The organism is Nakamurella lactea DSM 19367 (assembly GCF_000426645.1).
In the GTDB taxonomy this organism is placed as follows: Bacteria; Actinomycetota; Actinomycetes; order Mycobacteriales; family Nakamurellaceae; genus Nakamurella; species Nakamurella lactea.
Genome location: NZ_AUFT01000023.1, coordinates 1 through 57,671 on the forward strand (window position 1 = coordinate 1; position 57,671 = coordinate 57,671).

The 57,671-nt window shown below is 69.4% G+C and carries 49 protein-coding genes (1 of these 49 running past the window's edge); 24 read left to right on the top strand and 25 right to left on the bottom strand.

Annotation, left to right across the window (positions count from 1 at the left end; all coding sequences use genetic code 11):
* Both K340_RS0119835 and K340_RS34570 read right to left on the bottom strand, forming a co-directional pair.
* A partial coding sequence (locus tag K340_RS0119835) for a DUF222 domain-containing protein (protein ID WP_029137986.1) occupies positions 1-821 on the bottom strand: 821 nt, incomplete at its 3' end.
* A gap of 155 nt (positions 822-976) precedes the next feature.
* A complete protein-coding gene (locus K340_RS34570) occupies positions 977-1,702 on the bottom strand; it encodes a methyltransferase domain-containing protein (protein ID WP_161632148.1) in 726 nt (241 codons plus the stop codon).
* A 106-nt stretch (positions 1,703-1,808) separates the two neighbouring features.
* Here K340_RS34570 and K340_RS0119845 point away from each other — a divergent pair, with 106 nt between their 5' ends.
* The gene (locus K340_RS0119845) at positions 1,809-2,216 is read left to right on the top strand and encodes a VOC family protein (protein WP_029137987.1); all 408 of its coding nucleotides are present in this window, start codon (positions 1,809-1,811) and stop codon (positions 2,214-2,216) included.
* A 243-nt stretch (positions 2,217-2,459) separates the two neighbouring features.
* A complete protein-coding gene (gene guaA, locus K340_RS0119850) occupies positions 2,460-4,037 on the top strand; it encodes a glutamine-hydrolyzing GMP synthase (RefSeq protein ID WP_037365870.1) in 1,578 nt (525 codons plus the stop codon).
* A gap of 45 nt (positions 4,038-4,082) precedes the next feature.
* Here guaA and fdhD read toward each other — a convergent pair whose 3' ends face one another.
* Positions 4,083-4,934, bottom strand: coding sequence for a formate dehydrogenase accessory sulfurtransferase FdhD (gene fdhD / locus K340_RS0119855; RefSeq protein ID WP_037365872.1), 852 nt, complete (start codon positions 4,932-4,934; stop codon positions 4,083-4,085).
* 99 nt (positions 4,935-5,033) lie between these two features.
* On the opposite strand from fdhD, the gene mobA reads away from it, so the two are divergent.
* Positions 5,034-5,633, top strand: a complete 600-nt coding sequence (mobA, locus tag K340_RS31750; protein ID WP_037365875.1) for a molybdenum cofactor guanylyltransferase — start codon at positions 5,034-5,036, stop codon at positions 5,631-5,633.
* Here mobA and K340_RS0119865 read toward each other — a convergent pair.
* On the bottom strand, positions 5,602-5,829 hold the full coding sequence (locus tag K340_RS0119865; RefSeq protein ID WP_029137990.1) for a hypothetical protein: 228 nt from the start codon (positions 5,827-5,829) through the stop codon (positions 5,602-5,604). The two genes, mobA and K340_RS0119865, sit on opposite strands and share 32 nt — an antisense overlap.
* Positions 5,822-7,501 carry a PspC domain-containing protein gene (locus tag K340_RS0119870; protein ID WP_029137991.1) on the bottom strand — a complete coding sequence of 560 codons (1,680 nt, stop codon included), beginning with the start codon at positions 7,499-7,501 and terminating at the stop codon, positions 5,822-5,824. Before K340_RS0119870 ends, K340_RS0119865 begins: the two co-directional genes overlap by 8 nt.
* Before the next feature lie 111 nt (positions 7,502-7,612).
* Here K340_RS0119870 and K340_RS31755 point away from each other — a divergent pair, with 111 nt between their 5' ends.
* The gene (locus tag K340_RS31755) at positions 7,613-9,166 is read left to right on the top strand and encodes an ATP-binding protein (RefSeq protein ID WP_245599652.1); all 1,554 of its coding nucleotides are present in this window, start codon (positions 7,613-7,615) and stop codon (positions 9,164-9,166) included.
* A complete protein-coding gene (locus K340_RS0119880; RefSeq protein WP_037365878.1) occupies positions 9,163-9,870 on the top strand; it encodes a response regulator in 708 nt (235 codons plus the stop codon). Before K340_RS31755 ends, K340_RS0119880 begins: the two co-directional genes overlap by 4 nt.
* Before the next feature lie 24 nt (positions 9,871-9,894).
* Here K340_RS0119880 and K340_RS0119885 read toward each other — a convergent pair whose 3' ends face one another.
* The gene (locus K340_RS0119885; RefSeq protein WP_029137993.1) at positions 9,895-10,218 is read right to left on the bottom strand and encodes a chorismate mutase; all 324 of its coding nucleotides are present in this window, start codon (positions 10,216-10,218) and stop codon (positions 9,895-9,897) included.
* Between the two features lie 269 nt (positions 10,219-10,487).
* Positions 10,488-11,486: an endonuclease/exonuclease/phosphatase family protein gene (locus tag K340_RS31760; RefSeq protein WP_161632149.1), complete on the bottom strand. Its 999-nt coding sequence runs from the start codon at positions 11,484-11,486 to the stop codon at positions 10,488-10,490.
* 452 nt (positions 11,487-11,938) lie between these two features.
* Between K340_RS31760 and K340_RS0119895 the strand changes: the two genes are divergently transcribed.
* The 3 genes from K340_RS0119895 (at position 11,939) to K340_RS0119905 (ending at position 16,355) form a co-directional block, all read left to right on the top strand.
* Positions 11,939-12,931: a sodium:calcium antiporter gene (locus tag K340_RS0119895; protein WP_029137994.1), complete on the top strand. Its 993-nt coding sequence runs from the start codon at positions 11,939-11,941 to the stop codon at positions 12,929-12,931.
* A gap of 33 nt (positions 12,932-12,964) precedes the next feature.
* Positions 12,965-13,747 (top strand): MBL fold metallo-hydrolase, encoded by a 783-nt coding sequence (locus K340_RS0119900; protein WP_037365898.1) that lies wholly within the window; start codon positions 12,965-12,967, stop codon positions 13,745-13,747.
* A 64-nt stretch (positions 13,748-13,811) separates the two neighbouring features.
* Positions 13,812-16,355, top strand: coding sequence for a UvrD-helicase domain-containing protein (locus K340_RS0119905; protein ID WP_029137996.1), 2,544 nt, complete (start codon positions 13,812-13,814; stop codon positions 16,353-16,355).
* Between the two features lie 80 nt (positions 16,356-16,435).
* Here the strand turns inward: K340_RS0119905 and K340_RS0119910 are convergent, their stop codons facing one another.
* From K340_RS0119910 to K340_RS0119920, 3 genes are all read right to left on the bottom strand, one after another.
* The gene (locus K340_RS0119910; protein ID WP_211229556.1) at positions 16,436-17,794 is read right to left on the bottom strand and encodes a C39 family peptidase; all 1,359 of its coding nucleotides are present in this window, start codon (positions 17,792-17,794) and stop codon (positions 16,436-16,438) included.
* A 143-nt stretch (positions 17,795-17,937) separates the two neighbouring features.
* Positions 17,938-18,459, bottom strand: a complete 522-nt coding sequence (locus K340_RS0119915; RefSeq protein WP_245599653.1) for a hypothetical protein — start codon at positions 18,457-18,459, stop codon at positions 17,938-17,940.
* Positions 18,460-18,505: 46 nt separating this feature from the next.
* Positions 18,506-18,865, bottom strand: coding sequence for a hypothetical protein (locus K340_RS0119920; RefSeq protein WP_051266968.1), 360 nt, complete (start codon positions 18,863-18,865; stop codon positions 18,506-18,508).
* 114 nt (positions 18,866-18,979) lie between these two features.
* Here K340_RS0119920 and K340_RS0119925 point away from each other — a divergent pair, with 114 nt between their 5' ends.
* The 9 genes from K340_RS0119925 (at position 18,980) to K340_RS0119965 (ending at position 29,563) form a co-directional block, all read left to right on the top strand.
* Positions 18,980-21,136, top strand: a complete 2,157-nt coding sequence (locus tag K340_RS0119925) for a hypothetical protein (RefSeq protein ID WP_029138000.1) — start codon at positions 18,980-18,982, stop codon at positions 21,134-21,136.
* Positions 21,137-21,292: 156 nt separating this feature from the next.
* A complete protein-coding gene (locus tag K340_RS0119930) occupies positions 21,293-21,598 on the top strand; it encodes a WXG100 family type VII secretion target (RefSeq protein ID WP_029138001.1) in 306 nt (101 codons plus the stop codon).
* A 200-nt stretch (positions 21,599-21,798) separates the two neighbouring features.
* Positions 21,799-22,983, top strand: coding sequence for an ADP-forming succinate--CoA ligase subunit beta (sucC, locus tag K340_RS0119935; protein WP_029138002.1), 1,185 nt, complete (start codon positions 21,799-21,801; stop codon positions 22,981-22,983).
* A gap of 10 nt (positions 22,984-22,993) precedes the next feature.
* The gene (gene sucD, locus K340_RS0119940; RefSeq protein ID WP_029138003.1) at positions 22,994-23,890 is read left to right on the top strand and encodes a succinate--CoA ligase subunit alpha; all 897 of its coding nucleotides are present in this window, start codon (positions 22,994-22,996) and stop codon (positions 23,888-23,890) included.
* 162 nt (positions 23,891-24,052) lie between these two features.
* A complete protein-coding gene (locus K340_RS36755; protein ID WP_154674375.1) occupies positions 24,053-25,129 on the top strand; it encodes a DUF5336 domain-containing protein in 1,077 nt (358 codons plus the stop codon).
* A gap of 120 nt (positions 25,130-25,249) precedes the next feature.
* Positions 25,250-26,614 carry a cell division protein PerM gene (locus K340_RS0119950; protein WP_029138004.1) on the top strand — a complete coding sequence of 455 codons (1,365 nt, stop codon included), beginning with the start codon at positions 25,250-25,252 and terminating at the stop codon, positions 26,612-26,614.
* Positions 26,615-26,656: 42 nt separating this feature from the next.
* On the top strand, positions 26,657-27,319 hold the full coding sequence (purN, locus tag K340_RS0119955; RefSeq protein ID WP_084614686.1) for a phosphoribosylglycinamide formyltransferase: 663 nt from the start codon (positions 26,657-26,659) through the stop codon (positions 27,317-27,319).
* Positions 27,316-28,914, top strand: a complete 1,599-nt coding sequence (gene purH / locus K340_RS0119960) for a bifunctional phosphoribosylaminoimidazolecarboxamide formyltransferase/IMP cyclohydrolase (protein WP_051266971.1) — start codon at positions 27,316-27,318, stop codon at positions 28,912-28,914. The genes purN and purH overlap by 4 nt, the downstream gene beginning before the upstream one ends.
* Positions 28,915-28,933: 19 nt before the next feature.
* A complete protein-coding gene (locus tag K340_RS0119965; protein ID WP_037365880.1) occupies positions 28,934-29,563 on the top strand; it encodes a pentapeptide repeat-containing protein in 630 nt (209 codons plus the stop codon).
* Between the two features lie 15 nt (positions 29,564-29,578).
* Here the strand turns inward: K340_RS0119965 and K340_RS31770 are convergent, their stop codons facing one another.
* Positions 29,579-33,151: an alpha-N-acetylglucosaminidase TIM-barrel domain-containing protein gene (locus K340_RS31770; RefSeq protein WP_051266974.1), complete on the bottom strand. Its 3,573-nt coding sequence runs from the start codon at positions 33,149-33,151 to the stop codon at positions 29,579-29,581.
* A gap of 443 nt (positions 33,152-33,594) precedes the next feature.
* Positions 33,595-34,014: a VOC family protein gene (locus tag K340_RS0119975; RefSeq protein WP_029138008.1), complete on the bottom strand. Its 420-nt coding sequence runs from the start codon at positions 34,012-34,014 to the stop codon at positions 33,595-33,597.
* Between the two features lie 150 nt (positions 34,015-34,164).
* Between K340_RS0119975 and K340_RS34580 the strand changes: the two genes are divergently transcribed.
* Positions 34,165-38,787, top strand: coding sequence for a GH92 family glycosyl hydrolase (locus tag K340_RS34580; RefSeq protein ID WP_029138009.1), 4,623 nt, complete (start codon positions 34,165-34,167; stop codon positions 38,785-38,787).
* Positions 38,788-39,095: 308 nt separating this feature from the next.
* Here the strand turns inward: K340_RS34580 and K340_RS0119985 are convergent, their stop codons facing one another.
* The 4 genes from K340_RS0119985 to K340_RS0120005 form a co-directional block, all read right to left on the bottom strand.
* Complete coding sequence (locus K340_RS0119985) at positions 39,096-41,405, bottom strand: zinc-dependent metalloprotease (protein WP_029138010.1); 2,310 nt, start codon at positions 41,403-41,405, stop codon at positions 39,096-39,098.
* Positions 41,406-41,498: 93 nt separating this feature from the next.
* Entirely contained in the window at positions 41,499-42,011 is a 513-nt protein-coding gene (locus K340_RS0119990) for a hypothetical protein (protein WP_154674376.1), read from the bottom strand.
* Between the two features lie 431 nt (positions 42,012-42,442).
* Complete coding sequence (locus tag K340_RS36065; RefSeq protein WP_154674377.1) at positions 42,443-43,528, bottom strand: hypothetical protein; 1,086 nt, start codon at positions 43,526-43,528, stop codon at positions 42,443-42,445.
* Positions 43,528-44,442: a hypothetical protein gene (locus K340_RS0120005; RefSeq protein WP_154674378.1), complete on the bottom strand. Its 915-nt coding sequence runs from the start codon at positions 44,440-44,442 to the stop codon at positions 43,528-43,530. The genes K340_RS36065 and K340_RS0120005 overlap by 1 nt, the downstream gene beginning before the upstream one ends.
* A gap of 57 nt (positions 44,443-44,499) precedes the next feature.
* Between K340_RS0120005 and K340_RS0120010 the strand changes: the two genes are divergently transcribed.
* A complete protein-coding gene (locus tag K340_RS0120010; RefSeq protein WP_029138015.1) occupies positions 44,500-45,396 on the top strand; it encodes a bifunctional methylenetetrahydrofolate dehydrogenase/methenyltetrahydrofolate cyclohydrolase in 897 nt (298 codons plus the stop codon).
* 10 nt (positions 45,397-45,406) lie between these two features.
* The gene (locus K340_RS31780) at positions 45,407-45,670 is read left to right on the top strand and encodes a DUF3017 domain-containing protein (RefSeq protein WP_037365883.1); all 264 of its coding nucleotides are present in this window, start codon (positions 45,407-45,409) and stop codon (positions 45,668-45,670) included.
* A gap of 122 nt (positions 45,671-45,792) precedes the next feature.
* Here the strand turns inward: K340_RS31780 and K340_RS31785 are convergent, their stop codons facing one another.
* The 3 genes from K340_RS31785 to K340_RS0120030 all read right to left on the bottom strand — a co-directional run bounded on the left by K340_RS31785 (position 45,793) and on the right by K340_RS0120030 (position 48,985).
* Positions 45,793-46,797: an NAD(P)-dependent oxidoreductase gene (locus K340_RS31785; protein ID WP_051266976.1), complete on the bottom strand. Its 1,005-nt coding sequence runs from the start codon at positions 46,795-46,797 to the stop codon at positions 45,793-45,795.
* Positions 46,794-48,053 carry a mandelate racemase/muconate lactonizing enzyme family protein gene (locus K340_RS0120025; RefSeq protein WP_029138016.1) on the bottom strand — a complete coding sequence of 420 codons (1,260 nt, stop codon included), beginning with the start codon at positions 48,051-48,053 and terminating at the stop codon, positions 46,794-46,796. Before K340_RS0120025 ends, K340_RS31785 begins: the two co-directional genes overlap by 4 nt.
* A gap of 206 nt (positions 48,054-48,259) precedes the next feature.
* Entirely contained in the window at positions 48,260-48,985 is a 726-nt protein-coding gene (locus K340_RS0120030; RefSeq protein ID WP_029138017.1) for a maleylpyruvate isomerase N-terminal domain-containing protein, read from the bottom strand.
* A gap of 97 nt (positions 48,986-49,082) precedes the next feature.
* Between K340_RS0120030 and K340_RS0120035 the strand changes: the two genes are divergently transcribed.
* The 3 genes from K340_RS0120035 to K340_RS34585 all read left to right on the top strand — a co-directional run bounded on the left by K340_RS0120035 (position 49,083) and on the right by K340_RS34585 (position 52,189).
* Positions 49,083-50,303 carry an NADP-dependent isocitrate dehydrogenase gene (locus K340_RS0120035; RefSeq protein ID WP_029138018.1) on the top strand — a complete coding sequence of 407 codons (1,221 nt, stop codon included), beginning with the start codon at positions 49,083-49,085 and terminating at the stop codon, positions 50,301-50,303.
* Positions 50,304-50,440: 137 nt separating this feature from the next.
* Positions 50,441-51,277 (top strand): exodeoxyribonuclease III, encoded by an 837-nt coding sequence (locus tag K340_RS0120040; protein WP_029138019.1) that lies wholly within the window; start codon positions 50,441-50,443, stop codon positions 51,275-51,277.
* Between the two features lie 15 nt (positions 51,278-51,292).
* Positions 51,293-52,189 (top strand): DsbA family protein, encoded by an 897-nt coding sequence (locus K340_RS34585; protein WP_051266978.1) that lies wholly within the window; start codon positions 51,293-51,295, stop codon positions 52,187-52,189.
* Between the two features lie 43 nt (positions 52,190-52,232).
* Here K340_RS34585 and K340_RS0120050 read toward each other — a convergent pair whose 3' ends face one another.
* Both K340_RS0120050 and K340_RS0120055 read right to left on the bottom strand, forming a co-directional pair.
* On the bottom strand, positions 52,233-52,805 hold the full coding sequence (locus tag K340_RS0120050; protein WP_029138020.1) for a hypothetical protein: 573 nt from the start codon (positions 52,803-52,805) through the stop codon (positions 52,233-52,235).
* Positions 52,806-52,951: 146 nt separating this feature from the next.
* On the bottom strand, positions 52,952-53,365 hold the full coding sequence (locus K340_RS0120055) for a hypothetical protein (RefSeq protein WP_029138021.1): 414 nt from the start codon (positions 53,363-53,365) through the stop codon (positions 52,952-52,954).
* 79 nt (positions 53,366-53,444) lie between these two features.
* Between K340_RS0120055 and K340_RS0120060 the strand changes: the two genes are divergently transcribed.
* Positions 53,445-54,062 (top strand): MerR family transcriptional regulator, encoded by a 618-nt coding sequence (locus K340_RS0120060; RefSeq protein ID WP_029138022.1) that lies wholly within the window; start codon positions 53,445-53,447, stop codon positions 54,060-54,062.
* Between the two features lie 31 nt (positions 54,063-54,093).
* On the opposite strand, the gene K340_RS0120065 is transcribed toward K340_RS0120060, so the two are convergent.
* The 4 genes from K340_RS0120065 to glsA all read right to left on the bottom strand — a co-directional run.
* The gene (locus tag K340_RS0120065; RefSeq protein ID WP_029138023.1) at positions 54,094-55,272 is read right to left on the bottom strand and encodes an acyl-CoA dehydrogenase family protein; all 1,179 of its coding nucleotides are present in this window, start codon (positions 55,270-55,272) and stop codon (positions 54,094-54,096) included.
* Between the two features lie 83 nt (positions 55,273-55,355).
* Entirely contained in the window at positions 55,356-56,405 is a 1,050-nt protein-coding gene (locus K340_RS0120070) for a lipoate--protein ligase family protein (protein WP_029138024.1), read from the bottom strand.
* Positions 56,406-56,442: 37 nt separating this feature from the next.
* Positions 56,443-56,961, bottom strand: coding sequence for a DinB family protein (locus tag K340_RS0120075; protein WP_029138025.1), 519 nt, complete (start codon positions 56,959-56,961; stop codon positions 56,443-56,445).
* Positions 56,958-57,671 carry the 3' portion of a glutaminase A gene (gene glsA, locus K340_RS31795; protein WP_051267009.1) on the bottom strand. The gene runs 333 nt beyond the window's last position, so only the last 714 of its 1,047 coding nucleotides appear in the window; its start codon lies off the right edge, out of view — the gene reads right to left on this strand; it ends in the stop codon at positions 56,958-56,960. Before glsA ends, K340_RS0120075 begins: the two co-directional genes overlap by 4 nt.

Below are 57,671 nucleotides of genomic sequence, written 5' to 3' on the forward strand. Positions count from 1 at the left end.
GTGCGGGTCTCGCCGCCGACACCGCGGATCGCTTTCGCCCTCTTCAGCAGGGTCGCGTACACCCGCACACCCTGCGCCAGCGGCAGCGACGCACCGAGGTTCGCCATCCCGTCCTTACCCGGCCGCACCCAGACCCGGCGGTCCTTCTCCGCGGCAGTGCGCCGAGCGATCAGGCCGTCCGGGTCAATCGCGTACGCGGCGGCGTCGGCGGCCTGCTCGGTCTGCGCCTTGTTCCAACCCGACATCCGCGGGGAGATCCCGGCATCGACCAGGGTCGCGTCGGTGTCGCTCAGGTGTGAGGTGCGGTTCGCCAGGATCGCGCACTGGTCCTCGGACACCGCGCCCGCCCACAGCTGTTTCAGCGCTTCGGGGAGCCGGTCCCGCAGGGTGACCGCCAGGCCGACGTGCCGGGACGCGGCGACCGGGGAGATCCGCCGGGCGAACCCGTGGGGGCACCTCCCGCTTGCGGGGGACTGCTCGGCGATGCCGCGGCCCAACTTCGACGCCGGAACACCGGATGCGGACTGTTCGGCGCGTTGCTGTTCGGCGAACGCCACCTCCTCCGCCAACTGCGCCGCCGCCAACACGGCCCGGGCCTGCTCCAACGCGGCGATCCGCTCGATCCGGGCGGCCGCGTCGCGGGCAGGCGCGGCGGTCCGCAGAATCTCGGTGAACGCCGTCACCGACTGGACGACACCGTCGCCGACGGAACTGAGCAGCGCGTCCAGTTCCAGCTCCAACGGCCCGTACCTCTCTACCGGCCGTTGCACATCCACCTGGAGTCGCCCTCTGGTGGCCGCCTGCCACGTGCCTGTCGTCACCCCGTCACCCCCGTATCGATCATACGTTCGATTCTACGACGAACCGCCGACACCGCAAGGGATCCGGCCGACAAATCCGGGCCTGTTCGCCGGCGGCGAAACCTGGGATCGATCGAACGTTCTGCGCCACAACCGGAATGCGTGTTCGCGCGGCTTCAATTGCGGTCCGCCGAGAACACGATCCGGTCGAGTAGGACGGCGTCAGGTGCATCCTGCTGCTGTGTATCCGTCCACCAACTGTCGAGGCGCCTCTTGTCGACAGCGCCGGTAGATGCGATGCGGGCCAGGGCTTTCGGGATGTTGACGGCGGTCAGGTCGGCCAGCGTCGACCGCATGGTGTCGACGCGCATTCGCACGCTCGTGAACCCGGCCGCCTCCAGCGCCGGCGGCAAGTTGGAACGCAGATCGGGTTGGCGGAAACCTGCCGGCACACTTTCGGCGACCAGACCCGCGAACGCCGGATCTCCTACCGTCAGCCTGAAGGAATTCCAGTGGGTCTCCAGAGACGCGAATCGACCACCACCGATCGTCAACCGGGCGAGTTCGGCGACCGCCGCCGGTAGATCGGACAGATGTTGCAGGACTCGCTCCGTGTGGCAGCCGTCAAAGGCAGCGTCCTTGAACGGCAGGCCCGAGGCGGTGCCTCGAACCACCGGTGTTCGCGGACCGCAGCGCTGTCGCGCCTGCGTCGTCATCACGCTGCTGACATCCACCCCCACCGGCTGAGCCCCCAGAACAGTGAGCGTCTCGAGGAAGTGCCCGGCGCCGCAGCCGAGATCGAGAATCCTCTGCCCGGGCCGGACTCCGAGCGCGTTCAGGGCCATCTGCTGCAGTTCGGCCAGACCCCGCGTGGCTCGGTCCAAATAGTCGACCAAGGCCAACGGGTCGGCGCTGGCGTCGACATCGACGAATTCGGACATGACCAGACGTTAGCGTGAGGTGCCGAACTCAGGTGCGGCCGCGCGCGCATCCTGCAAGGCTCGACCGATGAGCTCACATATTGCGAACATCTGCTTCGACGCCCACGATCCCTACGCCCAGTCGAGCTGGTGGAACAACGTGCTCGACGACTTCACCCTCGGGCCCGACGATGCGCCCGGCGACGAGGAATGCGGGCTCGAGGGCCCGAACGGGCAGGCGCTGCTGTTCCTCAAGGTGCCGGAGGGCAAGACGGTGAAGAACCGGGCGCACCTGTGTCTGGTGTCGGCCCAGCAGGACCGCGACGCCGAGGTGCAGCGGCTTCTCGACCTGGGAGCCGCGATGTACGACGATCGCCGCCTTCCGGACGGCAAGGGCTGGGCAGTGCTGCAGGATCCGGAAGGCAACGAGTTCTGCGTCCTGCGCAGCGACGCGGAGCGGGCGGCCGATCAGCCGTCGCCGGCCGGCCAGGGTTAGACTTCTGCCGAGCTGACCGACGACGGTGGCTAGGGTTCCGTCACCCCGAAGTGGGTGAGCAGGTCCGAGCGCCACAGCTGTCGCCGCATCCCTGCGGCGGGCAGTCACCTCCGGGAGAAAAGCCCAGGGAGGGACCGGTCGGTGCCGAACGTGCCGGCGGACTGGATCCGCGAACGGCGAGCGGCGCCGAGCGGGTGACCCTCGGTCCGATCGTCAGCCGGCACCGACCCGAAAGGGACCGACGTGCCCGAGAACGCCCTCACCGAACCAGACCACAAGCCCGTGCTGGTAGTCGATTTCGGCGCTCAGTACGCCCAGCTGATCGCGCGCCGGGTCCGCGAGGCCGGGGTGTATTCCGAGATCGTCCCGTCGTCGATGCCGCTGAGTGAGCTGCTGGCCAGGGAGCCGGCTGCGGTGATCCTTTCCGGCGGCCCGTCGTCGGTCTACGCCGAGGGGGCGCCGCAGGTCGACCCGGCGCTGTTCGACCAGCAGCTCCCGGTGTTCGGGATCTGCTACGGCTTCCAGGCGATGACCGCCGCGCTCGGCGGCACCGTCGACCGCACCGGCCGACGCGAGTACGGGCCGACCCGGCTGCAGGTAGCCGATGACCACGGCACCCTGCTGCGCGACTTGCCGGGCAGCGCCGAGGTCTGGATGAGTCACGGCGACGCGGTTGCCATCGCGCCAGACGGCTTCACCGTGACTGCCGGCACCGCCGACACCCCGATCGCCGCTTTCGAGAATGTCGACCGTCGACTGGCCGGCGTCCAGTACCACCCGGAGGTCGCACACACCCAGTTCGGCCAGGATGTGTTGCGGCGCTTCCTGTTCGACATCGCTGGGCTGACGGCAGACTGGACACCGGGGGAGATCCTGGTCGAGCAGGTCGCGGCCATCAGGCAGGTGGTCGGCGGCGACAAGGTGCTGTGCGCGCTGTCCGGCGGGGTCGACTCGGCGGTCGCGGCCGCCCTGGTGCACCGCGCCGTCGGCGACCAGCTGACCTGTGTGTTCGTCGATCACGGCCTGTTGCGGGCCGGCGAACGCGAACAGGTGGAGCGCGACTACGTGGCCGCCACCGGGATCCATCTGATCACCGTCGACGCGTCCGAGCGCTTCCTCGGCGCGCTGACCGGCATCACCGACCCGGAGACCAAGCGCAAGATCATCGGCCGGGAGTTCATCCGGGTCTTCGAACAGGCAGCGGCCGACGTCGCCCAGGTCGAGGGCGGCATCAAGTACCTGGTGCAGGGCACCCTGTATCCGGATGTCGTCGAGTCCGGCGGCGGCACCGGCACCGCCACCATCAAGTCGCACCACAACGTCGGTGGGCTGCCCGACGACCTCACCTTCCAGCTGGTCGAACCGCTCCGCACGCTGTTCAAGGACGAGGTCAGGGCGCTGGGCCGCGAGCTCGGGCTGCCGGAGGAGATCGTCGCGCGTCATCCCTTCCCCGGCCCGGGCCTGGGCATCCGGATCATCGGCGAGGTGACCAGCGACCGGCTGCAGACCCTGCGGGCGGCGGACGCCATCGTCCGCGAGGAGATGACGAAAGCCGGTGTGGACAGCGAGATCTGGCAGTGCCCGGTGGTGCTGCTGGCCGAGGTCAGGTCGGTCGGGGTGCAGGGTGACGGACGCACCTACGGGCATCCGATCGTGCTCCGGCCGGTGTCCAGCGAGGACGCCATGACGGCGGACTGGACCCGCCTTCCGTACGACCTGCTGTCGACGATCTCCGGCCGGATCACCGGCGAGGTGGACGAGGTGAACCGGGTGGTGCTTGACGTCACCCCGAAGCCGCCCGGCACCATCGAATGGGAGTGAGGGCGAACGGCTGTCGGCCCTGCCTACGGGCGGCTGAGCTGCCGGTCAGCGTCGGATCCGGTCGGACCCGCTGTAGATGTTCACCGAGTCGCCGCGAGAGAACCCGGCGAGCGTCAGTCCCACCTCCTCGGCCAGTTCGACGGCCAGCGCGGACGGCGAGCTGACCGCCGACAACACCGGGATGCCCGCCATCGACGCCTTCTGCACCAATTCGAACGACGCCCGGCCGGAGACCTGCAACACGGTGTGCCGCAACGGGATCGCCGCGTCCCGCAGGGCGGCGCCGGTCACCTTGTCGACGGCGTTGTGCCGGCCGACGTCCTCCCGGAGGTAGAGCAGCTCGGCGTCGCCCTGGTCGTCGATGGCGAACAGTCCGGCGGCATGGGTGCCGCCGGTTCGGCGGAACAGCTGCTGGCCCTGCCGCAGCCGTTCCGGCAGTGCCAACAGGGTCGTCAGCGGAACCGTCGCTGAGTCCAGGGCGACGGCGTAGCCGGACTGCTTCGTCACCGCCTTGATGGATGACGTCCCGCAGACCCCGCAGGACGAGGAGGTGTACAGCTGTCGGGCCAGCGCCGGGTCCGGCGGCGGTACACCCGCGGCGAGCCGGACGTCGACAATGTTGTAGCTGGCCGATCCGTCGGCATCGACACCGGGGCCATATGAAATCTCGGCGATCTCGCCCGCCGAGGTGATCATCCCCTCGCTGAGCAGGAACCCGATGGCCAGGTCGAAGTCGTTGCCGGGAGTGCGCATGGTGACCGCGAACGACACCCCGCCGACCCGGATCTCCAGCGGCTCCTCGCCGGCCAGCAGGTCGGCCCTGGTGTCCTCGGTGACGCCGGCGGCGGTGTCGTTCGTGCGCAACCGGAGCACCGGGCGGCGTTTGCTCGCTCTCATCGGTTCCCCGGTGAGCGCGCGCTGGAAGCAATTTCGGTGTGCGTCATCCCTGCCGACGATAGCCGCCGCGGATCCCGGGCGGCCGTCGATACTGGACCGGTGATCTTCGACGCGATCGTGCCGGCCGGTGGCCGGGCCACCCGGCTCGGCGGGCTGGACAAGGCGCAGCTGACGGCGGGTGGCGAGTCGTTGCTGGACATTGCGCTCCGGGCCGCTGGTGCGGCCAGGACGACGGTGGTGGTCGGCGGCCCCGATCTGCCGGTGCCCGGCCCGGTGCTGCTGGTCCGGGAGGACCCACCGTTCGGCGGTCCGGTGGCCGCGGTCGCCGCCGGGATGACGCGGCTGCCGCTGGATCCGGCGGACTGGGTACTGCTGCTGGCCGTCGACCAGCCGGGTTCCCGCGCACTGGTGACGGCGCTGCTCGCCGCCGCGGAACTGCCGACGGCCGCGGGTGTGCAGGCCCTGATCGGGGTGGATGACGCCGGTCGCCGCCAGTGGCTGGCCGGGCTCTACCGGCCCGGCCCGCTCGCCGCTGCACTGCGCCGGGGCGATCCGGCCGGCCGCTCGATGCGGGCGCTGGCAGCGGACCTGGCTGTTCGCGAGGTGCTGCTGCCGGCCACCGCCGTCGGGGATGTCGACACCCCGGCCGAGCTGACGGCCTGGCAGCTCAGTCGCCGGAGCGACCCGGCAGGGCAGTGAGCACCATGGCCAGCCCGACCAGGGCGACCACCCCGGCGATGATCCATTTGGTGGCGCTGTCGGCGAGCCATTGGAAGTTCCCGGTGAAGCCGACCACCGCGACCACGCCGAACACCAGTGCCCAGAGCACGCCGACAATGCTCGGGCCACGGCCGGTGCGCTCGGTCCGGTCCGACTCGTTCGTCTGCTCAGCCACGACGCACCTCCAGGTTGCCGGCGCCGACGTGCGCGGTGAGCTCGAAGGTCCCCGCGTTCTGGTTGCCGGTCTCGTTCCGGTGGCTCTCGTTGCTGGCCCCGTCCCGCTGCTCGCCCAGGCAGGACATCGAGCCGACGTTGCCGGTGCAGGTCGCCTGGACGTTGGCATCGTTCGGCAGGATCACCGTCAGGTCGCCCATGTTCAGGTCGGCATCGATGGTCACCGTCTCGCCCTTCGGGACATCGACGTTGGTCAGATCCAGGGTCGCGTCACCGGCGGCGAGTGAGAAGCTGCCGTTGGCCGCCTCGATCTCGGCGACCGTCGTCGGTGTCCAGGTCCGGTCACCGAAGCCGCCGGTGCCGCTGAAGCCGGTGACGGTGAAGAACGCGGTGGCCAACGACAGCAGGATGCCGACGCCGATCAGGTTCGACCGGCGGCCACGGACCGCCGAGACGAAGACCCCGACCGCCACCACGGCCAGCGCCGAGGCGCTGATCGCCGCCCAGCTGACGTCCCACCAGTGCACCGAGACACCCAATGCCATCGTCGCGGCGACGATCAATGCGACGCCGAAAGTCGCGCGCCCCAATGCCTTCGCCCGCCGGTTGCGGGCCAGCTCCTGCGGCGATGGCGGCACCGGGCCGGGCTCGGGCAGATCCCAGGCGAACGGCGCGGCCCCCAGCGGGTCCCAGGCCGGGGCTGACGGCCGGTAGGGCCGGCCGGAGTCGGAGGCGGCGCGGTCCGGGTCAACCGAGGTCGGGTCGACCGAGGTCGGGTCGACCAAGGTCGGGTCAACCGAGGTCGGAGCGGGCGCCGTCGGAGCGGGCGCCGTCGGACCGGGCGCCGTCGGACCGGGCTTGGCCAGATCGACCGGCCCGGCGGACCGGGCGGCGTCATCCCAGAATGCCGGCGCCTCGAACGGTGAGGAACCACGGGAGCCGGACCCGGTGCGGTCGGCGCCGGCATCGGCGGCCCCGGTGCGGCCGGCGCCGGAATCGGCCGGCCGGGCGCGGTCGCCGCCCATCCGCCGTCCGAGATCATTGCCCCACCGCTCTGCCCGGCGACCGAAGTCATCGGCCCAGCGCTCGGCCTTGCGGCCGACGTCGTCGCCCCAGCGCTCGGCCTTGCGGCCGACGTCGTCGCCCCAGCGGCCGGCCCGGTCGGCGAAGTGCTGCAGGTGCTCGCCGAACTTGTCGCTGTCGTGGAAGCGCCAGCTGCGCCGACGCCGGCGGCCGACCACGAAGAACACGATGGCGGCGACGATGGCGATCGGCAGCAGGTGCCGTCCCCAGGTGAAGGTGGAGGTGAATGAGCCGAGCACCACCAGGCACAGCACCACGGCCAGCGGCGCCGGCACCGACGACCGACCGCGTCCGATCAACGCCTCGCCGGCGGAGGCCTGGTCGTGATCGCCGGGCAACAGCAGCCAGCCGAGCGCGTAGATGCCGACCCCGGCGCCGCCGAAGATGGTGAGCACCACGAAGGCGATCCGGATCAGCACCGGATCGACGCCGAGCGCCCGGCCGATGCCGCCGGCGACGCCGCCGATCTTGCGGTCCCGGCTCGAGCGCCGGAAACGGTGCAGCGGGTGCCTGGGTTCCGGCGGCTCACCGTACGGCTGCTCGAACGGCGGCTGCTCGAACGGTGGTGGGTAGGACTGCGACGAGGTCATGACTCGAGCTTGCCGAAACCGGCTGGTCAGCACCATCGGGGATGACCCTGGTTGCCGAAACCAGGGTGGACCCCGATCCACCTGGCAGCTGATCCGTGTGACAGTGGACAGGTGAGCGCACCGACCCCTGCCCCGGACAACCGGCCGGACCCCGAAGCGGCCGCGGCCGCCGGTCCGCCGCCGGATCCGGCGACCCGGGTCGAGAACCTGGCCGCGCCGGCCGACCGGCCGGCGTCAGCCCAGCCGGCCCCGTCAGCCCAGCCGGCCCCTTCAGCCCAGCCGGTCCCTTCAGCCCAGCCGGTCCCGCCGGCCCCGCCGGCCGTCGGATCCCGGGCCACCGCCGCGCCCCGCATCGCGCTGCAGACCCCGGATGGAATCGACCGGTTGCTGCGGCGTCGGCAGGGCGCGGTGCTGGCCGGTGTCGCCGGCGGCGTCGCCGACCACCTGAAGGTCCCGGTGATCTGGGTGCGGGCGGCCTTCGCCGTGCTCAGCGCGCTGGCCGGCGCCGGGTTGGTCGCCTACGCGCTGCTGTGGATCTTCGTGCCGCAGAATCCGGCGGTCACCGGACCGCCGACGCCGACCACCGCACGGGAACGCCGGCAGGCCTTCGGCATCGCCGCCATCGGGCTCGCGCTGGTGCTGATCGGGACCGCGCTCGGCTTCAGCAGCGCGGTCGGCTGGGTGCTCGGCCCGCTCGGGCTGGCCGCCGTCGGCGCCGCCTTCATCTGGCGGGAGGCCGACGACACCCGCCGGGCCAGGTGGCGGCGCTCGGCCTCCGGCCTGGCCACGCCCGGCGCCGGCGCCTGGTGGCGGCTGGGTGGCGGCATCGCGCTGGTGATCGGTGGGCTGACGGTGTTCGCCCTCGGCCAGTTCGAGTTCTCCGCCATCCGGTCGGCGCTGATCGCCGTGCTGCTCACCCTGGTCGGCATCGCGCTGATCACCATTCCGTGGTGGCTGCGGCTGGTCCGGGCGCTCGGCGACGAACGCAGCGAGCGGATCGCCGAGACAGAGCGGGCCGAGATCGCCGCCCACCTGCACGACTCCGTACTGCAGACGCTGGCGCTGATCCAGCGGCAATCCGGTGACGCCAGGGAGGTGCTGCGGCTGGCCCGCGGACAGGAACGTGAACTGCGGACCTGGCTGTACGGACCCGCCGGTTACGCCGGTGCGCGCGGCGCCCCGGGGCACACCGACGGCGACACCATGCTGGCCGCCGCCCTGGCCACCGCCGCCGCCGATGTCGAGGACACCTACGCGGTGAAGGTCGAGCCGGTGGTGGTCGGCGACGCCGAGGTACATCCCGGGCTGGCGGCGCTGGTCGCCGCCGCGAAGGAGGCGATGGTCAACTCGGCGAAACACTCCGGCGAGACCGAGCTCAGCGTGTACGCCGAGGTGGAGGGTGGCACCGCGAGCGTCTTCGTCCGCGACCGGGGGGTCGGGTTCGATCCGAACGCGGTCGACGCCGACCGGCGTGGCCTGGCGGAGTCGATCCGGGGCAGGATGGACAGGCACGGCGGCACCGCCAGAGTCCGGTCCGAACCCGGACACGGCACCGAGGTGGAGCTGACCATGCCGATCGAGCAGCAACAGCCGCCGGTTGAACTGAAGAAGCGACCCGAGAAGGAGTCGGCCCGTACGGCCGACTCCACAGGAGCCGATCGATGACGGAGCAGGACCCGACAACCCCCGAAGACACCGAGACGCCGCAGGCGAAGCCGCCGGTACGGGTGTTCCTGGTCGACGACCACGCGATGTTCCGCTCCGGGGTCAAGGCCGAACTCGCCGGACTGCACGACGAACGGATCGAGGTGATCGGCGAGGCCGGCTCGGTCGGCGAGGCGGTGGTCAGGATCCAGGGCGATCAGCCGGACGTGGTGCTGCTGGACGTGCACATGCCCGACGGCGGCGGCCGCGCGGTGCTCGACCAGGTGCACGATGCCCTGCCGGAGGTGGTGTTCCTGGCGCTGTCGGTGTCCGACGCCTCCGAGGACGTCATCAACGTGATCCGCGGCGGGGCCCGCGGGTATGTCACCAAGACCATCTCCGGTCGGGAACTGGCCGACGCGGTGGTGCGGGTGGCCGCCGGCGACGCGGTGTTCTCGCCCCGGCTGGCCGGGTTCGTACTGGACGCCTTCTCGGAGAAACCCGGTACGGCGCCGGTCTCCGATCCCGAACTCGACCTGCTGTCGCCGCGGGAGCGCGAGGTGCTCAAGCTGCTGGCCCGCGGCTACGCCTACAAGGAGATCGCCTCCCAGCTGTTCATCTCGATCAAGACGGTGGAGACTCACGTGTCGTCGGTGCTGCGGAAGACGCAGAAGTCCAACCGCTACGAGCTGTCCCGCTGGGCCACCGACCGCCGGCTGGTGTGAACTGGTCCGACCGCCGGGTTGACGTCAGTCGCGCCTGACCGGACGGCCGAGGTTGCCGCGGCCGAGCGAGAGCAGCAGCATGCCGAGGTCGGTGCCGGCGGGGCCGAGATCCTGGAAGCGTTCCAGCACCTTCATCTCCCGGGAGTAGACGATGCGCGGTCCGCCGATCGCCTTGCGTGCGGCGCCGATCGCGTTCGAGATGGCGGTGCGACGCTGGATCAGGCGGACCAACTCGGCGTCGATCGCGTCGATCTCGACCCGTAGCTCGTCGATGCCGGCCTGATCGGCGGGCACCTCGATCTTGGGCAACGGTGCTGGCTGTTTCGGCGTGTCCATGGTGGTCCTCATCGTGGGGGTCTCCTGTCAGTCTGACAGCGGTGTCGCCGTCTTCGGGTGAGATCCCCGGGCCCCGCCGGACTGTGGCGACGAGAAAGCCCCGAGATCTCTTGGATCTCGGGGCTCGCAGTGACGGTGTGCTAGCTCAGGCCGTCAAGGGCGCCGGGATCCGGTACCCATAGAAAAATCGACGACTGGCGTTGCTCACCTGACCAGTGAACCACCGGATCTGCCATGCCACAAGGTGATCCCAGCATGCGGACATATCCGTGCGGCAGTCGTCAGCCGCGTCGCAACTGCACGACCAACGCCCGGTGGTCACTCCCGCCGGTGCGAACGGTCCACGCCGCAACGCCGCGGTAGCGCTGCGGGTCGACGATCACGTGGTCGATCGGCGCGGCCAGGGCTGACGGCAACCATGACGGCCAGGTACCGGAGCCGCCGGCGCCGGCCTGGTCCGCCGCGTCCGCACAGGTCAGCTCGGCGAATGCCGGGTGGTCGACAGTGGCGTTGAAGTCGCCGGCCACGATCACGTTCGATCCCGGAGTGCACAGCCCCGTCACCGTCTTGCTCTCCGAACGCCAGCCGGACAGCGTGGAACCGATCGACGGACCGACCGGGTGGACGGCGATGATCGTTGGCGCGGAAGGAGAATCGCCGATCGGTTCGAGCCGCAGCGAGCCGTACAGCAGGTCCGGTCCCTGGGCCTGCCGGTAGCCGCCGAGACTGCGCCGGACCATCGCCGACACCGGCAGCGGGTACGGCTCGGGGGTGCTCATCGAGAACACCTCGAAATCGAGCCCGGCTGCGCCGAGCAGATCGGCAGCGGCGGTGGTGCTCGCCCGGTCCGCCTCCGGCAGCATCACGATGTCGGCGTCGGACCTGCGCACCAACTCGGCCAGCTGCGCCGGGGTGGTGGCGGTGTCGAGAGTGTTGAATTCAACGACGGTCAGGTCAGGGTCGGCCACCGCGGCGGTCCCGCTTCCGCGGGCCACCACGGTGACGCCGAAGATCGCCCCGGTGGCCAGCAGCGCAACGCAGATCGTCAGCACGGTCGCTGACCGCAGCCGGCCGCGGATCGCCGCGCCGACCGCCACCAGCACCGCGATCGCGCCGGCACCCAGTCCCAGCAGCAACTTGAAGCTGATGGCCTGGGCGACCAGCGGCAGGCCCGAGAACCCGATCGGTCGGGCGAACAGCCCAGCCAGGCACCCGCCAACGACGATGACGGCGATCACCGGCCCGGTCTTCCCCGAGCGAGCGGGCCGCCCTGTCGCCACCGTCTCCTCCGTCACCCGACCAGGACGCATGGCGGCGGTGAAGGTTCCGTGGCATTGGTAGCGGAGGGACGACGCTACGACAGCTTCTGAAGGGTGGGCCCACGTCGGGTGTCGGCTCTACCGAGGAACGAAGGTTCCGTTGACCTCTGAAGGGTGGGCCCACGTCAAGTGGCATTGGTAGCGGAGGGACGACGCTTCGACAGCTTCTGAAGGGTGGGCCCACGTCGGGTGTCGGCTCTACCGAGGAACGAAGGTAGAGTGACACCCGAAGGGGAGTAGCCCCCTCACCGTGACGTCGACATGCTGGAGCCCCCTGTGGTTCCCGGCGCACGGGCCGGACATTGTTCCGGTGGGCGAGACCTTCGACCGACGACGATCCGGTGCACCCAGGTGTGCTGGTGGCTCGGGTCGAAGTCGCTGCCCCAGCGAAATCCTCCCGCGCCGGAGGACCCATGCTCACCGCGATCCTTCTGCTGCTGCTCTCCGCTGCGGCGATCTATCTGGCGTGCTCGTGGTTCGTCAACGCGGTCGAATGGCTCGGCGCCCGGCTCCGGGTCGGTACTGTCGCAGTCGGTTCGGTCCTGGCGGCGATCGGCACCGCCCTGCCCGAGTCAGTGGTGACGTTCGTCGCCGTGGTTTTCGGGTCCGGCTCCGACCGTGACGAGATCGGCATCGGTGCCGCGATGGGCGGTCCGTTGGTGCTGTCCACCATCGCCTACGCGGTGGTCGGCATCATGCTGATCCTGGTGCATCACTCGGTCCGCAAACGACCTGCCGGCGCACACGCGCTGATCAGCGACCAACGCTGGTTCTTCGTGCTATTCATTGCCAAACTCGTTCTGGGACTGGTGGTTTTCAGCTGGAAGCCGTGGCTGGCGCTGGCCTTCCTGGCGGCCTACGCGGTGTATGTGGTGCGTGAGTTGCGCGATGCAGCGGCCGACGGCGGCCACTCCGCCGACGAACTGGAGCCGCTGAAGCTGACTCCACGGCGCGTGCGACCGCCCGGCTGGGCGATCGCGGCCCAGACCATCGGCACCCTGGCGGTGATCTTCGCGGCGAGTCAGTTGTTCGTCGGTCAGATCGAGACGCTGGGGCCACATCTGGGTCTGGCGCCGGCCGTCACCGCGTTGCTGCTCTCGCCCATCGCCACCGAACTGCCGGAGGTGCTCAACGCGGTGATCTGGGTCCGGCAGGGCAAGGAGGCGCTGGCGCTGGCCAATGTCGCCGGCTCGATGATGATCCAGGTCACCATCCCGTCGGCGATCGGGATCGCCTTCACCCCTTGGCATTTCAGTCCGACCGTCACGCTGGCCGGGGTGATCACGCTGGCGGCGGTGGCGACCACCCTGATCCTGGGCAGGCTGAAGATGCTGACGTCGGGAACGCTGCTCATCGGGTTCGGGTTCTACGCGATCTTCTTCGTCGGCATGCTCCTGCTGAACTAGCCGACGAGTGCGACGGTCGGCATAGTGGTCGGCATGGCCAGTCACTTGACCGTGTTGGGCAGCTGCGGGGCATGGCCGGAGGCCGGGCGCTCGTGCAGCGGATTCCTGCTGGAGCACGATGGGTTCAGGGTCGTGCTCGACCTGGGATACGGAACGCTGCCACGGTTGTTCGCCGCCCTCGGCTCGTCTGTCGGCGCGGGCATCGATGCGGTGATCGTGACTCATCGGCACCCCGATCATGCGGTGGATCTGCACGCTCTGCTGCGCGCCAGGTGGTACGGCGGACGAGGGGAGCCGCCGATCCCGTTGTACGCACCTTCCGGCGTGCTCGACCTGTTGGCCGCCTTGGAAGATCCGGATGACGGCGATCGCGCCGGTCAGGTATTCGATTGGCATCCGCTGCCGTCGTCCGACTACCGGATCGGCCCGTTCCGGCTGCTGTCCATGGCCCTGCCGCACTGGGTGCCGAATGCGGGAATCCGACTCGAGGCCGCCGGCCTCACCCTCGCCTACACCGGCGACACGGGTGTCGATCCGGCCCTGGCCGAACTGGCGCTCGACGCCGACCTGCTGATTGCCGAGGCGAGCGATCGATATCAGCAATCGACCACCCCGCAGGTCCCCGGCGACGATCCGAATCTGCATCTCGACGGTCGCAGGGCCGCTGAGGTCGCGTCCGCTGCGGGGGTGAAGCGTCTGATGCTGAGCCACTTCTGGCCGGGCAATGATCGCGCCGCCACGGCCCGGGCGGCGGCGGCGATTTTCGACGGCCCGCTGTTGCTGGCTGACGAAGGTGAACGGATCACCCTGCGCTGAGCGGGTGCACGGTGGGGCGTCGGGGGGCTGGGGTGTCGGCCGGAGGCGCTAGCGTGGAGTAGCCATGACGAGCCTGTTCGAGATCCCCACCAGTCCCGATGGACCGCTCGGTCCAGCCACCCCCGATGCCGGCGCTCCCGACCCCGCCACCAGTGCTCGACGCACGGCCGAGGGGGAGGCGTTGCTGGTCGGGCTCAACCCGCAGCAGCGGGCGGCCGTGGAACATCGTGGGGCGCCGCTGCTGGTGGTGGCCGGTGCCGGATCCGGCAAGACCAGGGTGCTGACCAGGCGGATCGCCTACCTGCTCGCGGCCGGCGGGGCGCATCCTGGCGAGATCCTGGCGATCACCTTCACCAACAAGGCGGCCGCCGAGATGAAGGAGCGGGTGGCCGAGTTGGTCGGCGGCCGGGCCAGGGCGATGTGGGTGTCGACCTTCCACTCGATGTGCGTGCGGATCCTCCGTGCCGAGGCCGCCCACCTGGGGATGAAGTCCACCTTCACCATCTACGACTCGGCCGATTCGCTGCGGCTGGTCACCATGGTGGCGAACGGCCTGGACCTGGACACCAAGAAGAACACCGCCCGGTCGCTGGCCATCGGCATCTCCAACCTGAAGAACGAGTTGGTGGATCCGGCCGCCGCCGCCGAGCGTGCGTCATCGGATGTGGAGAAGATGACGGCCGAGGTGTACGCGGGCTATCAGGCCAGGTTGAAGGCCGCGGCGGCGTTCGACTTCGACGACCTGATCATGCAGGCGGTCACCCTGCTGCAGAAGTTCCCGGCGGTCGCCGAGCACTATCGCCGGCGGTTCCGGCATGTCCTGGTCGACGAGTACCAGGACACCAACCACGCGCAGTACACCCTGGTGCGTGAGCTGGTCGGCGGCGCCGGCGGCGCCGGGGTCGTTCCCGGCGAGCTGGTGGTGGTGGGCGACGCCGACCAGTCGATCTACGCCTTCCGCGGTGCCACCATCCGCAACATCGTCGAGTTCGAACGCGACTACCCGAACGCCAGGACCATCCTGCTGGAGCAGAACTACCGCTCCACCCAGAACATCCTGTCGGCGGCCAATTCGGTGATCGCGAAGAACGCCGATCGCCGGGCCAAGAGTCTGTGGACGGCGGAGGGCAGCGGCGAGAAGATCGTCGGCTACGTCGGCGACAACGAGTACGACGAGGCCAGGTTCATCGGCCAGGAGATCGACAAGCTGGTCGACGAGAACGCCTGCCGCTACGGCGATGTCGCCGTTTTCTACCGGACCAACGCAGCGTCGAGGGCGATCGAGGACATCTTCGTCCGGACCGGGATGCCGTACCGGATCGTCGGCGGCGTGCGGTTCTACGAGCGCAAGGAGGTCAAGGACGTCCTCGCCTATCTGCGGGCGGTGGCCAATCCCGACGACGAGGTGTCGCTGCGCCGGGTGCTGAACACGCCGAAGCGGGGGATCGGCGACCGGGCCGAGGCGCAGCTGGCGGTGTTCGCCGAGCAGGAACGCATCCCGTTCGCCGATGCCCTCCGCCGGGTCGAGGAAATCGGTTCGCTGGCAACGCGTTCGCTCAAGAACATCCTGGGATTCAACGACCTGATGGACGGCCTGCGCCGGGTGGTCGCCGACGGCGGCGACCCGGCCGATCTGGCCACCGCGGTGATCGACCGCACCGGTTATCGGGCCGAGCTGGCGGCCAGCGACGATCCGCAGGACGGCTCCCGCCTGGAGAACCTCGAGCAGCTGGTCACCGTGCTGCGCGAGCAGGCGGAGAACCTGATCGCGGCCAGGCAGGCCGCCGCCGAGGGGGCGGGTGAGGAGGTGGCCACCGCCACCGGACTGTCGGACGACGAGATCGGTGCACTCGCGGCCGAAAGTGCGCTGCTGTCAACGGAACTCGACGGGCAGGGGATGTTGGAGGGGGTGTTGGAGCAGCTCTCGTTGGTGGCCGATGCCGACGCCGTGCCCGACTCCGAGGAGGGTGTCGTCACGTTGATGACGCTGCACACCGCGAAGGGGCTGGAGTTCCCGGTGGTCTTTCTCACCGGGCTCGAGGACGGCATCTTCCCGCACATGCGGGCGCTGGGCGACGACGACGAGCTGTCCGAGGAACGTCGGCTCGCCTACGTCGGCATCACCCGTGCCCGGCGGCGGTTGTACCTGTCCAGGGCCGTCACCAGATCCGCCTGGGGCCAGCCGGGTTCGAACCCGCCGTCGCGATTCCTGGACGACGTCCCGGACGAACTCGTCGACTGGCGGCGGATCGTCACCAACACCCCGTTCGTGGACCGGGACGACGATTTCTTCTCCGGCCGGGCCTTCGGCGCGACCGGGTCGCAGTCGCGATCCTCTCCGGTGACGGCGTCCCGCTTCGGCGAGCGGCGCCCCTCGCGGTTCGGCGCCGACGGACGGCCTGCCGCCGCGGCCCGCCGCACTGGCCTCGGTTCCAAACCGCCGCTCGAGTTGCAGGCGGGGGATCGGGTGACGCACGACAAGTACGGCCTCGGGACGGTGAAAACCGTTGAGGGCATCGGTGTGCGGGCGACTGCCACCATCGATTTCGGCTCCGCCGGCACCATCCGGCTGATGCTCATCGGCGGCGTGCCGATGACCAAGCTCTGACGGCAGCGAGCCCGGGCCGCGGCCCGGGCTCGCTCTGTCACCAGTTCTGTGTCACCGGTTCTGTGTCACCGGCACGGTCGTCACCAGTTCTTCGTCACCCCCGGGATGTTCGCCGGCAGGTGCATACCCTTCGGCACGTTGATGTAGACGATGCCGTCGGTCGCCTTCTGCCAGACCTTCTCGAAGTTCTTGCGGGTGTAGATGCTGCGCACGTTGGCATTGCTGTTGGACGCCGGGTCGTTGAGGATCGGGTCGCCGGCGGCGGTGAAGCCGACGATCACCATCAGGTGACCGTTCGTCGAGTACCCGGCCTCCGGCATCTCGCTCAGGCTCCAGGACAACGAGGTGATCACCGGAATCCCGGCGGCGATGAACTTCTCGGCCTCGGCCAGCGACCGCAGCCGGGTGACGAACGAGGTCAACCCGAAGCGGTGGGTGTAGGCGGTGTTGAACGGCCAGTTGCCACTGCCCTCGTAGGTGTAGTCCCAGGTGTTGATCGCGCCGTAGTCGACCTGCGGGTCGCCGTTCGGGGCGACGATGCCGGCCAGCTCGGCGGCCGGAACGCGCTGCGCGCGGTGCTTCTGCGCCCAGTAGTACAGGACCATCGTGCTGGAGGTCGGGGAGCACCAGACCTCGCCGCCGCCACCGAATTCCGGGTACTCGCCGGCGTGGATGTTCTGGGCGTACGGCGGGACGTTCAGCTCGACCTGGCGGCCGAGGGTGAAGGCGCTGGTCGTCGGTGAGGTCACGGTGGGCAGGTACTCGTTGGTCATCGTGGTGATGCCGTCCAGCACCGGCGAGCTGTGGCTACCGACCGGCCGCAGCAGGGTCACCCGGGTCTGGTAGGCCACCGGCTCGTGCCCGGTCTTGGCCGAGAAGGTGTCGGTCCAGATGTTCGCGTTGGCGTCGCCCTGGTCGTCCAACGACGTGCGGTGGATGTCGCCGGCCGCGAAGTCGTCGCCGGAGGCCCAGCGGCCCATCACGTACCACTTGGTCCAGGTGCCGTCGGCCAGCCGGCCGCGGAAGGTCGTCTCGACCCAGGTGCCGGTGGGGGTGCTGGCGTTCCAGGAGGACACCGATTCGTCGATCGGATAACCGGTCTCGATCACCGGGGAGGTCCAGCTCCCGTACTGGTAGTTCACCGGGGATCCGTCACCGAACGGGTCGGTGTACTCACGCGTTGGCAGGCTGCCGATCGGGCTCAGCCGCAGCCCGCCGCCCAGACCGGGGAGCAGGCCGGACCACCGGCCGTGCAGCAGGCCGGATATTCCGTTCCAGTGCTTGGTGGTGATCTTGTTGGCGGTCTCGTCGGCCGGCTGGGCCGCTGTGCCGGGCTTGGCCGCCGCGGTGGCAGTGGTGGCCGCGGCGGTACCCGCGACGGTCAGGCCTGAGGTGGCCAGGACGACGGACAGGACGGTGATCGCGGTGCGACGGAACATTTCTCTCCCTCAGCTCGGATTGGCGTAAGTTTCCACCGCCAGCGGGAGTTTCGCAATGGTTTCGTCAGCCGACATCTGCCCGGGAGGTGCCCGAGGCGTAGCGGAATGTTGGAGCGAGACGGCGTGAGGTTCGCGCTACCTGGTCAACTTTCCGCTACCTGGGTGGGGACCTCGCCGCGGTGCCGGGTGGCGAACAGCCAACCGAGGCCGAGCAGCGGCAGGATCACCGGGATGAACAGGTAACCGGAGCCGAACCGGGACCAGACGGTGTCGTGCGGGAACGCCGCCTTGTCCAGCAGCGACAACGTGCCGATCACCAGCACCCCGACCAGTTCCACCGCGCAGGCGGTCCAGGCCAGCGGCCGCGACCAGCTGCGGGTGGTGGTCAGCCCGACGGTGGCGGCCACGTAGACCAGCCCGGACAGCAGCGACAGCGAGTAGGCCAGCGGGGCATCGTCGAACCGGGTGGAGATCTGCACCCCGGCCCTGGACACCGCGGCCAGCGCGAAGATTCCGTACAGGGTGGCCAGCACCCGGCGCGGGCCCTTGTTCAGGTCCTCCGGCTGGGCGCCGTCGGTGGGCGCGGTGTCGGTCGGGTCGCCGGCGGCCGGACGGACGGTGGCGGGTTCGGGGGTCCCGGTCCCACCGGAATGCTCGACGGTCATGGCGACCAGTGTCCTCGTCTTCTGGGTCCGAGCCGAACCGGCCCGCTCAGCTGCCGGCCTGCCACAGCTGATGCAGCCGCAGCGTCATCACCGCGACCACCACGGCGGTGAAACACAACGCGATCGATCCCCAGCGGGTGCGCTCCAGCCTGGCCACCCAGATGCCCAGCGGCAGCGGCAGCAGGATGCCGATCGAGTAAGCGATGAACGTCACCCGGTCGTGCGGGATGTCGGCCGTCATCCGGAACCAGCCGATCACCGACTGCACGGCCAGGGCCGCCGTCAGTGCGATCGCGGTGACGATCTGCGGGGCGTTCGCCGGTCGCCGGCGGTAGGCCTGCAGGCCGGTCCAGGCGGCCAGCAGCAGCCCGATGCCGAGCAGGGTCATCGCCAGCGGGGTGATCACAGCTCCGAAAGGTAGTCGACGAGCTCGCAACGAGTGTCCACCGGCGCTGCCGGTGGGTGGCCGGTCGGACCGCGAGAACGGCGCCGATGGGTGCCGGATTGCTACCGTCGAGCGGTGCCGACCACAGCAAGCGTTCCAGCGACCGCTGGTGCCCGCGCCGCGACCCCCGCGGCGTGGCTGACGTCGGTGCTGCTGCTGGTCGCCGGGCTCGGGGCCGGGCTGGCCGCGGTGATCGGGGTGGCCACCCCGCACGTGCCCGGCACCCTCGGCGCCGCCGGATCGGCCGCCTGGGTGGCCCTGCTTCCGGGCGTGCTGGCGGTGCTGGTCACCGCGATCCGGCCGATCGCCGGGCTGGCGCTGGTGGCCGGGGCCGGCATCGCCGGGATCGCCCGGCTGCTCGCCGATCTGTTCGTCCTGCTGCAGCCGGAATCGGTGGCCCGGCCAGAGCTGCTGTATCCGTTGTCCGCCACCGCATTCCCGCTGCGCACCGGGGCCGGCGGCTGGGTGCTGGTGCTCGCCGATCTGCTCGCCGTGCTGGCCGGCGCGCTGGCCGCCCGGGCGCTGGCCCGGACGATCCGGGAGCTCGGCGGTGCGGTGCTGCCCGACTCGGCGGACGGCGTCAGGGGGAGTGGGTTCGTCGGTCACGGCGACGTTGATGGCCAGGGTCACGACCTCGGCGACGGCGACGGCGACGGCGACGGCGACCCGTGGCGGTCCGATGACGGATCGGTCGGTCCGGCGCCCGCCGTCCGGAACATGCAGATGCTCGCCGTCGGGTTCATCGCGATTGCCATTTTCGGATTCTCGGCGATCCAGGCCACCTACACGGGTGGCTACATCGACATGATGCTGTTCGTTCCGGGCAGCGACGCCGGAACGGTGATCGCGCCGTTCCTGCTCGCGTTCGTCGCGCTCTGCGGGGTGGTGGTGGCCGGCGGGCTGCCGCGCACCGTTGCCGTGTCGTTGCTCGGCGGGATCGCGGTGGCCGTCGCCGTCCCGGCGATCACCGCGCTGGTCGTGGCGGGTACCGACGCGCCGGTTCAGGTGTCGTCGTCGGTGGTCGGGGTGCTGACCGGCGCAGTGGTGCTACTGCTGGCCGGCCTGCTGACCCGGGCACGCTGGCGGTCGTCCGACCCGGTGCCGGGCAGCGCCGGTGTCGGATCCGAGGGTGTCGGATCCCGCGTCGGATCCGACGGTGCGGCGCGGGACACTGCTGCCGGGTCGACTGGATTCCGTTGGGCGGCAGCAGTTCTCGGGCTGCTTGCCGGGGTGCTGCTGGTCGTCGGCCGGTGGCTCGACGTCTTCGGCGGCCGCGGACCGGTGCAGACCGTCACCGACCAGGGCGACCTGGCGAACGACTCGACCGGGCTGTCGTTCCTGGTCGCCGGGATCGTCCTGGTGCTGTCCGGCGCCGTCGCCCTGATCGGCCGCAGCGGGCCCGGCCGAGCCGGCCGGGCCGCCCTCACCGTGGTCTGGGGCGCGGCCGTCTGGGCGCTGGCCCGACCGATCTCGTTGCTGGGCGAGTATCGGTCTGGTACCGATCAGGCGGAACTGGCGTTGTCCGGCGGCAGCCTGACCCCCGAACAGCGGGCGCTGGTCGACGCCACGGTGGCGCACTGGTCGATCGGCCCCGGAATGTGGTGTGCGCTGGTCGCCGCCACCCTCGCGCTGGTTGCCGCGGTGCTGGCCGGACTGGCGCTGGCCAGGGAACTGGACGAGGTCACCTCGGTACGTGACGACGACGCCGCCGAGGCCAGCGCCCAACTGCGGCGGCGGCTGGCGGCCGGACTCGCGGTGGTCACGGTGATCGCGCTCGCGCTGCCGTTGTCGCAGCGCGGCGGCGTCACCACCGCTGCCCTGTTCAGTCTCGGTGCCGACAGCTCGTGGGCCGGTTGGGCGGTGCTCGTAGCGGTGCTGGTCGCGCTGGTGGTCGGAGCCAGCAGCAGCAGTGGCTGGATCGCGCTCGGCGCCCTCACCGGCGCCGCTGGAGTGATGCTCTGTTACGTGCTGCCGCCGGCCGGACTGCGCGCCGATGCCGGGTTCGCCACCGGCGCCGGCACGGTGGCCGGGTGGGTGGTCGTGGTCCTGTTGCTGGCCGGCGCGCCGGTGATGTGGTGGTCGGCAAGCAGGGTGGCACCGGCCGCGGTGCCACCGTCGTTGATCGAGGCCGAGCCAGGCCCATCGGGTCGGGCTGGTCAGCAGCGCGGGCAGAGTCGGGAGCGTGGGGAGAGTCGGGAGCCGAAGCGTCGGCCGAAGGGCCGCCGGCGCTGACCGGCTGCCGGAGTTGTGCACATGGGGATTTCTCCCCATGTGGATGGCCTGCGGAAACCGAACCGGGAGCGCTAGCGTCGGACCAACGGGCGCGACCACAGTCGTGGGCACTGTGCGCGCACGTCACCGGATGCACGTCACAGGAATGGACGACAGATGACCACAGCAGGGGTATTCGCCTTCGACACCGACAAGGCCGGCACCGTCGAGACCTCGCTCGGCACGCTGATCACCGACCTGGGGCTGACGCTGACCGATCTCGATGGCTTCGTCACCTGGGTCAAGAGCGAGTGGGACGGCGACGAGATGGAGTTCTACAACGCGATCCACACCGGGTGGAAGAAGAACGCCGAGACGGTGCAGCAGATCCTCGACGGTGTGCATACGGCGATCGGGTCGGTCAAGACCTCGGTGATCGACCTGAGGCAGAACGTCCGGGACGCGATGAAAGAAGAGGGCTGAGCCGGCCCGTCTGCGGGGCGCATGGCGTGGGGAACCTCACCCGTCACTGATTTCGCCCGCAAACCCGGTGCTCGTTAGGGTGAGTCCGACGGTCAATGGCTTGACCGGTTCTGCCCGGCTGGAAGGCTGATCGCTCATTCTTCCTGGCGTCGGAGCGACCGCTGCCGGACCGCCCCGTTCGTCTACCACCGGGAGACCAGATGGACCTGTACGAGTACCAGGCCAAAGAACTGTTCAGCGCCCACGGAGTTCCGGCCCCGCCCGGCGCCGTCGTCACCACCGTCGATGATGCCGTCGCCGCTGCCGAGAAACTCGGCCTGCCGGTGATGGTGAAGTCGCAGGTCAAGATCGGCGGTCGCGGCAAGGCCGGCGGCGTCAAGTTCGCCGCCACCATCGACGACGTGCGTACCCACGCCGGCAACATTCTCGGCTTGGACATCAAGGGCCATGTCACCCGGCAGATTCTGATCACCCCGGCCAGCGAGATCGCCGAGGAGTACTACGTCTCCTTCCTGCTCGACCGGTCCAACCGCACGTACCTGGCGATGGCCACCCACGAGGGCGGCATGGAGATCGAGCAGCTGGCCGAGGAACGCCCGGACGCGCTGGCCAAGATCGCGGTCGACGCGGTCACCGGTGTCGACGCCGCCAAGGCCGCCGAGATCGCCGATGCCGGCAAGTTCCCGGCCGAGGTCCGTGACCAGGTGATCGAGGTGTTGCAGGGTCTGTGGAAGACCTTCGTCGCCGAGGACGCCACCCTGGTCGAGGTGAATCCGCTGGTCAAGGACGGCGAGGGCAAGGTCGTCGCGCTCGACGGCAAGGTCAGCCTGGACGACAATGCCGAGTTCCGTCACCCCGATCACGCCGCCCTGGCCGACAATGCCGCCGCGGATCCGCTGGAGGCCAAGGCAAAGGAGAACGACCTCAACTACGTCAAGCTGGACGGCGAGGTCGGCATCATCGGCAACGGCGCCGGGCTGGTGATGTCGACGCTGGACGTGGTCGCCTACGCCGGCGAACAGCACGGCGGCGTCAAGCCGGCCAACTTCCTGGACATCGGCGGCGGCGCGAACGCGCAGGTGATGGCCAACGGGCTGGACATCATTCTCGGCGACGAACAGGTGAAGGCGGTGTTCGTCAACGTGTTCGGCGGGATCACCGCCTGCGACGAGGTCGCCAACGGCATCGTCGGCGCGCTCGACCTGCTGGGCGACGCCGCCACCAAGCCCCTGGTGGTGCGGTTGGACGGCAACAACGTCGAACTCGGCCGACAGATCCTGACCGAGCGCAATCACCCGCTGGTCACCCTGGCCGACACCATGGACGGCGGCGCAGATCTGGCCGCTGCCAAGGCCGCTGAGCCCGCCGCATCCGCCGCGAAGTAAGGGACGAACAATGTCTATCTACCTGAACTCCGATTCCAAGATCATCGTCCAGGGCATCACCGGCGGGATGGGTGCCAAGCACACCGCGCTGATGCTGGATTCGGGGTCGAACATCGTCGGCGGGGTCAACGCCCGCAAGGCCGGAACCACCGTCACCCATAAGGATTCGGCCGGCAGTGATGTCGATTTGCCGGTGTTCGGCACGGTCGCCGAGGCGATCGAGAAGACCGGGGCTGACGTCTCCGTCGTCTTCGTCCCACCGGCCTTCGCCAAGGACGCGGTGGTCGAGGCGATCGATGCCGAGATCCCGCTGTTGGTGATCATCACCGAGGGCATCCCGGTGCAGGACTCGGCGTGGTTCTGGCAGTACTGCCAGAACAAGGGAAACAAGACCCGGATCATCGGGCCGAACTGTCCCGGCATCATCACCCCCGGTGAGTCGCTGGCCGGCATCACCCCGCACACCATCACCGGCAAGGGCCCGGTCGGGCTGGTCTCCAAGTCCGGCACGCTGACCTACCAGATGATGTACGAGCTGCGGGATCTCGGGTTCTCCACCGCCATCGGCATCGGCGGCGACCCGATCGTCGGCACCACCCACATCGATGCTCTGGAGGCGTTCGAGGCCGACCCGGAGACCAAGGCGATCGTGATGATCGGCGAGATCGGCGGCGACGCCGAAGAACGCGCGGCCGACTACATCAAGGCTCACGTGACCAAGCCGGTGATCGGCTACGTCGCCGGGTTCACCGCGCCCGAGGGCAAGACCATGGGCCACGCCGGCGCCATCGTCTCGGGCTCGGCCGGCACCGCCCAGGCCAAGAAGGAAGCCCTCGAAGCGGCCGGCGTCAAGGTCGGCAAGACCCCGTCGGAGACCGCCAGGCTGCTGCGCGAGGTCCTCGGCTGAGTCGTTGCTCGTCCCGGATCGAGGGCCGGCACCCGCGGGGTGCCGGCCCTCCGTCATTCCGGCGAGTATCGGACCCTGCACGTGCGGACACGGTAAGTTACGCAACGAGTGGGTACCAGACAGAAGCAAGAAGCGAAACACGCCAAGTGAGGTAGGTAGGTCATGAGTGCTCCGTACGGTCCCCCGCAGGGGGGCGCTCCGCAGGGCGGGCCCGGTCCCTACGGCGGCCAGCCCGGACCGGGGCAGCAGTGGGGCCCCGGACCAGGCGGTCCCGGCCCCGGTGGACCCGGCCACGGTGGTCCCGGTGGCCCCGGTCACGGTGGCCCCGGCGGGCCCGGATTCGGTGGGCCGCCGGCCGCCCCGAAGAAGCCGATGGACCTGGGCAAGATCCTGCCGCTGGTGGTCGGTGGGCTCGGTGTCCTGAACTTCATCTGGGGGTTCCTGCCGGCCACCAGTTCCAGCTACGGTTCGACCTCGGTCTACGGCAGCGCGCTCGGCTGGCTGCCACTGATCCTCCTGCTCGGTGGTCTGCTGGCCGTCGGTCCGCTGCTGCCGAAGGGTCATCAGGCCTCCTATGCGGTCGCCGCGATCTCCGTCGTGGGCTTCCTGGGTGCGCTGTTCACCCTGATCATCGCCTCTGGTGCCGGTGGTATCGGCATCGTCCTGCTGCTGATCTTCGGCTTCCTGCAGGCCGCCGCCGCCGTGGTGCTGTGGCTGTTCGACGCCGGCGTGATCAAGGCAGCGGCTGACGGCAGCGTCCAGCTCAGCCCGCAGGCGTTCGGCTCCCAGGTCGGTCAGGGTGGCTACGGCCAGCCGGGCCAGGGTGGCCCGCAATTCGGTGGACAGCACTCCGGTCCGCAGTTCGGTGGCCCGCCGAGCGGTCCGGTGGGCGGCCCGCCGCAGGGCGGTCAGCCGCAGTACGGCCAGCAGTCCGGTCCGTCCAGCTACGGACCCGTCGGTGGCCAGGGTTACGGCCAACCGTCGGCGGATGCGCCGTCGAGTCAGCCCGAGCCCTCGGCGTCCCCGTACGGGTCCGCGCCGACCCACAGCGCGGATGCGCCCTCGTACGGGAACGACGCGCCGTCCTACGGGAACGACGCACCCTCCTACGGAAACGACGCACCGTCCTACGGTGCTCCCGCGTCGGAGTCGGCCGACAGCGCCGGGGCGCCGGACCTGGCCAAGCACGACGACAACGGTGACGACAATCCCGACGTCACCCAGCAGGTCCGTTTCTGAGTGGTGGCCAGCACGGCTGCCGACAGGACGAAGGGGCGCGCCTCCCATGGGGGCGCGCCCCTTCGTCGCCACCGGTGTGTCCGGCGCCGTCGGTGAACCGTTCGTGTGAAAGTGGCTGACATGTCCCCGGCATCTGCGAGCCCGCCTGCCGCCGGCCCGATCACGGCGCCGGTGGGTCGGCACCTGGCGGTCTGCGTGGTGCGGGCGCTGGCCGCGGTCGTCGCCGCACTGCTGCTCGCCTGCGGTGTCGGATTGCTGATCTGGGCGATCACCCCGTCCAGCGGGTCGGCCACCGAGGTGGTGCGGGCGGCGGTCACCGGCCTGGGGGCCGCGAACTTCCTGCCGCCGACGGTGGGCGGGATCGTCCTGACGCTGCCGCCGTTGACGTTCACCGCGGTGTGTTTCGTGCTGGTCGCCTCGGCTGCGAACCGTGGCCGGACGCCCGGCATCGGGCCCGCCCTCGAGTTGGTCGGCGCCCTGGTCGTCGGGCTGGTCTACGGCGCGGTGCTGACCGCGGTGATCGCCGCCCTGGCACCGGCCGGCGCGGCGTCGAACGTCGGCCGAGGCTGGGCGCCGGTCCTGCTCGGCGTGGTGGCCGCCGCGCTCGGGGTGATGCTGCGGGCCACGGTATGGCGGGGGTGGTGGCGAGGTCGGGCGCCGCTGGTGGCCCGGGCCGGGGTCCGGGCCGGCGGGGCCGCTCTGCTGCTGGTGGTGGCCGGGGGAGCGGTGGCGACGGCGGCCGGTCTGATCACCTCGTTCGGTACCGCCATCGACCTGTCGTCGATCGCGGCGCCGTCGGTCGGCGACAGTATCGGCATGGTGCTGTTGTCCATCGCCTTCCTGCCGAACGCTGTGATCGCCGGGGCCGGTTACGTCACCGGGATCGGGTTCCAGATCGGTGTCGGCACCTACTCGCCGCTGGGTACCACCGGGATCGAGCTGCCGGCGTTGCCGTTGCTCGCCGCCGTCCCGGACTCCGGCGGAGTGTCCGGTGCCGGGCTGGTGTTGTTGATCTTCCCGGTCGCCGCCGCGGTCTTGATCGGCTGGATGACGGTGCGTCGGCTGGGCACCAGGCGGGACCGGATGATCGCCGCGCTGCTGGCGTCCGCGGTGGCCGCGGTCGGGATGATGATGCTGGCCATCGTCTCCGCCGGCGGTGTGGTCGGCAGTCCGTGGGCCCATCTCGGGGTCCCGGTGGCCGGTATCGGCGCGGTGACCTTCGGCGGACTCGGCGCGGTGTCGCTGACCATCGCCGCGGTCGCCGGCTGGGGAACCGTGCAGTGGGTGGACCGGCCGGCCGTCGAGGCGGCCGCCACGGCCGCAGCCACCGCCGGTGTGTCACCTCCCGCTGATCCGGAAAACCCGTCGCCAGTCGCGGAAATCGCGGGTTCCGGGGCCGAGTCCGGTGAACTGGAGACGAGTTCTCAGGATGACTCCGTCGAGACAGCCGACCCACCCGAGGATGCCGCAGACCGCCATCACTAGGCTGATCGAGTTCCAGCAGACCAGCTGAATTCGAGACGAGAGATGCCTGTGATCGAACCCGACGTCAGCCGCGCCCGCAGGGTCGGCAGGGCCCCGGGCGACGGTCGGCTCCGGGTTGCCGTGCTGATTTCCGGCGGCGGATCCAACCTGCAGTCTCTGATCGAGGCTCAGCGCGATCCGGACTACGGCATCGAACTGGTCGTGGTCGGGTCCGACCGGGCTGCCGGCGGCCTCCAGCTGGCCGAGCGCGCCGGCATCCCGACCTTCGTCGAGTCGGTCAGGAGTCATCCGGACCGAGCGGCCTGGGACAGCGCCCTCACCGCCCGGCTGGCGGCGCATCGACCCGAGCTGGTGATCTCGGCCGGATTCCTCAAACTGGTCGGGGCGGACTTTCTGCGCGAGTTCGCCGGCCGGTACCTCAACACCCACAACGCATTGTTGCCGTCGTTCCCCGGCATCCACGGACCGGCCGACGCCCTGGCCTACGGGGTGAAGATCGCCGGCGCCACGCTGTTCTTCGTGGACGAGGGCGTCGACACCGGGCCGATCCTGGCGCAGGTCGCCGTGCCGGTCGAGGACGGCGACGACGTGCACACCCTCACCGAACGCATCAAGGTCGCCGAACGTCGGCAGCTGGTCGATCAGGTCGGACGGCTGGCCCGCCAGGGCTGGACCATCCAGGGCAGAAAGGTCTCCATCCCATGACCAAACCCACCGCCTCCGCCCGGCAGGGCGACGAGGGAGTGCGGCCGGTCCGCCGGGCGCTGGTGTCGGTGTACGACAAAACCGGGCTGACGGAGCTGGCGCAGGCCCTGCACGATGCCGGCGTCGAGATCGTCTCGACCGGGTCGACGGCCACCACCATCGCCGGTGCTGGTGTTCCGGTGACAGCGGTCGAGGACGTCACCGGCTTCGCCGAGATCCTCGACGGCCGGGTGAAGACGTTGCATCCCAAGGTCCATGCCGGGCTGCTGGCCGACACCAGGATTCCCGAGCACCTGAGCACGATCGAGGGCCTGGGGATCGCCCCCTTCGACCTGCTGGTCTCGAACCTCTACCCGTTCCGGGAGACCGTCGCGTCCGGCGCGGGTCCAGACGACGTGGTCGAACAGATCGATATCGGCGGTCCGGCGATGGTGCGGGCGGCAGCCAAGAACCATCCGAGCGTGGCAGTGGTGGTGGATCCGGCCGACTATCCGTCGGTGCGGACGGCGCTGGACGACGGCGGTTTCAGCCTGGCCGAGCGGAAGGCGTTGGCGGCCAAGGCGTTCTCGCATACCGCTTCCTATGACGTTGCGGTGGCGTCGTGGATGGCTACCGTGCTGAGCCCGGACCAGCAGGGCTTCCCGGCGTGGACCGGCGCCACCTGGGAGCGCCAGCACACGCTGCGGTACGGCGAGAACCCGCACCAGTCCGCGGCGCTGTACAAGCACTGGCGGCCGGGGTTGGCGACCGCGACCCAGCTGCACGGCAAGGAGATGAGCTACAACAACTACGTCGATGTGGACGCCGCCTGGCGGGTGGTCACCGACTTCGCCGACCCGGCGGTGGCGATCATCAAGCACGCCAACCCGTGCGGCATCGCGACCGTCCCAGGTGGTGGCGACGATGCGGTGGCGCTGGCACACAGCCGGGCGCTGGCCTGCGATCCGGTGTCCGCGTTCGGCGGAGTGATCGCGGTGAACCGGCCGGTCACCGTAGCGTTGGCCGAGCAGATCGCCGACGTGTTCACCGAGGTGGTGCTGGCGCCGGCCTTCGACGACGACGCAGCCGCGATCCTCAAGCGCAGCAAGAACCTTCGGCTGTTGACCATGCCCGAGGGCGCGGTGCCGGATCCCTGGGAATTCCGGGCCATCTCCGGTGGGATTCTCGCGCAGACCCGCGACAGCATTGACGCACCGGGCGACGACCCGGCGAACTGGACGCTCGCCTGCGGCGAGCCGGCCGACGGGAAGACCCTGGCAGACCTGGCTTTTGCCTGGCGGGCATGCCGCAGCGTGAAGTCCAATGCGATCCTGCTGGCCAGCGAGGCGGCCAGCGTCGGGATCGGGATGGGCCAGGTGAACCGGGTCGACTCGTGCAAGCTGGCGGTGGAGCGCGCGGGGGAGAATGCGGCCGGCTCGGTGGCCGCATCAGACGCGTACTTCCCGTTCGCCGACGGGCCGCAGGTGCTGTTCGACGCCGGGATCCGGGCAGTGGTGCAGCCCGGCGGTTCGGTCCGCGACTCGTTGACCATCGATGCCGCGAACGAGGCCGGGGTGACCATGTACTTCACCGGCACCCGGCACTTCTTCCACTGACCCGTCGGGGGCTGGACTGATGGACCTGACCGAGAAGTCCTACCGGAACGAGGATTTCGTCGAGGTCGACCTGCGGGAGCTGCGGCTGGACGGCGTGACCTTCACCGAGTGCGACTTCGACGGCGCCACCCTCGCCGGCATCCACACGAGCAAGGTGACCTTCGACCGCTGCACGTTCGTCAATGCCGAGCTGTACCGCAGCGAACACCGGACCAGCAGCTTCACCGGCTGCACTTTCGACCGGACCGCCTGGCACAGCAGTGTGCTGGACGGCTGCCGGCTGACCGGGTCGACCTTCACCGACTGCCGGATGGTGCCGATCACCATCACCGACTGCGACCTGACGCTCACCTCATTTGCCGGCGAGAAGCTGGCCGGCACCGATCTGTCCGGCATCCGGCTGCGCGAGGCGAACCTGACCGGGGCCAACCTGAAAGGGTGCAATCTTTCCGGTGCCGACCTGACCAGCGCCCGCACCGGACGAACGGATCTGCGCGAGAGTGATCTGCGCGGCGCCCGGTCGGACGCAGCGCTGTGGGTGAGCGCGCAGCTCGCCGGGGCGATCATCGACCTCGATCAGGCGCTGTTGTTCGCCGGCGCGCACGGTCTGGTGCTCAAGCCGCCGGAGGATCCGACGGTCGGTCGCTGACGGCGTTCCGACCCGTCAGCCCACCGGGGTGCCGTAGACGCTCACCTCGGTCAGGTGGAAGGTGGGGTTGGCCGTGTTGCTGAAGCCGACCACCCGCACGTACCGCGCGCGGGCCTCGGTGACGGCGGTGTCTCCGGCGTCGGTCGCCGCATTCGCGTTGCTCTTGCCGCCCAGGGTGTAGAACGTGCTGCCGTCGAGGCTGCCCTCGAGCCGGTAGGTGTACGACCGGGTCCCGTCGACGTAGTTGCGCACGTTGATCCGTGAGACGTCGTTCACCGCACCGAGATCGACCTGCCACCAGGTGCTGCCGAGGCTCAGCGGGCCACCCCAGTACGGGCTGTTGGTGCGCTTGCCGTCGTTGGCGGCGGTCGCCGGGTGACCGGCCTCGGCGTCCAGGGCCGTGACCGGCTTGCCGACACTCTGCAGCTGGTCGGCCGATCCGTCCCTGGGGGTGTCCGCCGCCGGGGTGAGGTCGGTGAACGAGGCGATCGCCTGCTGGCCGTAGTACCGATCGACCGCGGTGACGAACAGCCCGACGTCCAGGGTGGCGGCGGCATCGGTCAGCGTCGCGGTGCCGACCACCGACCAGTTCTTGCCGTCGCTGCTGCACGACCCGATCAAGCGGTCGTCGTCCTTGCGCAGTCGCAACTGCACCACCGGCGCGAAACCGCCTGTCTCACGGTAGGTGTCGAGTCGTCCGTCACCGTCGGAGTCCCAGCTGAGCATGCAGCCGTGCCCGGGAGTGATCGCCAGATTGGCGTATCCACCTGACCGGTCGACCGACAGGTCGTTGCTGACGATCAGCCCGGAGCGGGTGTACGGCGACGGTCCGTCCTGCTGGGTCACGGTCGTTGCCACCGCCTGCCCGTCGGTCAGCGCGTCGGTGCGGTAGGCGGCCGCGAACTCGTTGGTCTGCTTCCACAGGTCGTCGCCACCGGCGGCGATCGCGATGCCACCGGCGGGCTGGGCGAAGACCGCGTCGGTCGAGGCGATCGTCTCGTAGGGTGCGCCGACCGGCCCGCCGATCAGCAACGACGTTGCGGCCGTGGCGGTATCGGTGCGTCGGCCCGACGACCAGTCCGCGGTCGCGGTGATGGCCGCGATGGCGCCGGCCGGCGCATCGGCCGGCGGACTGACGGTCCACTCGGTGACCAGGGTGCCCGCCGCCGGGACCCGGCCCGCGGTGCTGCCCGTCGATGTCACCCGATAGCCGGCGGGTGCCTGCAGCTTGACCCGGGCACGGCCGCTCGGTTCGTTGACGTTCTTGTTGGTGAAGGTGGTGGTCACCGTGGCCGACTGCCCGGGGGAGATGCCGCGCTGCCCGGCGGCGACGGTCAGCTCCCCGGCCGGAATGCCGGCGATCTCGGTGGCCAGCGCGTAGGCCGAGCCGCGCGGATGGGACGGGAACCGGGTGTCCGCGTGGGCCCAGTTCTCGGCAACCGCCTTCCAGTCGATGACCGCCGGTGCTTTCCCGGTCCGGATCGAGGTCGAGATGCTGTCGAAGTACTGCTGCCAGCGGGATCCGTAGTAATCGCCGACCAGGCCGTTCCATTCGCGGCGCGCATAGTCCTGCAGGTCGGAGTCGGCCGACCAGAGGGTGACCAGCGACTTGAGGTTGTACTGCAGGGTGGCATTCTCGGCCGGCGTGGCCGCCTGCCGGGCCGCTTCCTGTTGCCAGCTACCCAGCAGGAAGTTGCTGTCGGTGCCGAGCAGACGGTCCATCAGATGCAGTTGATCCATCCACTGGCCGGTGAGCCGCCGGAAGGCGGTCAGGTCGCGGTTGTCTGCGGCCTGCTTGATCTTCGGCAGCAGCAAGCGGCTGTGGTTGGCCAGCACCTGCCGGGCCACGTCGACCAGATCGTAGCGGTAGGCGTCCGAGTGCCGCAGCCGCGGGGCGACCTGCAGGAGTTCTCCCAAGGCGCTGTCAAATGTCGGAATGTCGTACTGCAGCGGGGTTCCGGTGTTGCCGAGGCCGGGCTGGTCGTCGAACAGACCGGTCACGTGCCGGGTGTCCTTGCCGGCCGGCCAGCTGTAGGCGGTGTCGGCGATCGTCCGCCAGGCGGCGCTCGCGTGCGGGTCCACCGCGCCGTAGCGGGCGGTGGCGTAGTCGTCGAACCAGTTGTGCAGGTCGACCGGGGCGTCCTCCCAGGGCAGGTCGGTGAAGAAGGCGACGGCCGCCGGATTGTTGTCGATTGCTTCCGGCATCAGCGCGATGCCGTTCATCGCGGTGCCGGGCTTGCTCAGCATGGCGTGGAACTTCTCGTTCCAGACCGTCAGCCCGGCTCCGATGTTGACGTGACCGCCAAAGTTCCAGATGGTGCCGAATGCCCAAGGGGTGCCGAAGAAGTCGGCGTCCCGGTCGGTGATGTTGGGCTGTTCGGTGATGCCGTCGACGATGAACATCTTCGACCGGTCGATCGCCTGCAGGGTGGCCGGCAGCGGGTTCTTCTGCCAGCCGAGGATGGTCCAGATCGCGCCCGGGTGTGCGGTCTCCAGCGCCCGCTGGACTGCCCGGGACGCGTCGGGAACGTCGACGTCACCGGCCTTGCCGCCCTCGTGCAGCAGGTCCATCTTGTACATCGTGCTCGGGCCGAACAGCTCGGTCTGTTCACGGTAGAAGGTGGCGGCGACCTGGGCGAACAGCGGATCGGTCGGATCGAGCCAGTCCGGGCGCTCGAGCTGGTTCCAGGTGCCCTGTACAACGGTGTGTGCTCCGGGGTTGCGCACCTCGAAGTCGGTGGGCACGGTGCCGAAGTAGCCGGGCAGCACCGGCGTCATCCCCAGACTGCGCAGTCGGTCGGTGATCTGCCGGCCGAGTTGGATGCGTTGGTCGATCAGCTGCTGCGAGATGGGGCCGTCGGTGCAGCACATGTTCTGCAGCAGCCACCAGGCCTGGTGCCCGGGCTGCGGTATCCAGTTCCGCATGTCCTGGGCGGAGTAGCCGAAGTGTTGGAACGTCTGCTGGTAGACGGCGTCCTGGCCCTCGTAGACCAGCACCTCGTTGATGCCGTGGAGCGCCAGCACATCGATCCGGTGCTGCCAGGAGTCCCAGCTGAGGTACGGACCGGCGTAACCCTCGTTGGTGTCGTTGAGCGCGAACCGGTTGTCGACCGAGGAGTTCTTCTCGATCGGGCTGCCCGGCAGCGGTAGCTGCTGGGGCAGGTCGAGCTGCGAGCCGTTGATCGAGACGTCGGCGTGCGCGACGGTGCGCAGGTAGTACCCGAACCCGGTCAGCTGTACGGCCGGCGAGGTGCCCTCGATGACGAGTCGTCCCTGGTCGGCGTAGACCCGGAAGTGGTCGGGGCCAGCACCTTTGGCCACCGCACGCAGGCTGACCTGCGATGCCCGATGCCTGCCGATCAGCCGGTTCACCGCGTCGGCGGCGGGCCGGCTGTCAAACGGTGCTGCTGGTGACGTCGTGGTCGGTGCCGTAGAGGTCGCGGCGGTCAGCGACGGATCCGGCCCGGTGGCCGCGGCGGCTGCCGGTGCGGTGACCAGGCCGAGCACCACCGCGGCGGCGACTCCCACCCCGAGCAGCCGACGGATTCCTCGACGGTGACCGAGCAGGTTTGCGATGTTGGCCGGCATGGTTGCGCCCTCCACGTTGTCACAGTTATTCGTAAGAACCTTTCGTAATCAGGTCAGAACTACACGCTGCTCACCGGGCGGTCAAGAGCCGGTCGGTGGAACTTGGAGAATGCGGGGTGACCGGGCGTGAACGATCCTGGTCAGCCGTCCCGCACCCCCCGTAGGCGTAGCGGGGTTGTCCCGCACCCCCGTGGGCGTAGCGGGGTTGTCCCGCACCCCCGTGGGCGTAGCGGGGTTGTCCCGCACCCCCGTGGGCGTAGCGGGGTTGTCCCGTACGTCCAGGTCGCGCGGATGACGCGGATGACGGAGATGACACGGACTCGGCCGGTACCGGACCTGGCTGCGGTCACCGGCTCTGCTCCTGCCTGGCGGAAACCGCCGGTGGCCTGTTCTCGCGTCAGACCCTCGTGCAGGTGTGGGACGAGTGATCTCGGCGCCGCCGGTTACGACCTGGCGGCCCGGCCCGGCTCGAGCCGCGCTTCGTCGCGGGTCGGCTGGAACAACTCCACCAGGTTGCCCGACGGGTCCTGGACCAGGATCTGCCGCCCGCCGATGCCCTCCACCACCTCGTTGCGGAATGCCGCCCCGGCCGTGCGCAGGGCAGAGACGGTGGCCTCGAGGTCGTCGACTTCGAGCATCAGTCGGTTCCAGCCGCCGGGCTTGGGCACGGTGCCGTCCGGCATCGACTGGCCGCCGCCGCCCTGTCCGCTCGGCGCGCTCAGCACCAGCCGCAGTTCGCCCCTGCTGAGCATGGCGAAGGACGGGGCCGGATGCATCACCTCGGTGAAGCCCAGCTGGTCGCAGTAGAACCGCAACGCGGTAGCCACGTTGTCGACGATGTACCGGACACTGACCGAGGCCACCGGTCCAGATTAGCGCCGCCGTGACGGTGAGAGGGTTTGACGCACATCCGGCGAGTGCGTACATTTCCTGCCATGACAACGTTGTCGGACGCGAGGTCCGCCTTGAGGTTACGCCGATCTGCTCGCAGTCCGCACTCGCGACGTGCTGCGGTGCCTGCGGTGCTCGCGCTGCTGGCGTCCGTCATCCTGGCGCCGCTGGCCGGCCCGGTGAGTACCGCACAGGCGGCGACCGGCACAACCAACCCGTCCGACGCCGACTACGCGCAGTACGTCAACCCGTTCATCGGGACGCAGGGCGACCACGGACAGGACGGGCCGGGCGCCTTCGCGCCATACGGGCTCGCCACCGTCACCCCGACCACGACGTCCGGGAACCATGTCGGCTACGAGTACACCGCGGGCACACTGCTGGGCTTCACCAACGTCGCCCTCGACGGCGTCGGCGGTGGCGGCGGAGCCGGCGACGTCCTGGTCGTACCGACCTATCAGAGTTACACGTCGCGTCCCTCGACCAGCAGCTACGGCAAGTCGATCCGGAGCAGCGATGGCGTCAAGGACGAGAAGGCGACGGCCGGCTACTACCAGGTCGGTCTGGACGAGTCCGGCAAGGACATCGACGCCCAGGTGACCGCCGCGACGCGGACCGGCGTCCACGACTACGCCTTCGGCTCCGCGGGCAACGCGTCGCTCGTCGTCGATCTCCAGCACACCGGAAACGGGCGTAAGGCAACCGATCTGAAGATCGGCACCAGCCCGGACGGCAACACAACGATCTCGGGGTCGTTCACCGGCTTCTTCTACAACTCGGCCTACCGGCTGTTCTATTACGCGGAGACGACGGTCCCGACCTCTTCCGTCCAGACCTGGGGTACCGCCGGACTCAGCTCCACCGCGACCACTCAGGACGGCACGGACATCGGAGCGATCCTCAACTTCGATGCCGCGGCGGGGGAGCACGTCGGCCTGCGGGTGACCCTCTCGCCGATCAGCGCCGAGCAAGCGCAGCGCGACGCCGCCGTCGAGGTCGGCGGCAAGACGTTCGAGCAGATCCGCACCGCTACCAAGGCCGAGTGGAACGCCCGCCTGGGCAAGGTCGACGTCGACGCGACCACCACCAACGACCCGACCGGCGACCTGAAAACCGAGTTCTACACGCATCTTTACCGGCTCGCCGACTCCCCGATGAACGCCACCTCGACCGACGGGACCTACCGCGGGGCCGACGGCGTGATCTACCCGGCGGACGGCTACACGCACTACGACTCGTGGTCGCTGTGGGACGACTTCCACAAGTACGCGGCCGTCGCCTCGGTCTATCCCGACGTCTACCGCGACGTCGTCCAGTCGCTGGTCGACCTCTACGCCGAAGTGACCACGAGCGGCAAGGGGTCCGTCAAGGCACTGCTGCAGTCCGTCCCGACGGTGCGCTGGGAGCGCGCCCCGGTGGTGGTGGCCGACGCGATCTCCAAGGGCGTCCAGCTGCAGGGCCTCGAGCAGGCGTACCCCGCACTCGTTGCGCAGACCGGGAATTCGGCGAGTCTGACGAACCTCGACTCCGTCAACGGCGGTGTCCTCGGCTACTCGTATGACGCGTACGGCCTGTCGGTGATCGCCGATGCGATCGGCAAGACGTCCGAGGCGGAGCAGTACCGTGCCGAGGGTGCGCGCTGGGCCAAGGCGTTCGACTCAGACGCCCTGCGGAACGACAGTCACGCGAAAGCGGCGACCGGCGTCGCCGCCGGGGTTGACCAGGTCGGTCTGATGATGCCGCGTTCCAGCAACAGCGACACGGCCGGCTTCACCGTGAAGGACCCGGAGAGCTATTCGGGCAGCGGCCTCTACCAGGGCACGCTCTGGCAGTACAACTGGTACGACGCCCAGGATCTCGGCGGCATGGTCGAGATGATGGGCGGCAAGGACGACGCCGCGAAGGCGGTGAACTTCTTCTTCGGCAACCAGGCACCGGACGACTGCTCGCGCAACCTTCACCTGTTCGCGAACGAGATCTCGGTGCACGCGCCATTCCTGTTCAACTACGTCGGGCAGCCCTCGCGTACGCAGGACTGGACCTACCGGGCGGTCACCGAACCGGTCTGCGTGCGCTACAAGGCCGACGGCAACGGGGAGACCACCCCTGGCAAGCGGATGGTCTTCCAGAACTCGCCCGACGGCATGCTCCAGACGATGGACAACGACGCCGGCACGATGTCCGGGTACTTCGTGTCCAGCGCGATCGGCCTCTATCCGGTGATGGCCGGCGGCGACTCCTTCCAGATCAGCACGCCGATCTTCGACCGGACGACGATCCACTACCCCGGCGGCAAGGACCTCGCCATCGAGGCGCCCGGCGTCAGCACAGCGAACCACTACATCCAGCGCGCGACGTTCAACGGTCGGGCGCTGAACCGGACCTGGCTGACCGCCGCCGAGATGAACGCCGGCGGCGTGCTGCACTTCACCATGGGCCCGAGCCCTTCTTCCTGGGGCGCAGACGGTCTCGCGTCAGACTCGTTGAACGACCACGTCAGCAGCGCCCTGTACTACCCGTCGGACACCGTCGCTACGGCGACGCAGGTATTCACCGAGTCGGACGCGAACGACGGAACGATCGGCAACCCGATCCCGGTGCAGGTCAGCGGAACGACGTTCGTCGGCGCGGTCGGCGCCGACCTGACCTCTCAGGTCGTGGCCACCGGCGTGCCCAAGGGGCTGACGCTGACGGCGACCAAGACCGGGCCGAGCACGATGGACCTGACCCTCGCCGGGCGGGCGGATCATCAGCTGGTCGACGACTCGACCGACAACCTCGCCGTGACGCTGGCCGCCGGTGCCTTCGCCGGCACCCCGCCGAGTGACGCCGACCGGGCGGTGCTGCTCAAGGTCCGCTTCGCCGGCTTTCGCGTCACGCCGAGCGCAACCACCCTCGCCGTGGGTGCGAATGGGTTGGTGCACACCAGCATCGATCTGAAGCTGAGCGGCGGCGTGACGTTCGCCGGCAAGCAGCACGGGACCCTCCCGAATGCGATCACGTTCCCCGGCCTCGATCCCGGCATCAACGTCCGCGTCACCAAGACCGGTGCCAGCACCGCCACCGTCACCTTCGTCGGCAGGCTGCGAACCCCGTCGAACTCCAGCCCGCACTTCACCATGCTGCTCGCCGACACCGCGCTCAGCGGCGCCACCGCGGCCCAGCTGACCGGTGCCGGAACGACGGCGCTCGACCCGTTCACCCTCGCAGTCCCGAGCACCACGCGCGCCGACCTGCAGGCACTGTTCGACGACGCGCGGCTGGTGACCGCCGACAGCTACTCGGCCGGCTCGTTCGCTACGTTCGAGTCCGCGGTCGCCGGCGCCAAGGCGGCGCTGGACGACAAGGCATCGTCGGAGTACGACCTCTCAGCCGCGCTCGCCGTCCTGCGGGCCGCCGTCGGCGGCCTGCAGATCGGCGGGGACAGTTACCGATTGCTGCAGGCCGAGAGCAACGACCTGTGGTCCGGTGGGACGCTGAAGACGGAAAGTGGCGGCAGTGGAACCGATGTCGGCGGTGTCGCGCCGGGGTCGTGGCTCGCGTTCCGCGGGCTCGACTTCTCCGCTTCCCCGCTCCAGTCGGTGGTGATCGACTACTCGCACAACCCCGGGACCGCGTCGGCGAACTCCGCCGTGGAGATCCACACCGGATCGGCGACGGGCCCGCTGGTCACCACGATCGCGCTGCCCACCACGAACGGTTGGGCGAACTACACCGCGCTCGAGCACACCTTCACCTCGGACGAGGCAGCCAGGCTCGGCGGCGTCAACGACGTCTACTTCGTCTTCACCGGTGACCTGGCCGGTGGCAAGAGTTGGATCGCGAACCTCGACTGGTTCCAGTTCCGGGCCGCCGCGGACACCACCGAGACTGCGAAAGCCGTTCAGTTCGAGTCGATCCGCAGCGGCTACGGCATGCTGAATGCCGCCGACTCCGGACTCGTCTCCGGTGTCGACTACTCGGGTGCCGACCTCAAGACCGAGGCCGGGAGCGTCGGTGGCCAGCTGGCCGGCACCAAGAACGGACAGTGGGTCCGGTACTCCGGCGTCGACCTGGGGTCGCATCACGCCACCACGCTCAGCGTGCGCTACGACGCGCCGACCAGCAGGGTGGCCGACGCCAAGCTCGCGGTCTACGTCGACTCGATGACGGGCGACCCCTTCGTCACCGTCGACCTCCCGGCCACCGGCTCGGGGTGGGGCACCTACGGCACGGCGACCGTGACGCTCCCGGCGGAGCTCACCGGGAACCACGCTATCTACTTCGCGTTGCAGAGCACGCCGACGGCAAGCCAGCCGTACGTCGGCAACCTCGACTGGTTCGCGCTGGGCTACGCAGTCGACAAGACGGCGCTGCACGCGGCGATCACGAAGTACACGGGTCTCGCCGCCGACGGCAGCCGTTATCTCGCAACGGATTTCGGTGTCTTCACCCGGGCTTTCGAGGCAGCTCAGGCGGTCGCTGCTGATCCGGCCGCCACTGCGGATCAGGTCAAGGAGGCCCTGCGAGTGCTGCGGGCGTCGGCAGACCAGCTGCAGTGGAAGGTGATCAAGCAGCTGGCCGACTGGCTGCCGACGGCGCAGGCCGTCCAGCAGGGCGACGTCACCCCGAAGTCCTGGGTGAGGCTGCAGGCCGCGGTCTCCGCAGCCGAGGCGCTCGACGCAGCGACGAGCAGCTACCACGACTACTCGGCCGCCCTGTCCGACCTGATCTGGGCCTACCAGCATCTGGTCCTGCGCAGGTAGCCGTAGCGGGGTTGTCCCGCATGCGTAGCGGGGTTGTCCCGCATGCGTAGTGGGCTTGTCCTGGATCGGCCAGGCAGCGGGGCTCTTGCGCACTCTTGGCGCGGCCGATCTCAAACCCCCGCCGAACTGGAATCCGCGCCGACGATGTGTGTGCCGAGTACGCGACTCGGATCGGGGAGACGTGCCGACGGCGCCCTCATCGCTGCCATCGCACAAGCGGCCGAGGTGACCGTGGCGACGCGGAACATCAAACACTTTGAACCACCGGGCGTCCCATGCTTCGACCCGTGGGCGTCCTCGAGTCTGCGTTAGATCGGCGTTCCCACCGGCGCTTCGGGTAGCGGATCGTCGACGGCCATCGCCGCGTCCACCAAAGATTCCCACTTCTTGCGCAGCAGCCGGGAGGCGATCTCGACGTCCTCGAGCTCGTGCAGGATCGAGAACCGGGCGTGCACATGAAGAGTGGTCGAGGTGACCGACATCCGGAACCTGGCGATGATCGCCCAGGCGATCAGCGTCGCGGTGTCGTCAGCCCCGTCCCGCCCGACGGCGCCGCGGGTGTCGATGGTCCGCAGTGCGCCGCGCACGGTTTCCTCGAGCAGTTCCCGGAGTACTGCCGTTGATTGCTCGACCACCCGGTTGAGCCGCTCCGGCGCCAACAGCGCACCGAGCACCGCGTCTGCGCCGGCCCGGACGATCGACGGCACGTCGACCATTCCGCTCAGCCGGTTCTCGAACCCGCCGGGCTTCTCGCTGACCCCGCCCGACGGCGGCACCAACAGCGGCACGATGTGCGCCGGCACCTCCAGGAACTCCGGGGAGAAGAGGTCGGCCACCGCGCGCAGCGCCTCGAGCTGCTGATTCTCCGGCACCGATTCCCAGGCACCAGCGAACCCGCCGGAGGAGTCGACCTCCTCGGTCTGTGCGTATTTCCGCCGCGTCCCGCCCACCGATTTGAGGACGGACACCGCGTGGAACCGATGCACCAGATACAGCAGGCGGAACCGGCGGGCGATCTCGTTGGAGTCCTCACCCGCCGGGGCGTTCGCGGCGGAGAACGACGCCAGCGCGGCCCGCCGGACGCCCACGGTGCGGGCCAGCGTCTCCCGCGGATCGCCGCCGGCCTTCCAGGTCGAGCCACGGGCATCCGATTGTTGCTCCAGCCGGGAATCCGCATCGGTGACGAAGTCGAGGGTGTCCGCCTCGCAGCCAGGCGCTCCCGCAGGGTCGAGCAGGTGTGGGGCGTAGAGCGCCGCGACGAGCCGATAGTCCCACGGGCCCAACCCATCCGGGTAAGCGCGGCCGGGAGCCCCTGCGGTTCCGACGATCACCCGGCCGTCGTCAGCCACGTCGAAAATCGGTCCGGGATAGTCCATCACGGACAGCTGCGGATGCCATTGGGTCGCGAAGTTGTGGGCGAATCCCAAGGAGTGCCCGACCTCGTGGGCAGCCAGCTGGCTGAGTCGTTGCAGCAGAACGGCTTCGACCTCGTCGTGCCGGGCGTCGGCCTCGCCGAGGACAGCCTGCGCGATCGCCCGCACCTCCTCGATCCTCTGCGATCCCAGTCGCACGCAGCCCTTGAGGATCTCGCCGGTGCGCGGGTCGGCATGGATGCCGCCGAACGACCAGCCGCGATCCAACCGATGAGTCCAGGTGATGGTGCCGAATCGCGGGTCGAACAGATCCTCGCCGTCCGGGCAGACTTCCACCCGATAGGTGTCCGGGAAACCGGCGCGGGCGAAGGCGTCCTGCCACCAGTTGGCGCCGGTGAGGATCGCCGACCGGTACGGCTCCGGCACCGCCGCGTCCAGCCGGAAGATGATCGGCGCGTTGTCGCTGCCCGGGGTCAGCCGGAATGCCGGCGCCAGCGCCTCGCGGGCGTCCTGCTCGCCGATCCGGTCGAACCGATGCACCTCCAGGTGTCCGATCGATCCCTGCCGCGGATGCAACGGCATCGGGGCAAAGCCCGGTCGGGGCAACGGTTGCAGAATGATCCGCTGCGTGACGGACAAGCTGTCGCCAGGAGCCGGGTACCCGCGGTTCGTCGGCCCTGCGGCGGGCTCGCCAGAGGCGGTCGGCTCGGGCGGTCGGGGTGCCTCGGTGGGTACGCCGTAGCTGACGACGGCATCGATCACCAGGTTGTCGTCATACCAGCGGCGCTGAACGATCCGGCTGAGATCCGGCCGCGCAGCGTAGGCGATCTTGTGGTGGTTGGTGAGGATCTGCGCGACCTGGAAGTGGTCCAGCAGCGCCAACAATGACGGGTCCAGGGTGTCGGTCGGCTGAGTGTCCGGCAGCGCCGGGACGGTGGCCAGCACCGACTCGGCGAACGAGTCGCGGGCAGCGACGGTGGCCGGGTCAGCCGTCGCATCACCGGACGTAGTGGCTGACGTCTCGCTGAGCCCGTAGGTCACGTTCTCCAGCGCGACTACCCAACCGTCATCGGTGCTGTCGACCCGGCAGACCCGGCTCGGTCCCGACTGCCCACGGTCCACCCCGATGCCGGCTACGCCGATGCCCTGAATGACGTGGGTGTGCAGCAGGAACCGGCGGGAGCCGGTGAGCGGCCAGAGCGGCGCGCGATCGGTCTGGGCGGCAGGAGATTCGGCTGACGACACGGGAAGACCTGCTTTCACCAGGGAACGATTGGGACGTCCGGCGAGTCAATCACACCCGTTCCAGACCTAGCGCGGTTGTCCCGGTCGGCGGCATCAGCCCTTCGTCAGCCAGAGCACGGGCTTCTTGAAGTACTCGTCGTCGCTGGTGCCGCCGTTCGGAACCGAGTCGTCCCGGATGAAGGCGGCGCCGACCAGCGTCGTGCCCGGCTTCGCCAGCGCGATCGTGCAGGTCTTCTGCCTGTCGCCGACGGTCGGTTTCGTGAGGACGAAGGAGCCGGTGCAGTCGGCACTCAGTTCCTTCACCCCGAAAGTGCCGGCCGCGCCGGCCCCGTCGTTCTGCACACCGACCACCGCCGCAGTGGCAATACTGTCGCCGGCCGTGCCGAGCACGGCGAGCACCTCGAGCGTCCCGTGGACGTAGTAGACGGTGCCGCCCTGGTACTCCGTGGCGTTCGACAGCTTCTTCAGGATCGCCTGGTCGCCCTGTTCGATCTCCGTCACCGCAATCTTCAGGTAGGTCGACCCGTTCGCCATTCCGGTGACGCCGATGCCGACCTGGGCCACCATCGGTGCGCCGATGGCGAGCCGGGTACCGGGCTTGGTCACCTTCGGCAGGTTGGCTGGTACGGATGGCTTAGCGGCTGACGTCGTCGGTGACGATGCCTGGGATGTCGACTTCGACGACGTGTTCTGGGCGGAAACCGCAGACGGTGATGTCGCTGACTCTGGGTCCGATGTCCCAGTGGAGGCAACATCCTCCGAAGGTGGCGCCGTGGTGACTACCGACGATCCGGCGCCGGGCGAGGTCGGAGCAGCGACCGACGCGGGGGAGGCCGCCGCGGCCTCCGGTGTTCCATCGACGCCGGAGCAGCCCGCGACAGACAGCAGAACGAGGGCCACCGCAGCGGCGCTCAATGATCGGACAGGGCTGATGGCGAGGTGAGTCATGGCATCGATTCTGCCTAACCGGCGGTCGTGCGGGCGCCGGGGAGACGGTGCGATGGCTGCGGACTGGGTGTCGGTCGACCGGCCGGCATTCAGCAGCGCTTGGTCGTGGCGGGTAAGGGGCTGTTGGGGCTGTCGACCAGGACGCCTCGGAGTTCGCCGACCTCGACGGCGGTGGTGCCGGAGGTCTGCAGGGTGGTGGTTCCGCCGACACCGACGTTGGAGGTCCAGGTGACCTGCCAGGTGGCGCGGGCAGTGACGGTCCAGCTGCCGCGGTTGCCGGTGCGCTCGCAGCTGGACTTCCAGATGAATTCGTAGCTGCAATCGCCCACGCTGGCGCTCGGGTCAGTGGGCTGGGCGTCGGTATCCGGTGGGGCAGTGCCGGCGCCGTCGCAGCTGACGCTGGCGTGCTGCTGCTGACGCAGCCCGGTGGGTCTGTCGATCGGTTCGCCCATGTCCCAGGTGGTCTTCTGCAGGGTCGCCACCGCGTCGACCTGAACGCCGCGGAGCGCCACGCTGGAGGTGAGGTCCGTCGGCGCCTGCCCGGTGGTGGGATCGGTGACCCACATCCACAGCGGGCGATGCACGATTGCCTGTTCCGCGTCGGGTCCCAGGTGTGGTTCGGGTGCGGGGATCGGTAGTAGCGCTGTTGCTTCCTCGGCGAGGTCTTCCGGATTCGGCGGAGGTGGAGGCGGCGGTGCTGGGGCGCCATTCGCGACAAAGACCGATTCCTCTTGTTGGATCTCGGTCAGCTCTTGGTTCCCAATATCCAATGCCTGTGGGCAGAACGGGGTGACGACATACCCATCGTTTGCTCGATGGCCTTTCAGGCGAGGATCGCCGTCCTCGACGTTGGTGGCAGTACGGTAGGTGCACGGATCTACTACCTTCGGTCCTGACTGGCCGGCGTCGATGTGTCCCTTTCCGTCGGTGCTGCCCCCAGCGAGGATGATGCTTCCGTCGGAAGTACGCAGGAACCGAATCGTCGAGGCAAAATCGTTGCTGTTTAGCAGCTTTCGGGCGTCGACGCTAGATCCAGCAACCGCGCAACCACCGTTTGCCTGAGGCTCCATGCCGGTCGGGCAGGTGGCGCGTATGGCACCGGCCACCACCGGGGCCGCGACGATCGATCCGGCGATGACGAGGCAGGCAACGAGACAAAGTCGTTGGCGCCCCATTAGCATTTGACGTTCTCCAGAACCAGAACAGCTGCTACCTTCCAGACTCCTATTGACGTTCGCCTTAGCGTGGGTTGAATCTTCACGCGATCTGAGCCCACCGATAGTTGCTGGCCGGTCTTTGAGTCTGCTAAGCCAAACTTCGATTGGTCCTGGCAGTCGGTGATAACCGCCTCGTCTGCTCGATCGATCGGTAGTGGCCAGGCAATGCGATGGACGACCGGCCCGGAATTGTTGACGCCCTCCTTGTCCGCGTTTGCCGCAATCTTGATCAACATTGCTAGTTCAGGGTCCACCGCAACTGTGGCGTACTTCGCTGCCCGCTGGGCCTTGGGAACGTCAGCAAGCTTGGCGTAGACGTCCCAGTACTTCAGCCACGCCGCTTCGACTGCCTTGCGATCGGCGGCCTCCGCTGCCGAAACACCGCCGGTCTTGGTCGGCGCGCTCGCCGAATTGCCGGGGCTGTCCGTCGAGTCGGTTGCCTTCGACGTCGTCGGCGGTTGAGTCGTCACCCCCGTCGCTGTTCCTCCGCCGGTCGAGGTCCGCGATGTCGGCGCGGTCGTCACTGTCTTGCTGACGGTCGACGGGCCTGATGCTGTCGGATCGGACGATCCGGTCGAATCGCCACGGGTGCTGCCGGAGGTTGCGGGCGCCGAGCTGGAGGCCTCGGTGCGTCCGACGAACGAGCCGCCGGGGGTCAGCGGGGCGGAGGTCGGGGTGGCGTCATCCCCGGTGGTGCAGCCCGACAGCACCAGCGCGAGCGCGACAACAGTCGCTGCGGCAGCCGTCAGCCGTGTTCGTCCCACCTGTCCGGTCCTGCGAATCCGCACATTCCCTCCCTGAGCCACCCCGTGGTCGACGACCATCTTCGCCCATCCGGGCGATCCACGCCGCCGCTTGTCCACAAACTGCACCTTCGGAGCACCCGGGCGCTACCTGGGGCCATACCCAACCATGGCAAGATCGGGGCCGTGACGGCGACCATTCTGGACGGCAAGGCGACCCTGCGATCCATCAAGGAGGAGCTCCGGACCAGAGTGCAGGCGCTCGCGGCCCGAGGCGTCGTACCCGGCCTTGGCACGGTGCTGGTCGGCGACGACCCCGGCAGCCGGATCTACGTCGGCCTCAAGCACAAGGACTGCGCAGAGATCGGGATCAATTCGATCCAGCGCGAATTGCCCGCCACCTCCACCCAGGACGACGTGCATGCGGTGGTCGACGAGCTGAACGCCGATCCGACCTGCCATGCGTTCCTGGTGCAACAGCCCACCGGCCTGGACGAGTTCGCCATCCTGGCCAGGGTCGATCCGGCGAAGGACGTCGACGGGCTGCACCCGTTCAACCTCGGCTCGGTGGTGCTCGGCGAGCCGGCCCCGGAGTCGTGCACGCCGGCCGGAATCATCGAGCTGCTCCGCCGCTTCGAAGTGCCCATCGCGGGTGCGCACGCGGTGATCGTCGGCCGGGGCATCACCGTCGGCCGCCCGCTCGGGCTGCTGCTGTCCCGGCGCAGCGAGAACGCCACCGTCACCATGTGCCACACCGGCACCCGCGACCTCGCCACCCAGGTCCGGCAGGCCGACATCGTGGTCGCCGCCGCCGGCGTGCCGGGCATCATCACCGCCGACATGGTCAAGCCGGGCGCCGCGGTGCTGGACGTCGGGGTCAGCAAGATCGACGGGAAGATCGCCGGTGACGTGGCCAAGGATGTGGTCGAGGTGGCCGGTCACTTCGCGCCGAACCCCGGTGGCGTCGGGCCGATGACCAGGGCAATGCTGCTGGTCAACGTGGTCGCCGCCGCCGAACGGGCCGCCGACGCCGCCGAACAGGCATCCGGCGCCACTCACGCAGCCGCTCCGGCCGCGGGCTGACCCCCGGCAGATGATCGCGGCCCGCACCCGACGCGCGATCCCGATCACCATCGTGCTGACACTGGTGGCCATCGGGCTCATCCTCTACACCCTGGCGCACTGGCGGCGCGGCACCGTGCTGCTGGGCGCCGCCGCGCTGGTCGGTGCCGGACTGCGTGCCTTCGTCCCCGACGCCCAGATCGGCGTGCTCGCCGTCCGCAGCCGGACCTTCGATGTCATCTTCCTGCTGCTGCTCGGCGTGGCCCTGGAGCTGCTGGCCTTCTGGCCGGAGTAAGCCCGGCCGTGCCTGCTCGCCGGCCTTCGGCGCTTCTGAAACCCCACGATTTGTGGTTGGCGTGACGAAAGTGAACGACTTCGCAAGCGCATGCGATGTTGATAAGCGCCAGGGGTGGAGAGTTAGTCGGGGAGGTCGCCGGGTGGGACGACGTTCAACAACGGTGAGCCGGCCACGAAGCGGTGCAGGTTCGCGGTGAACAGCTCCCACATTCGCGGGCGGTACTGCGGGCTGGCGGTCGACCCGGAGATGTGCGGGGTGACGATGGTGCGCGGCAGCGCCCAGGTCGGGTCGTCCGGCGGCATCGGCTCGCGGTAGTGACTGTCCAGCGCGGCGCCGGCCAGCGCTCCGGATGCCAGCGCCTGCCGCAGGGCAGTCTCGTCGACCAGTGCTGCCCTCGCCGGGTTCAGCAGATGAGCGTGCGGCGGCAACAGGGCCAGTTCGCCCAAGCCGATCAATCCGCTGGTGGCGGCGTTCAGCGCCACCGTCAGTACCAGGTAGTCCAGGCCCGGCAGGAACGCCTCCCAATCGCCCTTCGGGAAGGTCCGATCGGGCAGCACACCGTCGGGGTCGCCGGTGCCGGTGGGTGTGAAGCGTTGCGGCGCAGGGCCGATGGGGGATCGGTTCATCGCCCAGACCTCCAACCCCAGTGCCTTGGCCTGCCGGGCGAGCTCGCGACCGATGCCGCCGTAACCGATGATGCCGACCCGGCGGCCGCGCAGTTCCGACTGGTATCGGGCCGGTCGCCGGTACCGCCGAGCCGCGACGTCGCCGAGCAGGGTCAGCAGATCGCGCTCCAGCGCCATCATCATCAGCACCGACCACTCGGCGATCGGAATGTCGTTGACCCCACTGGCATTCGTCACCACGACATCGCGGGCGGCCAGCCGGTGGCCGGCCAGCTGCTGGTACCCGGCAGAGCCCAGTTGCAACCAGCGGAGCTTCGTCATCGCGGCGATGTTGGCCGGTGCCGCATCCGACATCAGCACCTCGGCGTCGGCCACCAACTCCGCCGGCAGCTCATCGCGCGGGCCGAACGGATCGATCATGGTGACCCGGAAACGCTTGTCGCCGGCCAGGTCCGGTGGCAGGTCGTCCCCGACCGCGAGCACGGTGACCGGGCTCATCCGGTGCCACCCGGTCGCGGCATCAGCTTGCCGGGAACGTCCACCCATTCCTCGCTGCCGGGTCGGTAGGGGAAGCTGGCCTTCGTCTGCTCCGACAGCGTCACACCCAGGCCCGGCGCGGTCGGCGGGAGCAGGTAGCCGTCGCCGTCCAGCTGCAACTGATCGCCCCACAGCTGCGAGTGCAAAGCTCCGGCCAGGGGCGGAATCTCGACGACGTAGGTGTTCTCGCAGGCGAAGGCGGCATGCAGGTTCTGCATCACGCCGCCGCCGCCCGACCAGGCGTGGCTGGCAACCTGCGCCCCGCTCTGGCCGAACATGCCGGCCACCTCGACGAAGTCGGACATGGTGAGCCAGGCCGCATCCGGCTGCGCCACGTCGAAGCTGCCGGCCTTGGCGAACGGCGCGAACTCCGCTGTGGTGGTCAGCTGCTCGCCGCCGGCCACCTTGACCCCGGTCGCCCTGGCCAGCTCGGCATAGGACGCAGGGTCGTTGTAGGGCAACGCCTCCTCGAAGAAGTCGACGCCGTACGGTTCCACCGCGTTCAGTACCCCGATTGCGGTCTCCAGGTCCCAGCGGTTGCCCTCGGTGCGAAAGCCCATGTGCGCATCGAGCATGATGCCGATCCCGGGCCCGACGTAGTCGCGGATGGTGGACACCTTCTCCGCTTCCAGCTCCGCGGTGTGCTGCGGGTTGTCGCCGGAGTCCTGCTGACCGTCATCGGTGTACCGGCCGGCGCCCAGCTTGAAGGCCCGGAAGCCTTGTGCCAGATAACGATCCACCTTCTCCCGCAGCCGATCCATTGGCCAGTTCGAAGGCCCGCCGGTGGCGTAGCCACGGAGCCGATCGTGCCGTAGGCCGCCGAGCAGCTGGTAGGCGGGGACGCCGAGCAGCTTGCCGTTGAGGTCCCACAGCGCCGCCTCGATGGCGCTGATCACCGTGGCGCCGACGCCGACCCGACCCCAGTACTGGCTGCAGGTCGTCAGCCGGCCGCTCAGTTCGGCCACGTCGAAGGCGCCGTCCGCCCCGATCAGCGCGGTCGGCTCGGCGTCGGTGAGGATCGGTGCGAAGTACTCGACGATGGCCGGCACCACCTGGGGCAGGTGGTAGCCCAGGTAGGTCTCGCCGATCCCGACCAGGCCGATGTCGGTGTGAATCTCGACGAAGGCGGCGCTGCGCTCCGTGCGGAACGCATGCATGGACGGATCGTCCGAAATGGGGCCGGTGAGCAGGACTGGGGTGACGCCGGTGATCTTCACGAAGTTCCTCGACCCGTAGCGATCCGGGCCACGCCCGGCTGGGCTCGACGATGCCTGAAATCACGTTTTAGGTCAATGTGCCCGGCCGGTTTGGTGCGCGGAAGTGACCAGGTTGGTCGGCGCGGCGGCTGATTCGGCCGTTTCGTGCGCGGGAGTGACCAAGTTGGTCACCGGGGCTGACGGCGCCACCCGGCCCACCCGCCTGCTCAGAACAGCGGGAACTCCGAACGCACCGCTGCCGGCAGGCGATCGGGCGGGGGAGTGCGCCCGGCGGCCACGGCGATGAACTCCTCGGCCGGCATCCTGGCCACTTCGGTGTCGCCGCCGAGCACGCCGGCGGTCTCCAGGAACGCGGCCCGCAGGGTCGACTCCGCCCGGTCAACGGCGGCCGGCAGTACCGGCGGCGCCGGCCGCTCGGGCAGCGATCGGCGCAGGTCGTCGGCATGCACCACCAACTCGATGATCCTGGTCTCCAGGAAATCGGACAGCTGCATGATGCCGCCGCGCACCCGGACCAGCGGGTCGCCGCCACCGAGGGCCGTCAGCGTCCGCTGGGCGGCGGCGTAGCCGGCGTCGAGCTCGCCCGCCCGATCGGCCCGCGACGACGCGGCTGCCTTGCGGGTGTTGTCTGCGGTCTCCTGCTTACGGGCGGCGAAGCCCCCGAGGTAGCCGGCGACCGTCAGCAGGGTGTCGTCGGCCCCGAGCTCGGCGCCGTCGCCGGCCCGGTGCGCCGCCCGGGCCAGTTCGCCGGAGGCGACCGGGCGCAGCGCCGCGATGCTGTCCAGCGTGCGGGCCAGGTGCGAGAGCAGATCGTCGACCGTCCAGCCCTCCAGCACACTGGCCCGGCGGCGGTCGGCAGCGGTCAGTCCGTCCGCCCAGGCCCGGAGCGCTCCCCACTGCGCCGCGTGCACGATGTCGGCCGTGGATTCCATACCGGCACATCCTCTCGTCAGCCGTTATTCTGCGTTGCAGTACGCTCGTACTGCAAACAACGACTGATATCACCCGGTGAGAGGGGTCCGTCCACCCATGTCGAAGATCAAGGTCAGTGGCACCGTCGTCGAGCTCGACGGCGACGAGATGACCCGCATCATCTGGAAGTTCATCAAGGAAAAGCTGATCCTGCCGTACCTGGACATCAACCTGGAGTACTACGACCTGGGCATCGAGAACCGCGACGCCACCGACGACCAGGTCACCATCGACTCCGCCAACGCGATCAAGAAGCACGGCGTCGGCGTCAAGTGCGCCACCATCACCCCGGACGAGGCGCGGGTCGAGGAGTTCGGCCTGAAGAAGATGTGGGTGTCGCCGAACGGCACCATCCGCAACATCCTGGGCGGCGTGGTGTTCCGCGAGCCGATCATCATCAGCAACATCCCGCGGCTGGTCCCGGGCTGGAACAAGCCGATCATCATCGGCCGGCACGCCTTCGGCGACCAGTACCGCGCCACCAACTTCAAGGTTCCCGGCGCCGGCACGCTGACCCTCACCTTCACCCCGTCCGACGGCTCGGAGGAGATCAAGCAGCAGGTCGTCACGTATCCGGAGGCGGGCGGCGTCGCGATGGGTATGTACAACTTCAACGACTCGATCCGCGACTTCGCCAGGGCCTCCTTCGCCTACGGCCTGCAGCGCAACTACCCGGTGTACCTGTCGACCAAGAACACCATCCTGAAGGCCTACGACGGCCAGTTCAAGGATCTGTTCCAGGAAGTCTTCGACGCCGAGTATGCCGAGAAGTTCGCCGCCGCCGGCCTCACTTACGAGCACCGGCTGATCGACGACATGGTGGCCGCCGCGATGAAGTGGGAAGGCGGATATGTCTGGGCCTGCAAGAACTATGACGGTGATGTGCAGTCGGACACCGTCGCCCAGGGCTTCGGTTCGCTGGGCCTGATGACGTCGGTGCTGATGACCCCGGACGGCCAGACCGTCGAGGCCGAGGCGGCGCACGGCACGGTGACAAGGCACTACCGCCAGCACCAGCAGGGCAAGCCGACCTCGACGAACCCGATCGCGTCGATCTTCGCCTGGACGGGTGGCCTGAAGCACCGCGGCAAGCTGGACGGCACCCCCGAGGTGACGGCGTTCGCCGAGACCCTTGAGGACGTCATCGTCAAGACCGTTGAGAGCGGCAAGATGACCAAGGACCTGGCGCTGCTGATCGGCCCGGACGCCGAGTGGCTCACCACCGAAGCCTTCCTGGACGCGCTGGATGCGAATCTGCAGGCCCGGCTGAGCGCCTGAACCCCCGCGGGTTCGCGGCTCCCAATGTGGTTTGTGGGCCGGCGAATCCCGCTGATCACCGCAGTTGGACCCGCGAACCTCGGAGTTCGCGGGTCCAACTGCTGTGCTGACCACCTGCTCGACACGAGGAGATCTGGGTGCGGGTCGCCGCCTTCAACGTCAACGGCATCAGGGCCGCGGTGCGCCGCGGGTACGTCGATTGGCAACGGTCGGCGGCGCCGGACATCGTCTGCCTGCAGGAGGTGCGGGCACCGGTGGCGCAGGTGCCGCCGGCGGCGATCGACGGCTACCACTTCAGCTACCACGAGGGAGACCGGGCCGGCCGCAACGGGGTTGCGGTCCTCAGCCGGGTGGCGCCGAGCGCGGTGCGCTGCGGGTTCTCCCCGGCCGACGGGGCTGACGGGGCTGACGATCCAGACGGGTTCGACGCACAGGGCCGCTACCTCGAAGTCGATCTGCCGGGGCTGACGGTGGCCTCGCTCTACCTGCCCAAGGGCGATGTGTACGGCGAGAAATACGCCGCGAAGATGCGCTTCCTCGCGCTGCTGCAGGCGCAGTTGGCGAAGTCCGTGCGGCGGTCCAGAAGGAGCCACCGCGAGTTCCTGGTCTGCGGGGACTTCAACATCGCCCCGGCCGAGGCCGACATCCGTTCCTGGAAGAGCAATCTGAAGTCCGAGGGGTTCCTTCCGCAGGAGCGGGACTGGTTCGGCGAGCAGACCTCCGGGCCGTTGGTGGATGTGGTCCGCCAGCTGCGGCCGGACGAGGTCGGGCCGTTCAGCTGGTGGACCTGGCGCGGGCAGGCGTTCGACAACGACGCCGGCTGGCGGATCGACCACCAACTGGCCACGCCGGCCCTGGCGGCCCGCGCGGAACGCGCCTGGGTGGACCGGGCGGAGAGCTATCCGCTGCGGATGTCCGACCACGCGCCGGTGCTGGTCGACTATGGGGACAAGTCGGTCGGCCGCCGCCGCTGATGTCATGCTGATCCGGTGAGAACCCCTGTTGCCGCACGCGCGCGCCGGACCCGCCTCGCCCGGCGGCGATGGTGGGCCGGGGCATCGGGGATCGCACTGATCACCGTCACCGCCTGCAGCGCCACCATCGTCGGCAGCGCGCAGACGGCCCCACGGACCGTCGGCTCGAGCGGATCGGCCGTCTCGAGCGGATCCGCCGGCCCGAGCGGATCGGCCGTTTCGAGCCGAACGGCCGTCTCGAGCGGATCCGCCGAACCCACCGACGTCGTCCTCGATCCCGGCGGCTACCCGAACGACGACACCGCCCCGCTGGATTTTCCTGCCATGCCGCCGATGGGTCAGCAGGCGCACGTGCAGGTCGACGGCCGCGGCGTCCTGACCATCGCCATCGGGACGCCGAAGCTGGTGATCGACGAGTACCAGGATCCGATCTGCCCGCCCTGTGCACAGTTCTGGGCGGACAACGGGCGCGACCTCAGCAAGGCCGTCGCCGACGGCAAGATCGCGCTGCGGCTGCACTCGGCGAACTTCCTGGACGACAAGTCCGCATCCGGCGACTACTCGACCAGGGCCGACGCCTCACTGCTGGCGGTTGCTGATCTGGCCGGGCCGAACGAGGTGCTGCGGTGGCAGACCGCGCTCTACTCATCGGTGGTCCAGCCCGAGGAGAACGCCGCCGTCGATCACACCAGCCAGCAGCTCGGCTACCTGGCTACCTATCTCGACATGCCGAAGGAGGTGTCGCTCGCCATCGCGGCCGATACCTACCGCCGCGGGGCGCTGGATGCCGCGGCCAACACCTACGACGATCTGGCCAAGGCCGGGGTGGTGTCGGTGCCGGCCACCCTGGTCGCCGCGCGCCGGGTGGACACCGGCCGCAGCAACTGGCTCAGCGAACTGATCGGCGGCTGACCCGGCCACCGGTTTGCTGCGCCGACCACCGGATGCACCGCCGTCAGCGGCTGTCCTTGCGGGCCTGCTTGCGCTGCGTCTTCGCACCGGTGGAGGCCACCTTCTTGGCCGCGATCGGTGACCGCAGCGACCGCTCGCCGCGGCGTGGGTTCGGCGCCGCCTTCGGTGCGTCGCCCTTGGCGGCGCTCGCGGCTGACGGCCCGGCCGTCCGCTTGGTCGCCGCCCGGGTGGCGGCCGGCTTGGGGGCCGGCTTGGGGGCCGGCGTCCCCTTGGCTGCCTGGGCCGCGGCGATCCGCTCGGCCCGCAGATCGGCGGCGGCTGCCCTGGACACCGCGGCCAGCCGAGTGCTGACCCTGGACAGTGCGTCCTCGAACACCTCGGCGCGGTCCCGGTTGCGGTTGCTGGCCGGTCCGGCCGCTCCGCGACCGCCCTTGGCGCCGACCTTCGATGACGCCTGGCGCCGGTAGAGCCCGACGTACTTGTTACGCAGCTGCCGCGCGCGGGAGTGCAGAGCAATCAGATCATCTTCGGAAAGCTGTTGCAGCGCTGCCCGTTCGGTCTCCGCGATGAACAGACGCTCGGTCTCGGTCAGGGAATTGATCATCGCTCGGTTCATCGGATCCTCAATCGCTCGCGAAGTGTGGAGGCGGCAGGACGATCCACCGCGTCACCGATCGGCACCTCAACCGGTTGATCGGAGCGTAGCCGGTGGTCGGTGTTTCGCAACCGCGGCAGGCACACGACGCGGCGTGGTGTTCGAGTTCAGGCGGTGATGCCGGCGCGCACCAGGGCGATCCCGGCGGTCAGCAGGCCGATGGTCAGCAGTGTTGCGCCCACCCAGAGTAGGCCCAGCAATCCGTTGGGCCGCTTCGGGTCCTTGCCGATCACCGACAGGAAGAACCCGGCCGGCATCAGAATGGCCGAGATCGGGATCCCGGTCTTGGCCACCCATTCCCAGAACCCGCTCAGCCCGGCCTGATCGACGACGGCGAGCACCGCGATCGACAGCACCAACAGCACCGCCGCGTGTGCATGACCGGCGCGGAAGAAGTTCTTCTGCAACGTATTCGCCGGGACGGATCCGCGCCCGACCTTGGTCAGGAAATAGCCGCCGCTCTCGACGGTGATCAGGGCGAGCAACAGGATTCCGACCAGGGTGATGCTGCTGGCCTGCATGGCGAACCTCCGATAGAGTGGCTGGATAGCGATACTATCCAACATAGATAGTGCAGCTATCTACTGTCAAGGAGGCGTCGTGCGGATCTCCGAACTCGCTCGTACTGCGGGTCTCTCGTTGCCGACGGTCAAGTACTACCTGCGGCTCGGGCTACTGCCCGCCGGCCGCGCCGTCTCGGCCACCGAGTCCCGCTACGGTGACCAACACCTGCGCCGGTTGCGGCTGATCCGGGCATTGCGAGACGTGGTCGGGCTGCCGATCGACCGGGTAGCGGCGGTCCTGTCGGCGATCGACGAGCCGAGTGACACGGCCTACGACACGCTCGGCCGGGCGGTCGGGGCGTTGTCGACGTCCAGTCCCGGGCAGCCCGGCGATGAGGGTCCCGCAGCCGGTGAATTTCCGTTGGCCCGCACGGCGATCGACGCGCTGGGGTGGACCTATGACCCGGAGTATCCGGCGGTCGGACAATTGCAGGCGGCACTGGCCGCCGCCGCCGACGTCGGCGTCCCGATGGAACCGGACCGGTTGGCGACGATGGGGGAGCACGTGCTGGCGATGGCCGAGTTCGACCTGTCCCGGATGCCACCAGAACCCGACGCCGCGATCGAGTACGCCGTACTCGGCACCGCTCTGCACGAACCGGTACTGCTGGCGCTGCGGCGGTTGGCGCACCAGCACCTGGCCGCCCGATCCTGACGGTGCACGGCGGTCGGCGGTCGAGCCGGCATCAGTCGCCGTCCGGCGGCCAGGGGATGACGGGGCCCAGCAAGGCGTTCGCCCAGGCCCCGTGCACCGACTCGTCGTCACTGGGGTGGAAGATCCCGGCCAGCACGTCCCGGTACAACCTGGACAGCTCGTTGGAGTTGAAGTACGAGGATCCGCCGGACGCCCGGATCGCCTTGGTCACTACCGATACTGCTGTCTCGGTGGCCCGCGACTTCACCGCGGACAGTTGCGGCATCCACAGGTCGCCCCGGTCGGCACCGTCGTCGACGTCGGCAGCCAGCGCATCGATCTGCGGGCCGATCGCGTCCAGCTCGATGGCCGCGTCGGCCAGTCGCCAGCGGATGTCGGGATCGTTGGCGTAGGGCGCACCGCCGGCCTTCATCGAGGTCCGCTTGCGGACCGTCGCGATCGCCAGATCCAAGGCGCGCCGGGCGATTCCGGTGTAGACGGCGGCCAGCAGAATCTCGAAGTTGGCGAAGATACCGAACACCAGCGGATCCTTGGACGGCCCCGGCGGAATCCGCCGCACCACCCGGTCCGCGGCGGCGTGGGCGCCGTCCAGCACCGTGGTGCACGACTGCGTCGCGCGCATGCCCATGGTGTCCCAGTCGTCGCGGATCTCGAAACCACCGCCGTCCCGGTCGATGAAGGCGAAGACCGAGACCGGGCCCTCGGCCCCGCTGGAGTCGGTACCGAAGGTGCCGAGCCGGGTCCAGGCCGGTGCCAGCGAGGTGAAGATCTTGGTGCCGTGGAAGGAGTATCCACCGGCACCGTCCGGCCGGGCGTCCGTGTTCGAGCCGAACAGCACCAGGTCGTTGCCGGCCTCGGAGATGCCGAAACCGAACAACTCACCGGCCACCGCGTCGGTGAAGACGAAGTCCATCGACGGATCGCCGGCGGCGTGCACGGTGCGCGCCACCCCCACCCACACCTGATGCATGTTCACCGCCAGCGCGGTGGCCGGCGCGGCCCCGGCCAGCCGCATCTGCTCGCGGGTCATCTGCTGCAGCGTCAGCCCGGCGCCGCCGTACTCGGCCGGCACCATCGCGGAAAGGTAACCGGCGGCCCGAAGATCGGCGAGATCGTCGTCGAAGAACCGGTTCGCCCGGTCGTTGTCCGACGCCCGGCCGTGGATCCGTTCGAGCAGGTCATCGGACAGCAGCGGTGGGTCCTGCGTCATCGAAGCTCCTCGGGATGCGTACGTCCCCTCAACCTACCGAGCGCCAGTACCTGGCCCCACTCTGGACTCCGGCTACCGGACGGCTAAGGAACCCGGTAGGTCCACTCGTGGGTGAGGAACTTGGTCACGGTCAGCTCGCGGGCGGCGGCCAGTTCCTCGTCGGTGTAGCCGCTGTCGCGGGTGGCGTACCGCCGACGGAAGTGGTCGAGGAAGGCGGCGATCACCGCGTCCCGCGACATGCCGGTCTGCGAACGCATCGGGTCGACCCGCTTGTTCGCGCTCTTGGTTCCCTTGTCGGACAGCTTCTCCCGGCCGGTGCGCAGCACCTGCGACATCTTCACGGCGTCGATGTCGTAGGCCATCGTCACGTGGTGCAGCACCGAGCCGGCGGCGAACCGCTTCTGTGCGGCGCCGGCGATCTTGCCCTTGTCCGAGGCGATGTCGTTGAGCGGCACGTACGTCGCGTTCACCCCGACCTCGGCCAGCGCGCCGAGCACCCAGTCGTCCAGAAACGCGTACGACTGCTCGAACGAGAGCCCCTCGACCAGCGAGGCCGGCACCACCAGCGAATAGGTGATGCAGTTTCCGGGCTCCATGAACATCGCCCCGCCGCCGGAGATCCGCCGCGCCACCCGGATCCCGTACCGCTGCGCGGCGTCAGGGTCGACCTCGTTGCGCACCGATTGGAACGAGCCGATCACCACCAACGAGGCATCCCAGTCCCAGATCCGCAGCAGCGGGGGCCGCCGGCCGGCCGCGACCTCGCCGGACAGCACCTCGTCCAACGCCATGTGCATCACCGGATCCAGCACGACCGGGCCGATCACGTCGAAGGTGTGGTCGCCCCATCCGGTGGCCCGGCCCAGCGCCCGGCGGACCGCGATGCCGACGGCCTGCGGAGTGAAGCCGATCAACGCGACGGTGTCGTCCAGCGCGCCCTCGATCGCGTCGGCCAGCTGCTGCGCGCTCGCGTCGGCCGGCATCCCGGTGAGCGCGGCATCGATGTCCTCCAGCGCACTGTCCGGCTCGAGAAAGAAGTCGCCGGACAGATGGACGTTCGTCAGCCGTTCGTCGACCACCTCGAGCTCGACCACCACGAGCTTGCCGCCAGGAACCTTGTATTCGCCGCGCATCCGTTCAACCTACTGACCGGGCCGGAGGGCGGGGCGTTCAGTCGAACTGCGGGGTCCACTGTGCACGCAGCTCGTCGGCCTGGCCACCGTCGATCGCCTCCCGGATCAGGTCGGCATGCCCGGCGTGCCGCGCGGTTTCCTCGATCAGGTGCAGCATCACCCAACGGACATTGAAATCGGGTGGCCCCGCCGGCCCGCTGTCCACCAGCTGCTCGAGGGCGACCCTGGCGAGCACCTCGTCGGTGTGCGCGGCCTCCACCGCCCACGCGGCCAGCAGCTGCTGCACCGTCTCGCCAGGCAGCAGGGTGAATTCGACGTCGCGGATCCGCTCGTCCTCGGGGGATCGCTCGATGTCCGTACGAATCCACGACTTCTCCACCGCCACCATATGTTTGACCAGCCCACCGAGACTCAGCGTGCTGCTCGGGATGGGTCGCAGTCGGGCCTGTTCGTCGGTGATCCCGTGCAGTGCCGACTGCAACGCGATGCGCTGGTCGGCCAGGAAGCCGAGCAGGCCGGACAGTTCATCGGGTTGCCGCGGCGCCAGGTAGGTCATGCCGGGATGGTACCGCCGGCGGCGGTAGCGATCCGGGCGTCCGCGGAGGCGAACAGGTCCAGCCCCAGCGTCCGTGACAGGTAGCGGGCGGCCAGCTGACCCCTGACGCTGTTCCCGGCGGCGTCCAGCGGCGGGGCGAAGGTGCCGAGCGCGCCCTTGCCGGGGGAGACCGTGACGATTCCGCCTCCGATGCCGCTCTTGCCCGGCAAACCGATGTCGTAGAGCCAGTCCCCGGACGTCTCGTACAGCCCGGCCGTCATCATCACGGTCAGCACGGCGCGGCAGGTCGGCAGGCCCAGCAGCCGCTCGCCGGTGGCCGGATTGACGCCGCCGTCGGCGAGCACCGCCCCCATCGCGGCGAGGTCGTTGGCGGTCACCGCCAGGCAGCTGACCCTGGTGTAGATGTCGACCGCCTCCGCCGGATCGGCCTGCAGTGCATCGACGCTGCGCAGCAGTACCGCGATGGAGCGGTTACGAAAGTTGGACGACGACGCCGAGCGATAGGTGGCCTCGTCGACCTCGAGTCGACGGCCGGCGAACCGGGACAGCCCGTCCAACAGCTGCTCCCAGCGATCCTCGGCGGACCCGGCCGGAAGGGCCCCGACGGTCGCGATGGCGCCCGCGTTCACCATCGGATTCGTCCGTCCGTCGGGACTGCGCTCGACGGCGGCCACCGAATTGAACGGCAGGCCGGTGGCGTTGGCGCCGAT

Excerpts from the sequence above, each read along its gene's own strand:
- K340_RS31785 (WP_051266976.1), bottom strand. The coding sequence starts at position 46,797 with ATGAGCCCGGTCACCGTGCTCGCGGTCGGGGACGACCTGCCACCGGAC.
- purN (WP_084614686.1), top strand. The coding sequence starts at position 26,657 with ATGCCTGTGATCGAACCCGACGTCAGCCGCGCCCGCAGGGTCGGCAGG.
- K340_RS0120065 (WP_029138023.1), bottom strand. The coding sequence starts at position 55,272 with ATGACGCAGGACCCACCGCTGCTGTCCGATGACCTGCTCGAACGGATC.
- K340_RS0119965 (WP_037365880.1), top strand. The coding sequence starts at position 28,934 with ATGGACCTGACCGAGAAGTCCTACCGGAACGAGGATTTCGTCGAGGTC.
- K340_RS0119910 (WP_211229556.1), bottom strand. The coding sequence starts at position 17,794 with ATGTTCCGTCGCACCGCGATCACCGTCCTGTCCGTCGTCCTGGCCACC.
- sucD (WP_029138003.1), top strand. The coding sequence starts at position 22,994 with ATGTCTATCTACCTGAACTCCGATTCCAAGATCATCGTCCAGGGCATC.
- K340_RS0119950 (WP_029138004.1), top strand. The coding sequence starts at position 25,250 with ATGTCCCCGGCATCTGCGAGCCCGCCTGCCGCCGGCCCGATCACGGCG.
- fdhD (WP_037365872.1), bottom strand. The coding sequence starts at position 4,934 with ATGAGAGCGAGCAAACGCCGCCCGGTGCTCCGGTTGCGCACGAACGAC.
- K340_RS0119880 (WP_037365878.1), top strand. The coding sequence starts at position 9,163 with ATGACGGAGCAGGACCCGACAACCCCCGAAGACACCGAGACGCCGCAG.
- K340_RS0119930 (WP_029138001.1), top strand. The coding sequence starts at position 21,293 with ATGACCACAGCAGGGGTATTCGCCTTCGACACCGACAAGGCCGGCACC.
- K340_RS36065 (WP_154674377.1), bottom strand. The coding sequence starts at position 43,528 with ATGGGGCGCCAACGACTTTGTCTCGTTGCCTGCCTCGTCATCGCCGGA.
- K340_RS0119905 (WP_029137996.1), top strand. The coding sequence starts at position 13,812 with ATGACGAGCCTGTTCGAGATCCCCACCAGTCCCGATGGACCGCTCGGT.
- sucC (WP_029138002.1), top strand. The coding sequence starts at position 21,799 with ATGGACCTGTACGAGTACCAGGCCAAAGAACTGTTCAGCGCCCACGGA.
- K340_RS0119900 (WP_037365898.1), top strand. The coding sequence starts at position 12,965 with ATGGCCAGTCACTTGACCGTGTTGGGCAGCTGCGGGGCATGGCCGGAG.
- K340_RS0119870 (WP_029137991.1), bottom strand. The coding sequence starts at position 7,501 with ATGACCTCGTCGCAGTCCTACCCACCACCGTTCGAGCAGCCGCCGTTC.
- K340_RS0120035 (WP_029138018.1), top strand. The coding sequence starts at position 49,083 with ATGTCGAAGATCAAGGTCAGTGGCACCGTCGTCGAGCTCGACGGCGAC.
- K340_RS0120055 (WP_029138021.1), bottom strand. The coding sequence starts at position 53,365 with ATGCAGGCCAGCAGCATCACCCTGGTCGGAATCCTGTTGCTCGCCCTG.
- K340_RS0120075 (WP_029138025.1), bottom strand. The coding sequence starts at position 56,961 with ATGACCTACCTGGCGCCGCGGCAACCCGATGAACTGTCCGGCCTGCTC.
- K340_RS0119915 (WP_245599653.1), bottom strand. The coding sequence starts at position 18,459 with ATGACCGTCGAGCATTCCGGTGGGACCGGGACCCCCGAACCCGCCACC.
- K340_RS36755 (WP_154674375.1), top strand. The coding sequence starts at position 24,053 with ATGAGTGCTCCGTACGGTCCCCCGCAGGGGGGCGCTCCGCAGGGCGGG.
- K340_RS0120070 (WP_029138024.1), bottom strand. The coding sequence starts at position 56,405 with ATGCGCGGCGAATACAAGGTTCCTGGCGGCAAGCTCGTGGTGGTCGAG.
- K340_RS0119845 (WP_029137987.1), top strand. The coding sequence starts at position 1,809 with ATGAGCTCACATATTGCGAACATCTGCTTCGACGCCCACGATCCCTAC.
- K340_RS0120030 (WP_029138017.1), bottom strand. The coding sequence starts at position 48,985 with ATGGAATCCACGGCCGACATCGTGCACGCGGCGCAGTGGGGAGCGCTC.
- K340_RS0120050 (WP_029138020.1), bottom strand. The coding sequence starts at position 52,805 with ATGAACCGAGCGATGATCAATTCCCTGACCGAGACCGAGCGTCTGTTC.
- K340_RS31780 (WP_037365883.1), top strand. The coding sequence starts at position 45,407 with ATGATCGCGGCCCGCACCCGACGCGCGATCCCGATCACCATCGTGCTG.
- K340_RS0119895 (WP_029137994.1), top strand. The coding sequence starts at position 11,939 with ATGCTCACCGCGATCCTTCTGCTGCTGCTCTCCGCTGCGGCGATCTAT.
- K340_RS0119885 (WP_029137993.1), bottom strand. The coding sequence starts at position 10,218 with ATGAGGACCACCATGGACACGCCGAAACAGCCAGCACCGTTGCCCAAG.
- purH (WP_051266971.1), top strand. The coding sequence starts at position 27,316 with ATGACCAAACCCACCGCCTCCGCCCGGCAGGGCGACGAGGGAGTGCGG.
- K340_RS31770 (WP_051266974.1), bottom strand. The coding sequence starts at position 33,151 with ATGCCGGCCAACATCGCAAACCTGCTCGGTCACCGTCGAGGAATCCGT.